Source organism: Bradyrhizobium sp. Tv2a-2, assembly GCF_000472425.1.
Lineage (GTDB): Bacteria > Pseudomonadota > Alphaproteobacteria > Rhizobiales > Xanthobacteraceae > Bradyrhizobium.
This window is the reverse complement of record NZ_AXAI01000001.1, coordinates 505,751-561,495: the sequence shown is the minus strand read 5'-3', so window position 1 is coordinate 561,495 and position 55,745 is coordinate 505,751. Positions and strand designations below refer to the sequence as shown.

General features: G+C 63.7%; 52 protein-coding genes and 1 riboswitch (1 of these 53 cut by a window edge). Of the genes, 20 read left to right on the top strand and 32 right to left on the bottom strand.

Going from position 1 to position 55,745, the window contains the following annotated elements:
* The 7 genes from arfB to A3AI_RS0102705 all read right to left on the bottom strand — a co-directional run.
* Window positions 1–88 carry the beginning of an alternative ribosome rescue aminoacyl-tRNA hydrolase ArfB gene (gene arfB / locus A3AI_RS0102735; RefSeq protein ID WP_024514100.1) on the bottom strand. It extends 332 nt beyond the left edge of the window, so only the first 88 of its 420 coding nucleotides appear in the window; the start codon lies at window positions 86–88; its stop codon lies off the left edge, out of view.
* A gap of 218 nt (window positions 89–306) precedes the next feature.
* Window positions 307–1,758 carry a M16 family metallopeptidase gene (locus A3AI_RS0102730; RefSeq protein WP_084800804.1) on the bottom strand — a complete coding sequence of 484 codons (1,452 nt, stop codon included), beginning with the start codon at window positions 1,756–1,758 and terminating at the stop codon, window positions 307–309.
* Window positions 1,668–3,053 carry a M16 family metallopeptidase gene (locus tag A3AI_RS0102725; RefSeq protein ID WP_024514098.1) on the bottom strand — a complete coding sequence of 462 codons (1,386 nt, stop codon included), beginning with the start codon at window positions 3,051–3,053 and terminating at the stop codon, window positions 1,668–1,670. Before A3AI_RS0102725 ends, A3AI_RS0102730 begins: the two co-directional genes overlap by 91 nt.
* Before the next feature lie 228 nt (window positions 3,054–3,281).
* The gene (locus A3AI_RS0102720; protein WP_024514097.1) at window positions 3,282–4,034 is read right to left on the bottom strand and encodes a hypothetical protein; all 753 of its coding nucleotides are present in this window, start codon (window positions 4,032–4,034) and stop codon (window positions 3,282–3,284) included.
* A gap of 85 nt (window positions 4,035–4,119) precedes the next feature.
* The gene (gene lspA / locus A3AI_RS0102715; protein ID WP_024514096.1) at window positions 4,120–4,617 is read right to left on the bottom strand and encodes a signal peptidase II; all 498 of its coding nucleotides are present in this window, start codon (window positions 4,615–4,617) and stop codon (window positions 4,120–4,122) included.
* Window positions 4,614–7,613, bottom strand: a complete 3,000-nt coding sequence (ileS, locus tag A3AI_RS0102710; RefSeq protein WP_024514095.1) for an isoleucine--tRNA ligase — start codon at window positions 7,611–7,613, stop codon at window positions 4,614–4,616. Before ileS ends, lspA begins: the two co-directional genes overlap by 4 nt.
* A 297-nt stretch (window positions 7,614–7,910) precedes the next feature.
* Window positions 7,911–8,882: a bifunctional riboflavin kinase/FAD synthetase gene (locus A3AI_RS0102705; RefSeq protein WP_024514094.1), complete on the bottom strand. Its 972-nt coding sequence runs from the start codon at window positions 8,880–8,882 to the stop codon at window positions 7,911–7,913.
* 245 nt (window positions 8,883–9,127) lie between these two features.
* Between A3AI_RS0102705 and A3AI_RS0102700 the strand changes: the two genes are divergently transcribed.
* Window positions 9,128–9,523, top strand: a complete 396-nt coding sequence (locus A3AI_RS0102700) for a response regulator (protein ID WP_024507612.1) — start codon at window positions 9,128–9,130, stop codon at window positions 9,521–9,523.
* Between the two features lie 205 nt (window positions 9,524–9,728).
* Here A3AI_RS0102700 and A3AI_RS0102695 read toward each other — a convergent pair whose 3' ends face one another.
* The 8 genes from A3AI_RS0102695 to uvrC form a co-directional block, all read right to left on the bottom strand.
* Window positions 9,729–10,586: a TIGR01459 family HAD-type hydrolase gene (locus A3AI_RS0102695; protein ID WP_024514093.1), complete on the bottom strand. Its 858-nt coding sequence runs from the start codon at window positions 10,584–10,586 to the stop codon at window positions 9,729–9,731.
* A 9-nt stretch (window positions 10,587–10,595) separates the two neighbouring features.
* The gene (locus A3AI_RS0102690; protein ID WP_024514092.1) at window positions 10,596–12,071 is read right to left on the bottom strand and encodes an EAL domain-containing protein; all 1,476 of its coding nucleotides are present in this window, start codon (window positions 12,069–12,071) and stop codon (window positions 10,596–10,598) included.
* A 139-nt stretch (window positions 12,072–12,210) separates the two neighbouring features.
* Complete coding sequence (gene aptA / locus A3AI_RS0102685) at window positions 12,211–13,560, bottom strand: omega-aminotransferase AptA (protein WP_024514091.1); 1,350 nt, start codon at window positions 13,558–13,560, stop codon at window positions 12,211–12,213.
* A gap of 105 nt (window positions 13,561–13,665) precedes the next feature.
* Window positions 13,666–14,637 carry a 50S ribosomal protein L3 N(5)-glutamine methyltransferase gene (gene prmB, locus A3AI_RS0102680; RefSeq protein ID WP_024514090.1) on the bottom strand — a complete coding sequence of 324 codons (972 nt, stop codon included), beginning with the start codon at window positions 14,635–14,637 and terminating at the stop codon, window positions 13,666–13,668.
* Window positions 14,637–15,098, bottom strand: a complete 462-nt coding sequence (locus A3AI_RS0102675; RefSeq protein ID WP_024514089.1) for a molybdenum cofactor biosynthesis protein MoaE — start codon at window positions 15,096–15,098, stop codon at window positions 14,637–14,639. The genes prmB and A3AI_RS0102675 overlap by 1 nt, the downstream gene beginning before the upstream one ends.
* Before the next feature lie 218 nt (window positions 15,099–15,316).
* On the bottom strand, window positions 15,317–15,568 hold the full coding sequence (moaD, locus tag A3AI_RS0102670) for a molybdopterin converting factor subunit 1 (protein ID WP_024514088.1): 252 nt from the start codon (window positions 15,566–15,568) through the stop codon (window positions 15,317–15,319).
* Window positions 15,565–16,182 carry a CDP-diacylglycerol--glycerol-3-phosphate 3-phosphatidyltransferase gene (gene pgsA / locus A3AI_RS0102665; RefSeq protein WP_024514087.1) on the bottom strand — a complete coding sequence of 206 codons (618 nt, stop codon included), beginning with the start codon at window positions 16,180–16,182 and terminating at the stop codon, window positions 15,565–15,567. Before pgsA ends, moaD begins: the two co-directional genes overlap by 4 nt.
* 90 nt (window positions 16,183–16,272) lie before the next feature.
* Window positions 16,273–18,384: an excinuclease ABC subunit UvrC gene (uvrC, locus tag A3AI_RS0102660; protein ID WP_024514086.1), complete on the bottom strand. Its 2,112-nt coding sequence runs from the start codon at window positions 18,382–18,384 to the stop codon at window positions 16,273–16,275.
* Window positions 18,385–18,665: 281 nt separating this feature from the next.
* Here uvrC and A3AI_RS0102655 point away from each other — a divergent pair, with 281 nt between their 5' ends.
* Window positions 18,666–19,274, top strand: coding sequence for an outer membrane protein (locus A3AI_RS0102655; RefSeq protein WP_024514085.1), 609 nt, complete (start codon window positions 18,666–18,668; stop codon window positions 19,272–19,274).
* 248 nt (window positions 19,275–19,522) lie between these two features.
* Here A3AI_RS0102655 and A3AI_RS0102650 read toward each other — a convergent pair whose 3' ends face one another.
* From A3AI_RS0102650 to A3AI_RS0102635, 4 genes are all read right to left on the bottom strand, one after another.
* A complete protein-coding gene (locus A3AI_RS0102650; protein WP_024514084.1) occupies window positions 19,523–19,738 on the bottom strand; it encodes a cold-shock protein in 216 nt (71 codons plus the stop codon).
* Window positions 19,739–19,992: 254 nt separating this feature from the next.
* Window positions 19,993–20,853 (bottom strand): 23S rRNA (adenine(2030)-N(6))-methyltransferase RlmJ, encoded by an 861-nt coding sequence (locus A3AI_RS0102645; RefSeq protein WP_024514083.1) that lies wholly within the window; start codon window positions 20,851–20,853, stop codon window positions 19,993–19,995.
* Between the two features lie 148 nt (window positions 20,854–21,001).
* The gene (locus A3AI_RS0102640; RefSeq protein WP_024514082.1) at window positions 21,002–21,682 is read right to left on the bottom strand and encodes a ribonuclease T2; all 681 of its coding nucleotides are present in this window, start codon (window positions 21,680–21,682) and stop codon (window positions 21,002–21,004) included.
* Window positions 21,683–21,804: 122 nt separating this feature from the next.
* Window positions 21,805–22,305 carry a hypothetical protein gene (locus A3AI_RS0102635; RefSeq protein WP_024514081.1) on the bottom strand — a complete coding sequence of 167 codons (501 nt, stop codon included), beginning with the start codon at window positions 22,303–22,305 and terminating at the stop codon, window positions 21,805–21,807.
* 171 nt (window positions 22,306–22,476) lie between these two features.
* Between A3AI_RS0102635 and A3AI_RS0102630 the strand changes: the two genes are divergently transcribed.
* Both A3AI_RS0102630 and A3AI_RS0102625 read left to right on the top strand, forming a co-directional pair.
* Window positions 22,477–22,785, top strand: coding sequence for a hypothetical protein (locus A3AI_RS0102630; protein WP_024514080.1), 309 nt, complete (start codon window positions 22,477–22,479; stop codon window positions 22,783–22,785).
* Between the two features lie 37 nt (window positions 22,786–22,822).
* Window positions 22,823–23,380 carry a DUF3617 domain-containing protein gene (locus A3AI_RS0102625; protein WP_024514079.1) on the top strand — a complete coding sequence of 186 codons (558 nt, stop codon included), beginning with the start codon at window positions 22,823–22,825 and terminating at the stop codon, window positions 23,378–23,380.
* A 203-nt stretch (window positions 23,381–23,583) separates the two neighbouring features.
* On the opposite strand, the gene A3AI_RS0102620 is transcribed toward A3AI_RS0102625, so the two are convergent.
* The 3 genes from A3AI_RS0102620 to A3AI_RS0102610 are packed head-to-tail and all read right to left on the bottom strand — an operon-like array spanning window position 23,584 to window position 26,284.
* Complete coding sequence (locus A3AI_RS0102620; protein WP_024514078.1) at window positions 23,584–24,972, bottom strand: ATP-binding protein; 1,389 nt, start codon at window positions 24,970–24,972, stop codon at window positions 23,584–23,586.
* A 26-nt stretch (window positions 24,973–24,998) separates the two neighbouring features.
* Entirely contained in the window at window positions 24,999–25,727 is a 729-nt protein-coding gene (locus A3AI_RS0102615) for a response regulator (RefSeq protein ID WP_024514077.1), read from the bottom strand.
* Window positions 25,724–26,284: a MarR family winged helix-turn-helix transcriptional regulator gene (locus tag A3AI_RS0102610; protein ID WP_024514076.1), complete on the bottom strand. Its 561-nt coding sequence runs from the start codon at window positions 26,282–26,284 to the stop codon at window positions 25,724–25,726. Before A3AI_RS0102610 ends, A3AI_RS0102615 begins: the two co-directional genes overlap by 4 nt.
* A gap of 308 nt (window positions 26,285–26,592) precedes the next feature.
* Here A3AI_RS0102610 and A3AI_RS0102605 point away from each other — a divergent pair, with 308 nt between their 5' ends.
* The 4 genes from A3AI_RS0102605 (at window position 26,593) to A3AI_RS0102590 (ending at window position 30,031) form a co-directional block, all read left to right on the top strand.
* Window positions 26,593–27,483: a branched-chain amino acid aminotransferase gene (locus A3AI_RS0102605; protein ID WP_024514075.1), complete on the top strand. Its 891-nt coding sequence runs from the start codon at window positions 26,593–26,595 to the stop codon at window positions 27,481–27,483.
* 150 nt (window positions 27,484–27,633) lie between these two features.
* Window positions 27,634–29,181: a histidine--tRNA ligase gene (gene hisS / locus A3AI_RS0102600; RefSeq protein WP_024514074.1), complete on the top strand. Its 1,548-nt coding sequence runs from the start codon at window positions 27,634–27,636 to the stop codon at window positions 29,179–29,181.
* A gap of 128 nt (window positions 29,182–29,309) precedes the next feature.
* Window positions 29,310–29,513 carry a tautomerase family protein gene (locus tag A3AI_RS0102595; RefSeq protein WP_024514073.1) on the top strand — a complete coding sequence of 68 codons (204 nt, stop codon included), beginning with the start codon at window positions 29,310–29,312 and terminating at the stop codon, window positions 29,511–29,513.
* A 122-nt stretch (window positions 29,514–29,635) separates the two neighbouring features.
* Window positions 29,636–30,031, top strand: coding sequence for a thioesterase family protein (locus A3AI_RS0102590; RefSeq protein ID WP_024514072.1), 396 nt, complete (start codon window positions 29,636–29,638; stop codon window positions 30,029–30,031).
* Window positions 30,032–30,175: 144 nt separating this feature from the next.
* Here the strand turns inward: A3AI_RS0102590 and proC are convergent, their stop codons facing one another.
* Together proC and A3AI_RS0102580 are read right to left on the bottom strand one after the other, a co-directional pair.
* Window positions 30,176–30,934, bottom strand: a complete 759-nt coding sequence (gene proC / locus A3AI_RS0102585; protein ID WP_502685725.1) for a pyrroline-5-carboxylate reductase — start codon at window positions 30,932–30,934, stop codon at window positions 30,176–30,178.
* A 225-nt stretch (window positions 30,935–31,159) separates the two neighbouring features.
* On the bottom strand, window positions 31,160–31,660 hold the full coding sequence (locus A3AI_RS0102580; RefSeq protein WP_024514070.1) for a type III secretion system chaperone family protein: 501 nt from the start codon (window positions 31,658–31,660) through the stop codon (window positions 31,160–31,162).
* Window positions 31,661–32,104: 444 nt separating this feature from the next.
* A riboswitch (FMN riboswitch) is annotated at window positions 32,105–32,254 on the top strand.
* A 72-nt stretch (window positions 32,255–32,326) separates the two neighbouring features.
* On the opposite strand from A3AI_RS0102580, the gene A3AI_RS0102575 reads away from it, so the two are divergent.
* The 8 genes from A3AI_RS0102575 to A3AI_RS0102540 all read left to right on the top strand — a co-directional run bounded on the left by A3AI_RS0102575 (window position 32,327) and on the right by A3AI_RS0102540 (window position 41,399).
* On the top strand, window positions 32,327–32,950 hold the full coding sequence (locus tag A3AI_RS0102575; protein ID WP_024514069.1) for a 6,7-dimethyl-8-ribityllumazine synthase: 624 nt from the start codon (window positions 32,327–32,329) through the stop codon (window positions 32,948–32,950).
* Between the two features lie 104 nt (window positions 32,951–33,054).
* On the top strand, window positions 33,055–34,299 hold the full coding sequence (locus tag A3AI_RS0102570) for an MHYT domain-containing protein (protein WP_024514068.1): 1,245 nt from the start codon (window positions 33,055–33,057) through the stop codon (window positions 34,297–34,299).
* A 283-nt stretch (window positions 34,300–34,582) separates the two neighbouring features.
* A complete protein-coding gene (locus A3AI_RS0102565; protein WP_024514067.1) occupies window positions 34,583–35,446 on the top strand; it encodes an FAD binding domain-containing protein in 864 nt (287 codons plus the stop codon).
* A gap of 14 nt (window positions 35,447–35,460) precedes the next feature.
* Window positions 35,461–35,961 carry a (2Fe-2S)-binding protein gene (locus A3AI_RS0102560; protein WP_024514066.1) on the top strand — a complete coding sequence of 167 codons (501 nt, stop codon included), beginning with the start codon at window positions 35,461–35,463 and terminating at the stop codon, window positions 35,959–35,961.
* Window positions 35,958–38,378 (top strand): aerobic carbon-monoxide dehydrogenase large subunit, encoded by a 2,421-nt coding sequence (locus A3AI_RS0102555; RefSeq protein ID WP_024514065.1) that lies wholly within the window; start codon window positions 35,958–35,960, stop codon window positions 38,376–38,378. The genes A3AI_RS0102560 and A3AI_RS0102555 overlap by 4 nt, the downstream gene beginning before the upstream one ends.
* A 129-nt stretch (window positions 38,379–38,507) precedes the next feature.
* A complete protein-coding gene (locus tag A3AI_RS0102550) occupies window positions 38,508–39,380 on the top strand; it encodes an AAA family ATPase (RefSeq protein WP_024514064.1) in 873 nt (290 codons plus the stop codon).
* Window positions 39,377–40,582, top strand: coding sequence for a vWA domain-containing protein (locus tag A3AI_RS0102545; RefSeq protein WP_024514063.1), 1,206 nt, complete (start codon window positions 39,377–39,379; stop codon window positions 40,580–40,582). The genes A3AI_RS0102550 and A3AI_RS0102545 overlap by 4 nt, the downstream gene beginning before the upstream one ends.
* Window position 40,583: 1 nt before the next feature.
* On the top strand, window positions 40,584–41,399 hold the full coding sequence (locus A3AI_RS0102540; RefSeq protein WP_024514062.1) for an XdhC family protein: 816 nt from the start codon (window positions 40,584–40,586) through the stop codon (window positions 41,397–41,399).
* A gap of 97 nt (window positions 41,400–41,496) precedes the next feature.
* Here A3AI_RS0102540 and A3AI_RS0102535 read toward each other — a convergent pair whose 3' ends face one another.
* The gene (locus tag A3AI_RS0102535; protein ID WP_036047290.1) at window positions 41,497–42,720 is read right to left on the bottom strand and encodes an SGNH/GDSL hydrolase family protein; all 1,224 of its coding nucleotides are present in this window, start codon (window positions 42,718–42,720) and stop codon (window positions 41,497–41,499) included.
* A gap of 457 nt (window positions 42,721–43,177) precedes the next feature.
* Between A3AI_RS0102535 and A3AI_RS0102530 the strand changes: the two genes are divergently transcribed.
* Both A3AI_RS0102530 and A3AI_RS0102525 read left to right on the top strand, forming a co-directional pair.
* Window positions 43,178–45,019, top strand: coding sequence for a glycoside hydrolase family 17 protein (locus A3AI_RS0102530; protein ID WP_024514060.1), 1,842 nt, complete (start codon window positions 43,178–43,180; stop codon window positions 45,017–45,019).
* Window positions 45,020–45,064: 45 nt separating this feature from the next.
* Window positions 45,065–46,543, top strand: coding sequence for a GH1 family beta-glucosidase (locus tag A3AI_RS0102525; RefSeq protein WP_024514059.1), 1,479 nt, complete (start codon window positions 45,065–45,067; stop codon window positions 46,541–46,543).
* A gap of 59 nt (window positions 46,544–46,602) precedes the next feature.
* Here A3AI_RS0102525 and A3AI_RS0102520 read toward each other — a convergent pair whose 3' ends face one another.
* Window positions 46,603–47,781, bottom strand: coding sequence for a serine hydrolase domain-containing protein (locus tag A3AI_RS0102520; RefSeq protein WP_024514058.1), 1,179 nt, complete (start codon window positions 47,779–47,781; stop codon window positions 46,603–46,605).
* Between the two features lie 126 nt (window positions 47,782–47,907).
* Window positions 47,908–49,674, bottom strand: coding sequence for a CYTH and CHAD domain-containing protein (locus A3AI_RS0102515; protein WP_024514057.1), 1,767 nt, complete (start codon window positions 49,672–49,674; stop codon window positions 47,908–47,910).
* Between the two features lie 51 nt (window positions 49,675–49,725).
* On the opposite strand from A3AI_RS0102515, the gene A3AI_RS47180 reads away from it, so the two are divergent.
* Together A3AI_RS47180 and A3AI_RS42035 are read left to right on the top strand one after the other, a co-directional pair.
* Entirely contained in the window at window positions 49,726–49,974 is a 249-nt protein-coding gene (locus tag A3AI_RS47180) for a hypothetical protein (RefSeq protein WP_156927602.1), read from the top strand.
* Window positions 49,975–50,138: 164 nt separating this feature from the next.
* Window positions 50,139–50,588, top strand: coding sequence for a hypothetical protein (locus A3AI_RS42035; protein ID WP_036047288.1), 450 nt, complete (start codon window positions 50,139–50,141; stop codon window positions 50,586–50,588).
* A gap of 181 nt (window positions 50,589–50,769) precedes the next feature.
* Here the strand turns inward: A3AI_RS42035 and A3AI_RS0102505 are convergent, their stop codons facing one another.
* The 5 genes from A3AI_RS0102505 to A3AI_RS0102485 all read right to left on the bottom strand — a co-directional run bounded on the left by A3AI_RS0102505 (window position 50,770) and on the right by A3AI_RS0102485 (window position 55,734).
* The gene (locus tag A3AI_RS0102505) at window positions 50,770–51,594 is read right to left on the bottom strand and encodes a carbohydrate ABC transporter permease (protein ID WP_024514055.1); all 825 of its coding nucleotides are present in this window, start codon (window positions 51,592–51,594) and stop codon (window positions 50,770–50,772) included.
* Window positions 51,591–52,520, bottom strand: a complete 930-nt coding sequence (locus A3AI_RS0102500; RefSeq protein WP_502685724.1) for a carbohydrate ABC transporter permease — start codon at window positions 52,518–52,520, stop codon at window positions 51,591–51,593. The genes A3AI_RS0102505 and A3AI_RS0102500 overlap by 4 nt, the downstream gene beginning before the upstream one ends.
* A gap of 5 nt (window positions 52,521–52,525) precedes the next feature.
* Window positions 52,526–53,854, bottom strand: coding sequence for an ABC transporter substrate-binding protein (locus A3AI_RS0102495; protein WP_024514053.1), 1,329 nt, complete (start codon window positions 53,852–53,854; stop codon window positions 52,526–52,528).
* Window positions 53,855–53,982: 128 nt separating this feature from the next.
* Complete coding sequence (locus tag A3AI_RS0102490; protein ID WP_024514052.1) at window positions 53,983–54,936, bottom strand: ribose-phosphate pyrophosphokinase; 954 nt, start codon at window positions 54,934–54,936, stop codon at window positions 53,983–53,985.
* 165 nt (window positions 54,937–55,101) lie between these two features.
* Entirely contained in the window at window positions 55,102–55,734 is a 633-nt protein-coding gene (locus A3AI_RS0102485; RefSeq protein ID WP_024514051.1) for a hypothetical protein, read from the bottom strand.
* Window positions 55,735–55,745: the final 11 nt, after the last annotated feature.

Here is a 55,745-nt window from a genome sequence, read left to right as displayed (position 1 = left end):
CGTTCTGCCCGCCCGGGCCGGAGGCGCGGACAAAGACGATCTCGAGATCGTTCTCGTCGATGGAGAGATTGCGGGAGATCCGCAGCATGGCGATACCGGAAGTGCTACCCAAGAATCGGTGCGCACAATAGCGGTTTTGCGGCGGATGTGCTCCCAACGATCACCGTCGCCCCGAGGAGGCCGCGAAGCAGCCGTCTTCTCCAAGGGCGACGGCCCGGCTGCCACACCGGGGCCGTTCATTCTTTGAGGTTTGCTACTCTCGCGGCTCAGGATGACGGGGTCGAAGAGCGACCCCGCGCCAAGCTCTCAATTTGCCTGAGTCGCCGGTGCGGCGACTGGCTCCGCAGCAGCCTGCGGGGCGCGGCCGACGACAACGGTGATGAGGCCGTTGCCCCAGAGCCGCTTGGCGGCCTTTTTGGCGTCGTCCAACGTCACCGCATCGACCAGCGCATTGCGCTTTTCCAGATAGTCGATCGGCAGCCGGTCGAGCTGATATTGCAGAAGCCCGCCGGCGAGCTTTGCCGAGGTGTCGAGCGCCAGCATCTGCGAGCCCTTGAGGTAGGACTTCGCCTCATCGAGCTCCTGCTGGGTCGGGCCCTCCTCTGCCATGCGGCGCACTTCCTTCTCGATGGCGTCGATGGTCTCGCCGGCGCGGTCCGCGCGCGTGCCAGTGTTACCGATGAACAGCGAGGAATGCTCCATCCAGGTCAGCGCGCCATAGACCGAATATGCGAGCCCGCGCTTCTCGCGCACCTCGCGATAGAGCCGCGACGACAATCCGCCACCACCGAGGATGTGGTTGACCACGTAAGCCGCCATGAAATCCGGGTCGTGGCGCATCACGCCGGGGCTGCCGAAGGTGATCGTCGTCTGCGGCACGTCGAGCGGGACAAAGGCACGCTGTGGCGGCCTGGCCATCTCCACATCGGCAACCGGTGTCAGGCTCGCATTGGCCGGGAGATCACCGAAGGTCTGGTCGAGCAGCTTGCCAAGCGTTGCCGGATCGACGTCGCCGACCACGGCGATCTTGAGCGTATTCTTCGCAAGCACGCGCCGGGTGTAATCCTTGAGATCGGCGATTGTGATCTGGGGCACGCTCTCCAGCGTGCCGGAGCTTGGCCGGCCATAGGGATGGTCGCCGAAGGCCACCTCGAGGAATTTGTGGCCCGCGAGCGCGTTGGGGCTGACGGTGTCACGCTTCAACCCGGCAATGATCTGGGAGCGGATGCGTTCGACATCGACACTGGCAAAATGCGGCGATGTCAGCGCGCCATGCAGCAGCCCGAAGGCTTCCTCCTTGTTGTCCTTGAGCATGCGCAAGGAGCCGCGGAAATAATCCCGCGCCACGGAGAAGCTGAGGTCGATGGCGCGGCGCTCGAGGCGTTCATGGAAGGCACTGGAATCGAGATCGCCTTCGCCTTCGTCCAGCGTGTCGGCGACGAGGTTGCCGACGCCGGGCTTGTCGGCGGGGTCCTGCGCCGCGCCGCCGGCGAAGGCATATTCCATCGCGATCAGCGGCACGGTGGAATCCTGCACAAACCAGGCCTCGATGCCGCCCGGCGAAATCAGATGCTGGATTTTGGTCGCGGCCTGCGCGGGCGCCGCAAAGGGCAGCGTCGCGGCGACGGCGAGAATGAAAGCCGAGCGGCAAGTGAGCTTGAGATTGATCACGAACGCTTCTCCTCGCGCTTGGCGGCCGCCGTGTCCTTGGTGTCCTTGATCAGATAGCCGGTGACCGAGCGCTTCTTGTCCAGCCATTCCCTGGCCGCCTGCCGTACCTGTTCGGCGGTGACGGCGCGAATCCGGTCCGGCCAGCTCCTGATGTCCTCGATGCTCAGGCCGGTGGTCAGCGCGCCGCCATACCAGCGCGCCATGGTGGCCTGGTTGTCCTGGGCATAGATCGCTTCCGCGATCAGCTGGGTCTTGACCCGCTCGAGATCTTCCGACGAGGCAGGGTTCTCGGCAACCTTGGCGATCACCGCGTCGATCGCCTGTTCGATCTGGGCAAACTCGACGCCGGGCCTTGGTGAAGCCGCGATCGAGAACTGCGTTTCATCGAGCGAGGTGCCCTGATAGGCGGCGCTCGCGCCGACCGCGAGCGGATGGTCGACAACGAGCGCACGGTACAGGTAGGAATTGCTGCCGCCGCCCATCAGCTGTGCCAGCACATCGAGCGCGGCGCTCTCGCCGGGCGCGGCGGTGGTGGCAGAGGGCACGAGATAGTAACGCTTGAGGATCGGCTGCTCGACCTGCGGGTCCGACAAGGTCACGGTGCGGGCGGCGGTCGGTTCGGGCTCCTGCGGACGAAGGCGGCGCGCGGGGATCGAAGGCTGGCGCGCGACCTTGCCATAGGTCTGTTCGACCATGGGGCGGATCTCGGCGGGTTCGACGTCGCCTGCAATCACCAGGATCGCGTTGTTGGGCGCATAGAAGCGCCGGTAGAAGGCGAGTGCGTCCTCGCGGGTCAGCTTCTCGATCTCATGGTGCCAGCCGATCACGGGCCGCCCGTAGGGGTGATTGAGATAGAGCGCCGCCATGATCTGCTCGGTCAGCCGCGCATCCGGATTGTTGGCGACCCGCATGTTGTATTCCTCGAGCACCACGTCGCGCTCGGGTAGCACGTTCTCGTCCTTGAGGATCAGGCCGGTCATGCGATCGGCCTCGAACTCCATCATCCGGGGCAACTGGTCGCGCGGCACGCGCTGGAAGAAGCCGGTGTAGTCGTAGGAGGTGAAGGCGTTCTCATTGCCGCCGACGCGCAGCACCGTCTGGGAGAACTCGCCAGCCGGGTGCTTCGCGGTGCCCTTGAACATCAGATGTTCGAGGAAGTGCGCCAGCCCCGATCTGCCCGACGTCTCGTCGGCGGAGCCGACCTTGTACCAGATCATCTGGGTGACGACGGGAGTGCGGTGATCCTGGATCACGACGACCTGCAGGCCGTTGTCGAGAGCAAAGGTCGTCGGTGGATCCGAGCTCGGGCCAACCTGCGCCCAAGCGCCCGATGTGAACAGAAAGAATGCAAGGAGGGTGGCTTTGAGCCGATGTATGGACATCCTGACCTATGCGAAAAGCCCAAACGTCGCCGTTCGGGTCAAAAGCACCTTCGTTAGAGGTGCGACCAACGCTTTTGCGTCACGAAGTTTGACACGTGATCCGGAATTCGGGTCCGGTAGTCCCGCGCGGCCAACGCAAGCCGCCTGCACGCGAACCTGCTCACGGAAAGATTCCGGGCGTGATGACGTCGGCAAAGAGGCCATCACGCTCTGGGACGGCAGGGGCAGCTATTGGGTGTCGCCATACTTGCCCGCAGCCGGATTGTATTCCTTGTTCAGGGATTCCATCTTCTTGCCAGTGCCATAGGCGAAGTTCGGCGACGGCGTCTGGTAACCGGGCGGCGGCTGGGTCAGCGTATCCCGCGTCGGCTCGCCCTTGAACTCCGCCTGTTCGGTCTTGCTGCCCCCGAACAGGCTGGAGAAGCGGCCCGAGAAGCCGAGCTGATCCGGGCTCAGCGGATTGCTGTTTGTCGTGCCCGGGGCCTCTGAATCGGAGTCGTGATTGCCGGCGCCGTCGGTTGGCACTGTCCGGGCGACATTGAGTTCGCTCGGGGACAGCGGACGGGTTTGATCGCGCTGGACTGCGACGGCGTCCCTGGTGTCCTTCTTGTCCTTCTTGCGTTTCTCGGCCAGCGCCTTGCGGCGCTTCTCGTCGGGATCCTTCGGCCAGTTCGGCACGTTGGCTTCCTGCTTGGCCGCTACCGGCGGCGGCAGGTCCAGCTTCGGCGGCACGACCAGCGGCGACCGCTCGCGGTAGTCGATGCCGCTGTTTTCCATGTTGGTGGCGCCGATGCCATGCATGACGCCTTCGATGATCTTTTCCTCGAAGGTCTTGTCGTCATCCTCGTCGTCCTGCGCACGCGCGGCGCCGGAAGCGATGAGGAGCCCGATCCCAAGGGCGACCGCGGAGATCCGTGCGCAGCGCATCAGCGCCCTCGACGAGGTCTGTCCCATCCGGCCCAAGGCTTCGGTCTTACGCATCGGCTGTGTCCCTACTCAAAATTAAAACTTTGGGGAGTGTCCAGCACCTGACAAATCCACCGCCTTCCGGCCGTATCGGCCGGGATCAGGGCGCTTTTGCGGCGGGTACCCCCAGGAGGGAATCATACAATAGGGCTATGACTCCGGCAACGATGGCCACGTCCGCGAGGTTAAAGACATACCAGTTGAAGGTTTTTTCGCCGATTTCGAGGTGTAAAAGCGCAAAATCGACCACTGCGCCATAGACGATGCGGTCGATGGCATTGCCGATCGCGCCGCCAATGATCATGCCGAGCGCAATGGTCGCCAACAGCGTGCGCGACCGCGCCATCCAGATCCCGAGTGCGATCACGGCAACCACCTTGACCGCCATGAGGGCGAACTGGGCCAGCGCACCGTCGTTCTGGAACCAGCCGAAGCTGATGCCGATATTCCAGGCCAGCACCAGGTCGAAAAACGGCGTCACCCGGACGGTGCCGCGATGAGCCAGGTCGAACACGTCGAGGAGCCACAGTTTCGAGGCCTGGTCGGCAACCAATGTGACAACGGCTGCGGTCAGGCCGGCGCGGAGGGATGAACTCAAGGCACAACCCCCAGCGCCTTCCACTCGCGCAGCGCCTCGGCGTCGCGTGGGGAGACATCGGGATAGTCGGGGTCCTCGCCGACCGTGGGCAGGATCTTCCAGGAGCGCGCGCATTTGGTGCCGACCGCCTTCTCGACCACCACGGCAACGCCGGGCACGTCGTTGAGGCGGAACGCGCCCGCCGGCGCCTCGTCCTCCTGCACCTCCGCATTCGAGGTGATGCAGATTTCGGCGAGATCGATGTCGAACAGGGTGCCGAGCAGCTTGCGGTCGGCGACATAGATCACGGGCGAGGCTTCCAGCGACGAGCCGATTTTTTTCGCGGCGCGCTCGAGCTCGAGTGCGCCGGTGACCACGCGCCTGACGTCGCGGACAGTGGTCCATTTCGCCGCGAGCTCATCGTTGCGGAAATCCTCCAGACCATCAGGGAAGGTCGTCAGATGCACGGACGGCGCGCCCTCGGGCCGGTACTGGGGCCAGGCTTCGTCGCAGGTGAAGCTCAGGATCGGCGCGAGCCATTTCAGCACCGCATCGCAGATCATGTCGATGGTGGTGAGCGCGGATTTACGCGCCACCGATGACGGCGGGTCGCAGTACAGCGTATCCTTGCGGATGTCGAAATAGAACGCCGACAATTCGCTGTTCATGAAGGCCGACAGCGTCGCGACCACCGTCTTGTAGTCGAACTCCTCATAGGCCTTGCGGATCGCTGCCGCGCGCAACGACAACTCGTGCAGCATGTAGCGCTCGAGCTCGGGCATGTCGGCGACCGCAACCGTCTCTCCGCTCTTGAAATGATGCAGCGAGCCGAGCATCCAGCGGATGGTGTTGCGCAGCTTGCGATAGGTCTCGACCGTGTTCTTCAGGATCTCGGGGCCGATGCGCTGGTCGTCGGTGTAGTCGCAGGCCGCGACCCAGAGCCTCAGGATATCCGCGCCCGACTGCTTGATCACCGCCTGCGGCTCGATGGTGTTGCCGAGCGACTTCGACATCTTGCGGCCGTGCTCATCCTGGGTGAAGCCGTGAGTCAGCACGATGTCGTAAGGCGCGCGGCCGCGGGTGCCGCAGCTCTCCAGCAGCGAGGAGTGGAACCAGCCGCGGTGCTGGTCGCTTCCTTCCAGATACATCACGGTGTCGTCGCCGCCATCGGCCTTGCGTTTGATGCCGGCGAGGCCCGGGAAATGCTTGGGGTCCTCCAGCACAAATGCGTGGGTCGAGCCGGAATCGAACCAGACATCGAGGATGTCGTCGACCTTCTGCCAATCCTCATTGCTGCGGCTTGCGAGGAAACGCTCACGCGCGCCTTCGGCATACCAGGCGTCCGCACCTTCCTGCTCGAAGGCATCCGCAATGCGCTTGTTGACGGCCTCGTCCTGGAGGATCTCGGCCGAGCCGTCGCCCTTCTCGCGCACGAACACCGCGATCGGCACGCCCCAGGCGCGCTGACGCGAGATCACCCAGTCAGGGCGGGCCTCGATCATGCCGGTGATGCGGTTCTGGCCCGACGGCGGTACCCACTGCGTGACGGAGATCGCGTGCAGCGCACGGGCGCGCAGGGTGTCGCCAGATTTCGCCTTGCCATTGCCGGCGATGTCCTTGTCCATCGCAATGAACCACTGCGGCGTGTTGCGGAAGATCACCGGCTTCTTGGAGCGCCAGGAATGCGGATACTGATGCTTCAGGCGGCCGCGTGCGAGCAACTTGCCAGCGTCGATCAAGGCCTTGATCACGGCCTCGTTGGCGTCGCCCTTCTCGCCCTTGTCGTTGATGACGCGCTTGCCGACAAAGCCCGGCGCCTGCTCAGTGAAGGCACCATTCTCATCGACGGTGTAGGGGATCGCGGTGTTGATGCCGCGGCTAGCGAGCTCCCGCCCGTTCGCCGTCCAGACGTCGAAGTCCTCGCGGCCGTGGCTCGGCGCGGTGTGCACGAAGCCGGTGCCGGTGTCGTCGGTGACGTGATCGCCTGACAGCAGCGGCACGGTGAAGTCATAGCCGCCGGCCAGGCCTTTCAGCGGATGCGCGCATTCGACCGCATCCAGCGTGTCGCCGGGGATATCGCGCACCTTCTCGTACGACGTGACGCGCGCCTGCTTGAAGACGTCCTCGGCAAGCGCATCGGCCAGGATCAGAAGATCGCCGGTCCTGGCCCAATTGTCGGCAGGCGCTTCCGTCACCTTGTAGAGCCCGTAGGCGATCTTGGGCGAGAAGGAAATGGCGCGGTTGCCCGGCAGGGTCCAGGGCGTGGTGGTCCAGATCACCACGCTTGCTTGCGCCAGCGCGCCATGCGCGGGCGATGTGACCGGAAATTTCACCCACACCATATCCGAGGTGTAGTCCTCGTATTCGACCTCCGCTTCGGCGAGCGCCGTCTTCTCCACCACGCTCCACATCACGGGCTTCGAGCCACGGTAGAGCGTGCCGTTGGCGGCGAACTTCATCAATTCGCGCGCGATCTGGGCTTCGGCCGGATAGCTCATGGTGGCGTAGGGGTGATCCCAGTCGCCGATGACGCCGAGCCGTTTGAACTCTTCGCGCTGGACGTTGAGCCAGTGCGTGGCATAGGCGCGGCATTCCCGGCGGAACGCCACCATGGCGGCGGAGTCGCGGAAGTCCGGCTTCTGCTTGCCCTTGGAGCGGTAATTCTCCTCCTCGACCTTCCATTCGATCGGCAGGCCGTGGCAATCCCAGCCCGGAACGTAGTTGGAATCGAGGCCAAGCATCTGCTGGCTCTTGGTGACGAGATCCTTCAGGATCTTGTTCAGCGCCGTGCCGATATGGATATGGCCGTTGGCATAGGGCGGGCCGTCATGCAGGACGAATTTGGTCTTGCCCTTGGCCTGCTGGCGGAGCCGGCCATAGAGGCCGATCTCGTTCCAGCGCGCCAGGAGCTCCGGCTCGCGCTGGGGCAGGCCTGCGCGCATCGGAAATTCGGTCTGCGGCAGATAGAGGGTCTTGGAATAGTCTTTGGCGTCGGACTTTTGGGGCTTTTCGGACATGGGGTCTTGTTTGGCTCGGAAGGGGCGCGAAAACGCTATGGACGTAGCGGGGCGGACAGGAAGAACCCGGTCTTGCGCCGAGCCGTTAGCTCAGGCGGAAGCCGGGCCGCTAATGCCGATTATGATGCGCCGCGCAAACATGAGCTCTCCATAGCAGCCGCCCGAGGAAATCGCAAAGGTCCGGGGGACTAAAGCATGATCCGGAAAAGTGAGTAGCGATTTTCCGAAAAGATCATGCTCAATCAAAGACGTAAAGCGCGACGACGATTCAACCAAATCTCATCGCGCTTTAGCGGGCTAACCGATCTCCCCGAGCTTCGGGAATGCCTCCGGTGCTGCGGCGAGCTGCGCCCGGGCGGTCGCGGAATCCTCGTCCATCCGGCGCACCAGGGCCTCGGCGCTGGAAAATTTCAATTCCTCGCGAATGAAGCCGATGAAGGCGACATCGAGCTGCTCGCCATAGAGGTCGCCCCTGAAGTCGAACAGGAAAACCTCGAGCAGCGGCGCGCCGTCGTCGAAGGTCGGGCGGCGGCCGAAGCTCGCCACCCCGTCGATCCGGGATTTGCCGCGGCCGATCCGCACCGCATAGATGCCGTGCTTGAGTCCGCAACTCTGGTCCAGCCGGATGTTGGCGGTGGGATAGCCGAGGTCGCGGCCGCGCTTTTCGCCATGGATCACCTCGCCATTGATGAACCAGGGGGCGCCGAGCATGGCGGTGGCGTCCGCAATCTGGCCTTCGGCGAGCGCCATGCGGATGGCCGAGGAGGAAACCGGCCGTTCCTCGATGTCGATATGGGGCTGCACGTCGACCTCGATGCCGAGCCGCGGCGCCTCGGAGACCAGCAGGCTCGGGGAGCCGACCCGGCCCTTGCCGAAATGAAAGTCGTAGCCGACCGCGATCCCGGAGACGCCCAGCCGCTCGATCAGATCGTGGTGAATGAAGTCCTGCGCCGAGGTCTGCGCCCTCGTCTTGTCAAAGGTCATCACGACGGCGCCGGCCAGCCCCGTGCCTGCCAGAAGCCTGAGCTTGGCGGTTTCGTCGGTCAGCCGGAACTGCGGGGTATTGGGGCTGAAATAGCGCCTTGGATGCGGTTCGAAGGTCAGCGCCAAAGCGGGGCGGCCGTGGGAGCGGCCCATTTCCAAGGCCGCGGCAATTACGGCCCGGTGGCCGAGATGGACCCCGTCGAAATTGCCCATGGCAACCACCGCGCCCGCAGGCAAGGCGGACGCGGGCGTGTCGTCGCGGATAACGGTAAAGGCAGCGGTCATTTCAGGATTAATTTAGGGATGATTTGGGGCTTTCTGAAGCGGCCGGACCGTGGCTTGGCTCCGCGAGGAAAGTCAAGCCGGGCCCATTTAGCTTACTCCAGGTTGCTGAGCCGGCATGTTCGACCTTGGGTGAGTTAACGCGCTGTTTAAGGCCTGATGCTAGTCGTTGGGACGCTGCAGCGGTCGCAGAAGCGCCGGGCAGCCTAATTTTTGATCTGTCGACCTGGTCGCGTGAGGGAGTCAAGATGGCGGTTGATTTGTCGATGCCGGTGCTGGTTGTGGACGATTACAGCACCATGATCCGTATCATCCGGAATCTTCTCAAACAGCTTGGATTCGAGAATATCGACGACGCCAGCGACGGCTCGGCGGCGCTGAACAAGATGCGTGGCAAGAAGTACGGCCTTGTGATCTCGGACTGGAACATGGAGCCGATGACCGGCTACGATCTGCTCCGCGAGGTTCGCGCCGATCCCAATCTCGCCACCACGCCCTTCATCATGATCACGGCCGAATCCAAGACCGAGAACGTGATCGCGGCCAAGAAGGCCGGCGTGAACAATTACATCGTGAAGCCCTTCAATGCGGCCACGCTGAAGACCAAGATCGAGGCGGTCTTCCCGGATATGGCGTCGACCTAAAGGCGCCAATACGTAATCTCGCTGACTACTGAGGCGTCATGCCCGGGCTTCTCCCGGGCATTCACGTCTCTGTTGCTTCGCTATCAGGTTCCTCCCGTCATTTCGGGGCGATGCGAAACATCAAACCCGGAATCTCGAGATTCCGGGTTTGCCTCTTCGAGGCCCGGCATCACGGCGTCGGTCGAAGCCGATAGCCGCCTCTACCTCACCACCGCAATTCCCGGATCAGCGCCTTCGGCGGATGGCCGAACAGCTCCTTCACCGAGGCGGGGTCGAGCTGGTCGATGCCCTCGAATTCCTCGGAATGGATGCCTCGGGTGACGAACAGCAGGTCAATCCCGAAGCCGTTCGCACCGGCAAGATCGGTACGCACGGAATCGCCGATGGCAAGCACCCGGCCGCGCGAGACCTCTCGCCCCTGCCGCCGCTCAGTGGCCAATTCCATGGCACGTTCATAGATCGGCCGGTGCGGCTTGCCGTAGAAAATGACCTCGCCGCCGAGCTCGCCATAGAGTTCGGCGATGGCGCCGGCGCAGTAGATCAGCCGGTCGCCGCGCTCGACCACGATGTCGGGATTGGCGCAGATGAAGGGCAAATTGCGCTCGCGCGCCTCGAGCATCATCGGCCGGTAGTCCTCGGCGGTCTCGGTTTCGTCGTCGAGCAGGCCGGTGCAGACGAGGTAATCGGCCCGTTCGAGCGGCGACAGCACGGCATCCAACCCGCGATAGATCGAGTTGTCGCGCTCGGGGCCGAGCCAAAACACTCTGCGGCCCGGATGGGCGGCGACATAGTGGCGGGTCAAATCACCTGAAGAGACGATGGCGTCATAGGTCTCGTCGGCAACCCCGAGCTTGCGCAATTGCCGCTGCACCGAATCGGCCGGGCGCGGCGCGTTGGTGATCAGGATGACAGTGCCGCCGCGGCTGCGATGGTTGCGCAGCGCCTCGCAGGCTTCGGAGAAGGCTTCCAGCCCGTTATGGACCACGCCCCAGATATCGGACAACAGGACGTCGACGCCATCGGTGACGTCCCGCAGCCGCTCGACAAAGCGCAAGCCGGTCATGATGCGCGATTATACCGGACCGGCGGCGCGGCGCACCAGCGCGGCATTGCCGGTCAAGCGCTGCGTCAGCTCGGCGCCAACCGCCTCAATGCCGCCCGGCTTGGTTGACCCGCCGGGCTCGGTCCTGATTTCGCCCTCCGCGCTGCTACCGGCAGCACCTTCGGGGCGTACGGGGCGCGGCGGGGCGAACAGGAAGCCCTGGCCGAAACGGACATCATAGTCGAGCAAATCGACCACCGACCGCTCGCCCTCGATGCGCTCGGCGATCAGGTCGATGCCGAACCGTCCGAGCAGATCGGAAAGATCGGTGGGATGAATGTCCGACGCCGCGCTCTGCTTCGGGTCCAGCAGCAGCGCCGCCGGCACCTTGATGTAGCGCACGCCGCGGTCGGCCAGTTCCCGCGGCTCGATTCTCAGATCGGTGACGTGGTCCATCGAGAAACGATAACCGCGCTGCGCGAGCGCCGCCAGATGTTCGGTCTCGGTGGCGCCCAGATTGCGGAACATCGATTGCTTGAATTCCAGGATGAACGAGGGCGCCAGAGCCCGGTTGGCCTCCAGGAAGTCCAGGCATTGCGCGAACGCCTCGGCATTGCCGAGCGTCGCGGCGGCGATGTTGCAGAATACGCCGACCTCCTTGTTGCGGACCATCAGGCGGCGCAGCACCTGAACGCAGCGCAGCATCACCATGTGATCGACGCGGCCGATCAGGCCGGCGGCCTCGGCGATGCCGATGAAATCCTCGGCGGGGAGAACCTGATCACGCTCGTCGCGCAGCCGGGTCACCGCCTCGTAGAAGCGCACCTTGCGCTGGGGTAGCGTCACCATCGGCTGCAGATAGACATCGAGCCGGTTCTCGTCGACGGCGCTGCGTAGCGCGCTCAAGATCTGTGAGTGGCTGCGGCTGCCCGAGGCCTCCTTACCCACCGGCGCGGCGGTCGCCGTCACCTTCTCGGCAACCGGCTGCGACTTCTCGGCCATAACTTCCGGCCTTGGCGGCGGCGGCTCGGCAGCCACGATCATGACGGGCTGCGGCGCCGCAGTCGGCGACGCGGTGGGCCCGACCAGCCCGAGCGGACGTTCGGTCAGCAGCTCCTCATGGCTTGCGACGGACGCGGCGAGCTGCTTCACGAGATTGCCGAGCTCGGTGATCTCCCCGATCACCGACTGCATGCGGTCGGTGCTGGCCGCATTGGTGGAGGCGATCTTGGTCTCGGTCGCGGAGAGCCGTCGGCCGAACTCGGCGACCTGGCGGGCGAGGTCGGCGGTGCCACGCGACAGATCGGCGATCTGGGTGCCGACGTCGGTGCGGTCGCGCAGCCGCATCGAAACCGCGTTGTACAGAATCAGGAACGTCAGCGCGGTCAGCGCCACGATCGCCGACTCCGATCCACTGATGCCGGCCACCGAATAGAGGCCAAGGCCAAGCGATGCCGAGACCAGCACCATGCAGATGGCGATGAAGATCGTAGAAATACGGATCATGTTGCGCGCGACGCTCCCCGAAGCAGCGCGACCTTAGCACCAAGTTTGATTCGAGATGCTAGGGATTCTGCAACGCCTGGGAACCGGCTTAGCTCGCTCGCCCCGCTCGCAGACCGCAAGCGGGGCGAGATAAGATTAGCTACGCCACGGCGCGAATCACCTTGCCGACCTTGTCCATGATCTCGCCGATCTGGTCCTCGCTGATGATCAATGGCGGGGTCAGCGCCAGCGTGTCGCCGGCGATGCGCAGCATCAGGTCGTTGTCGTGGAACGCGCTCACCATGGCGTCATAGCCGCGCTTTCCGACCAGGTCGGCCGCGCGTGGGGCGAGGTCGATGCCGGCGGTCAGACCCACGGTGCGGATGTCGAGCACGTTGGGCAGGCCCTTCAGCGTCATCACGGCGTCGGCGAATTTCGGCTCGAGGCCGCGGGCCCGCTCGAACAGCTTTTCGTCGCGATAGATATCGAGCGTGGCAAGGCCCGCGGCGCAGGCGAGCGGATGCGCGGAATACGTGTAGCCGTGCGTCAGCTCCACCATATGCTCGGGCCCGTTCATGAAGGCGTCATGAATGGTGTCGCGCACCAGTACGCCGCCCATCGGGGCTGCGCCATTGGTGATGCCTTTGGCGAAGGTCAGCATGTCAGGCAGCACGCCATAGCGCTCGGCAGCGAAGGCATGGCCGAGCCGGCCGTAGCCGGTGATGACTTCGTCGAAGATCAGGAGGATGCCGTGCTTCTGGGTGATCTCGCGCAGCCGCTTGAGATAGCCCTTCGGCGCCGGAATGACGCCGGTCGATCCCGCCATCGGCTCGACGATGACCGCGGCGATGGTGTTGGCGCCGTGCAGGTTGACGAGGTTTTCCAGCTCATCGGCGAAATGCGCGCCGTAGTCCGGCTCGCCCTTGGTGAAGCCCTGCTTCTCGCGATCGTAAGTCGCGGGCAGATGATCGACGCCTGCGAGTAGCGAGCCAAAGATCTTGCGGTTGTTGACGATGCCGCCGACAGCGGTGCCGCCGAAGCCGACGCCGTGATAGCCGCGTACGCGGCCGATCAGGCGGGTGCGGGACCCCTGGCCGTTGATCTGGTGATAGGCGAGCGCAATCTTCAGCGCGGTGTCGGCGGCTTCCGAGCCGGAATTGCAGAAGAAGACGTGGTCGAGCCCATCGGGCGCGAGCTCGGCGATGCGGCTTGCGAGCTCGAAGGCCTGGGGAATGCCGAACTGGAATGGCGGCGCGTAATCCAGCGTCTCGGCCATCTTGGCGATGGCGGACGAGATTTGGGTGCGGCCGTGGCCGGCATTGGTGCACCACATGCCCGAAGCGGCATCGATGATGTTGCGGCCATCGACGGTGATGTAGTGCATGTCCTTGGCGCCGGCGAGCAGGCGCGGCTGCTTCTTGAAGGCCCGATTGGCCGTGAACGGCATCCAATGCGCGGCAAGGTCGTTGGGCACGTTAACGGGGTTGGCGCGGGGGCTCTTGTCGAGCATGGGGGCCTCTTTTGGATTTTGGATTGAACCGGTTGGTTAGCTGGCAGGCTACCAGCTTCCGGTGCTGACGAAAACCGCGCGAGGGGTGCGATTTCCGCGCAGCTCTCAGGCGAGGTCTGCAGCCGCTATCCAGAACACCTCGCCGTCCGACTCCTCGCTATCGAGCCACAACAGCGGCAGTTGTGGAAAGGCTGCCTCGAGATTGTCCCGGCCGCGGCCGATTTCGCACAATAGCCCGCCCTGCGGCGTCAGGTACGCCGCCGCGTCCTCCACGATGCGGCGCACAAGATCGAGCCCGTCGGGGCCGCCATCAAAGGCAAGCTTCGGCTCGGCCCGGCACTCAGGCGGCAGCGATGCCATGCCCTCGGCATCGACATAGGGCGGATTGGAAATGATGAGGTCGTAACGCCGGTCGCCCAACGGCGCAAACAGGTCGCCGCGATAGAGGCTCACGCGGTCCCCGAGCCCGTGCTCGGCCACGTTGCGCGCCGCGACCGCAAGCGCATCCTTGGAGACATCCACGGCATCGACCTGCGCATTGGGAAAATGCCGCGCCGCCAGGACGGCAAGGCAGCCGGAGCCGGTGCAGAGGTCGAGCACGTGCTCGACTTCGTTTGGATCGCCGAGCAGTGCGGGTGAATCGTCTTCCCCCCCGCCGAAATGTGTATCCAGGATTTCGCCGATGAAGGAGCGCGGCACGATCACCCGCTCGTCGACATAGAACGGCAGGCCGCGCATGTAGATCTTGTTGACGAGATAGGCGGCAGGCTTGCGCGTGCGCACGCGAAGCTCGATCAGCTCCACGATCTTTTTCGCCTCGAAAGCGGCGACGCGGGCGGTGGCGAAGCTCTCGAACTGGTCGGGATGCAGATGCAGCGCCTCCGAGATCACGAACGCGGCTTCGGCGAGGGGATCGGTGGTGCCGTGAGCGAAGACGAGTTTCGCCTCATTGAAGCGACTGACTGCGAAGCGGACGAAGTCGAGCAGTGTCAGCAATTCGCCGCTCACGATCTTTGGGAAGGCCGGCTTGGGGTCGGCGCGTTTCTTCGTCGCGGCCGGCTTGGCGCGCTTTGCCATCAGGATCTGGTCCAGCGCGCGGCCGCGGCATCATCATGCGCACGCGTCTCGACCCAGTTCGTGCCTTCAGATGTTTCCTCGCGCTTCCAGAACGGCGCGCTGGTCTTCAGATAATCCATCAAGAACTCCGCGGCATGAAACGCCGCTTCGCGATGCGCGGACGCCGTCAGCACCAGCACGATATTTTGGCCGGGTTCAATGCGGCCGACGCGATGAATCACGGTGACGCCGAACAGCGGCCAACGAGCCGCCGCTTCCTCCACGTGCCGGCCGATCTCGGCCTCTGCCATGCCGGAATAATGTTCGAGGTTGAGCGCACTGATGCCCTCGCCGTCGCTGCCGCGGCAGATCCCGGAGAAGCTGACCACCGCGCCGATGTCGGTACGCCCCTGCGTCAACAGCGCAGTCTCGCGCGCGATGTCGAAATCGGCTTCCTGGATGCGGATGGTCACGCTGGTCATGGCAAGAAATGCAATGGCGGTGGTTGATTAAAGCCGTCTGTCCGCGCGCACTCTTCACCTCTCCCCAGCGGGGAGAGGTCGGCGCGTAGCGCCGGGTGAGGGGCCGCAGTTTCATCGAGGGACCGTAACCCCTCACCCGCGCCGTTGGCGCGACCTCTCCCTATGGGAGAGGTAGACCTTCGCTGCCACGAGCATTTCATCTGTTAGGCTACCGATGCTTAGCCGCCGGTCATCGGCGGAAAGAAGGCGATCTCGCGAGCACCCGATATCACCGCGTCCTGCTTGACATGGGCCTGGTCGATTGCGGCGCGGATCACCTTTGGCTTCTCGAAGGCATAGGCGTAGCCCTCGCCCTGGCTGGTCAGCCAGCCGATCAGGTCATCGACGGTGCGCACGCTGTCAGGCGGCTCGATCGTCTCTTCCGCTTTGCCGATGCGCTCGCGCACCCAGGCGAAATATTTCACCTTCATCCCTCATCCTCCTTGATGAGGTGGTGGATGCCGGCGCGGAAATAGTCGTAGCCGGTGTAGATGGTGATGAGCGCGGAGGTCCACAGCAGCAAGAGGCCGATCTGCGTCACCACGGGCACCACCATGTCGCCGGCCTCGCCCGCGAGCAGGAAGCCGATCGCCACCAGTTGCATGGTGGTCTTCCATTTCGCCAATTTCGTCACGGGCACGCTGACGCGCAAGGCGGCCAGATATTCGCGCAGGCCCGACACCAGGATCTCGCGGCAGAGAATGATGATCGCGGCCCACAACGCCCAGCCATGGATGATACCGTCGGCGGCCAGCATCAGCAGGCAGGAGGCGACCAGGAGCTTGTCGGCGATCGGGTCGAGCATGCGGCCGAACGCCGATGACTGGTTCCAGATGCGCGCATAATAGCCGTCGAGATAGTCGGTCACCCCTGCGGCGATGAAGACGGCGACCGACACCCAGCGCAACCACAGGGGACCGTCCAGGATTGACTGCGCATAGATGCAGCCGACCACCACCGGTATTGCGGCGATGCGGCCATAGGTCAGGATATTCGGGAGGGACAATGAGTTTTTGGTTGCCCCTCGTGTCGTTGCGATGTTCATCGGTTCTACCAATACCCCTCAGGCCCCAAGGTCAACCGGCCATTCAGATGACCGCAGATGACAGACGACGCCTGTGTAAATCCACCTGTTTTAGCCCGGCTGGGCGTGAAAAAACTCGAAAATCTTCCTTGCACTTTCGGCGCTGACGCCCGGAACCTTGCCCAAATCCGCGATCGAGGCCCGCTCGATTTCCTTCAATGTCCCGAAATGCAGCAGCAAGGCACGTTTGCGTGACGGCCCGATACCGGGAATCTCCTGCAGGCCCGCCTCGCGGATGTCCTTTTTGCGCAGCTTGCGGTGCGAGCCGATCACGAAGCGGTGTGCTTCGTCGCGCAGCCGCTGGATGAAATAGAGCACGGGATCACGCGGCTCCAGCTTGATCGCCTCGCGGCCGGGCATGAAGAGGGTCTCGCGGCCGGCATCGCGGTCCGGGCCCTTGGCGACCCCGAGCAGGGAGACCTGGCTGACGCCGAGACCATCAAGGATCTCCTTGGCGGCATTGAGCTGGCCGCGGCCGCCGTCGATGATAACGAGGTCCGGCCATTGCGGGAAGGCGTCGTCGTCCCTGGCCGCTTCGTTCGAGGTCTCCTGTGCCTTCGTGGCCTCGTCCTCGCCCGCCGCCACCAGCCGCTTGAAGCGCCGTTGCAGCACCTCGCGCATCATCGCATAGTCGTCGCCGGGCGTGAGCCCTTCCGACTTGATGTTGAACTTGCGGTACTGGTTTTTCACGAAGCCGTCGTGACCGGCCACGATCATGGCGCCGACCGCGTTGGTGCCCTGGATGTGGCTGTTGTCGTAGACCTCGATCCGCCGCGGCGCGTGCGGCAGCGTCAACGTGGTGGCGAGGCCCTGCAACAGCCGCGCCTGCGTCGAGGTGTCGGCGAGCTTGCGGCCCAGCGCCTCGCGCGCATTCGTCAGCGCATGCGCGACGAGCTCCTTCTTCTCGCCGCGCTTGGGCACGGAGACTTCGATTTTGTGACCGGCCTTGACCGCGAGCGCATCCGCAAGCAGCGCGGATTCCTCGATCTCATGTGAGAGCAGGACGAGTTTTGGCGGCGGCTTGTCGTCGTAGAATTGCGCGAGGAAGGAGGACAGCACCTCCTCAGGCGTGAACGACTTCTCCGCACGCGGAAAATAGGCGCGGTTGCCCCAGTTTTGACCGGTGCGGAAGAAGAAGACTTCCACGCAGGAATAGCCGCCCTCCTGGTGGATGGCGAACACGTCGGCTTCTTCCACCGTGCGCGGATTGATGCCCTGCTGCGACTGAATCGCCGATAGCGCCGCGAGACGGTCGCGGTAGAGCGCCGCAGTCTCGAATTCCAGCTCGCTGGAGGCGTGCTCCATCTGCTGAGCCAGCTCCTGCTTCACCAGATGGCTGCGGCCGGAGAGGAAGTCGGTCGCCTCGCCCACAAGCGTGCTGTAGCCGGGAAAGTCGATCTCGCCGGTGCAGGGACCCGCGCAGCGCTTGATCTGGTAGAGCAGGCAGGGGCGGGTGCGGCTTTCGAAAAAGGAATCGGTGCAGGAGCGGATCAAGAACGCGCGCTGCAGCGCCGTGATGGTGCGGTTGACGGCGCCGGCCGAGGCGAACGGCCCGAAATAGCGGCCGGGCCGGCTTTGTGCGCCGCGGTGCTTGAGGATCTGCGGTGCCCAGTGATCGCCGGTGATCAGGATATAGGGGAACGACTTGTCGTCGCGCAGTTGCACGTTGAAGCGCGGGCGCAGCTGCTTGATCAGATTGGCCTCGAGCAGCAGTGCCTCGGTCTCGGTGGTGGTCGAGACGATTTCGACCGACACGGTCGCCGCGATCATGCGCAGGATGCGCGCCGGCAGCGGCGCGTTCACGCGCGCATAGGAGGAGAGGCGCTTGCGGACGTTTTTCGCCTTGCCGACATAGAGCACGTCATTGGCGGCGTTGAGCATGCGGTAGACGCCGGGCGAGGTCGGCGCGAGCCGCACCGCCTTTTCGATCGCAGCATGTCCGGCCGACAGCGTTCCCTCGGCGACCGCCTCAAGGCTGTCCTCGGACAGTTCCGGCAGCCGTGCCTCGTCGTCCTCCTCGGCGGGGGAGGTTTCGGGGTCGATGTCAGGAGGAGACAGCGCCTCCGCCGCCAGACCGGGGGCCGAACCGTGCCGCGCCCTGTCCAGGCCCCCAGCCGTGTCCAGGCCGGGCGTGTTGGCTTGATCGCTTTTGTGGGTGGTCATGGCTCGAATTTAAGCGCTGACGCCACCGATTTGAAGTTACCGAGACGCTTTCCAGTGGAAAGCGTGGCCGTCGGGCGTGTCGCAGCCGGCCGGATCCGCGGCGGTAATATTTTTTTAAGAATGCCGATCGGCCGGTAACGGCGCTTAACAAGCCTTTAACTTCAAAGTCTCGATAAATCTTCGCGAAAAGGACTGGAGTTTCGTAACCATGCGGTTCGTGGGCGCGCCCTTGTTGGGCACTCTCGAACCTTCTGGTCGCGGGTGTTGCGTTGGAGAGTGCGATGAAAAGGTTCGCTGCGGGCGCCGCCGCGCTGACGCTGGCGGGCATGGCTCAATCGGTTGGCGCCGCCAATCTGCCCCTTACGGTGAACCAGCCCCTCAACGCCTTCAGCTGGGCCGGTCCCTATCTCGGCGGCAATCTCGGCTATGACTGGGGTACGGTCTCCAACAATGTGACCAAGCCGTCCGGTATCTCCGGCGGTATCGGGGGCGGCTACAATTTCCAGAACGGCGGCCCCTGGGTGTTCGGCGTCGAAGGCGATCTCGAACTGACCGGCGCGAATGACACGTTTGCGCCCTGGAAATTCTCCAACCCCTGGTTCGGCACGGTGCGCGGCCGGGTCGGCTACGCCTTCAACAACATCCTGTTCTACGGCACCGGTGGTCTCGCCTTCGGCGAATTGCGCGCCGAGACCTTTGGCCTTTCGCAATCGCACACCAGCGCCGGCTGGACCTTGGGTGCCGGCGCCGAATTCGGTCTCGCGCAGAGCTGGACCGCCAAGATCGAATATCTCTATGTCGATCTGTCGGAAAGCCAGTTCGCGATCACCGGCATCTCCAACGGCTATAGCTTCGGCGTCATCCGCGCCGGGGTGAATTATCACTTCTAAAGCAAGATCCAGCCTCGGAGGGCCGCGTTCGCGCAAAATGGCCTTTTTGTCCTTCGAGGTAGTCACGCCTGCAAAACAGGATCAAAGAAGAAAAACGAGCAGCAGCAAACTCCCGGCCGTGACTCCACGGCCGGGAATTTTTTGCGAAATTCCCGCGGCGTTTTTTGAACGAAAGCCTGCTTCGAACCTGGTCCCGGAAAGGGCTGCGGTTCGTTACTGAAAAAAACGCGTCGTCTAGATCAAAGTCACTATGATTGAATAACCAGGTTGACCGCCTTCGGGCCCTTGCCCTTCTTGTCCGGTTCAACTTCGAAAGTGACGCGTTGTCCTTCGGTCAAATCCTTCAACCCCGCACGTTCGACCGCGGTGATATGAACGAACACATCGCGCCCGCCGTCGTCCGGCTTGATGAAGCCATAGCCCCGTTCTCCATTGAAGAACTTGACCGTACCAGTCATGGCCATCGGGTAACTCCTCCCCCGTACTGCTTTCGACCGCTACGCGTCACGCGTATCGGCCCGACCGGACATTTTCGTTCCCCGGAAAGCTGGCCACCTTAACGACCCGGTCGATTTCAGCCGGAGCGCCTGGATCTTCTTTTTGGCCTTCATCACTCCGCCGCAACCATTCGCGGGAGCGGGACGCAAAGCCAGTCTCGTAAGTCGTTAGTCTAGTACGGAACACAGTAAATTGACTACGGGTTTTCCACACGGTCCGGTCAGGCTTTGGGCGCCTCGAGCCTGAAGCGGGCGACGCCGCCCTGTCCGAGCGGCTTGTCGAGTTCGGCGAGGATGGTCTTCAGCTCACCATGCAGCGGGAAGGGCGGGTTGACGATCAAGAGCCCGGTCGATGCCAGCGCGCTATCCGCAGCCTGAGGGGCGACGCTGAACTCGAGGCGCATGCACTTGCCGGCGGGTTTCGCCGCGGCCGCGATCTCCGCAACATGCTGGGCGAGCTCGTCGGTGGCGCGGCGGCTCTTGGCGGGATACCAGAGCACATAGATACCGGTCGGCCATTTGGCAAAGGCGGCGGCGAAACGGTCGGCGAGGCGATCGAACTCGTCTTTGGCCTCGAAGGGCGGGTCGATCAGGATCACGCCGCGCCGCTCGTTGGGCGGCACGAAGGCCGGCAACGCGACCCAGCCGTCGACGTCGACCACCTTGGCCTGGGGATCCCGGCGCAGCGCGTCGATCAGGTCCTTGCGGGGGCCGTCAGCGACCTCGCAGGCAGTGAGGCGGTCCTGCGGGCGGAGCAGCGCGCGGGCGATCAGCGGCGAGCCGGGATAGGCCCTGAGCTCGCCCGGCGGATTGAAGGACCTGACGATGTCGAGATAGGGCTTGAGCAGCGGCAGCGCGTTTTCGGAGAAGCGGGCCTGGATGATGCGGGTAATGCCGGTGAGCCACTCGCCGCCGCGCCGGGCTTCCTCCGAGGTGAGGTCGTAGAGCCCTGCGCCGGCATGGGTGTCGATGACACGAAAGGCGGATGGCTTTTCGTGCAAATAAACGAGGATGCGCGTTAGCACGATGTGCTTGATGACATCGGCAAAATTGCCGGCGTGAAAGGCGTGGCGGTAGTTCATAAGCCAGCGTTACGATATCGCGCGGCGAAAGTAACGCGGTCTCGTTCGGGCCTCCATTTCGAGGCGCGCGCGAGGCGAAATGTCGATGTGGTGGCACGAGACTCCGAATGCGGGCCTGAGCGCGCGCCCGGAATGACGGTGCTTCCGGTTAGCCGCCGCGCACCGGCGGCATGGTGACCTGGTCGCGGCGGCAGGCGCCTTTGTCGATTTCCTCGCAATCGCGGAACTGCAGGTCCTTGCTAAGGCAGATCCGTACTTCCGACAACCGCGTGCGATTGCAGGTCACTGCGATGGCGCCGGTCGAAAGACCGGGATTGGCCTTCACGAAGGCGTCCTCGATGTCGGAGGGCGCGACGGTCTTTTCTTCCGACAATTGCAGGAATTCGGGCGGGATCTTCACCGCGGCGCGCGCCTTGCGGATGGTCTCGAAATAAGCGCGCTCGCCCAAGCCCGAACAGGTGCCGTGCTTGTCCCACTCGTTGTAGATCAACCCGGGCGCCGGCATCAGGTCGAGCATCGAGACCATGATGTTGCGCTGAAGCCGCGGCGAGGGCCGCTGGCAATATTCGGGATAGCCGTGCTCATATTGCGGCCATAGCCCGTGCACCACGAAGGAGAAGGGACGGCCGCCGCATTGGGCCTGCTGTGAGCGACCGCTGCTTCCTCGCTCCTCCGCCTGCTCGCAGAAAGAGGGCGACCACGACAGCGACAGCACGTAATAATCGAACTCGCCCGGCGTATTCTGTCGCCCATCCTGCGCCACGGCGGGCCCCCCGGTCAGGGCCATCCAGCCGAGCAGAACAAGGCCGATCCGAACAAAGAACGACATTACAACACCCTCCCTACCAACGGTGGGAGCGTAGCATGCGATTGGAACATTTCAAGAACAAATTGCCGGCGCGGAAGCCGGCAACCTGTGATCCTGATTCGCGGGTGCGCGTGATTCGGCGGCTACGGGCCGGCGGAGCGGCAGGCCGGATTGTAGGCCCAGTTGCGGTCGAGGCCGGTCACACACCATTCGACACCCTGATCGTAGCCAGCAAACCCGCCGTCCTCGATGATCGAGAAATTGACGGTGCGAATCTTACCGTCGCTGGTCATTGCCTTGCCGGTGCAATAGCGGCGCGGAATGTTGTCGGACTGCCAGGGGCGGAAGGCGATCTCGTGGATGTTGTTATAGCCCGTGATCTGGAGCTTCGAATTCCAGTAGGTGCTCTCGTTGTCCCAGAACTGGTTTGTGATCGTGCCGAGCGCTCTCTCGCAAGGAGCGACCCGGCCGTCATATTTCGGGCCGGACAGCCAGAAATTCAACTCGAGCCCGTTGGCGGCCTGCGCCGATTGGGCCGACGCGAGCACGCCCAGGAAGGCGGCGAGCGCCGTCGCGGCGGCCAGACTCTTGGATCCCAAGCGTTTGGATCCCAAGCGTTGAAATGAGGTGGTGAAGTCGCGCATGGCCTGTCCCGGCGAAGCTGATGGTGGAACAAAGACCGTGCCGCGAAGGCGGGACCGGGTCAAGTGCAACGGGGCAACACTCCGCAGCAACTCGATTGCGGGCCCGGCAACCCGGCTTTTCAGCCCTTGACCGGGGCCTTATTATGCGTGCTTCGAAAAGGGAGTCACGTGATGCGAAGGATTGTGGCCGCGAGCCTGGTTGCGATTTGCGGAGGTTTCGCCGGCCTGCCCGCGAAAGCCGATTGGGTGCCTCCGGTGAAAGGCAACGACACCGGTGGCATCATCGCCTATTCGGTCGCGACCCAGGCCGACGCGCGGCAGATCGCCGTCGACCATTGCGCCCAGTATGGCAAGATCGTGAAATTTCTCGCGGTCGATGCGGAATATGGCGGCTACATCTCCTTTTCCTGCCGCTGGGTGCCCTACGGCACCCGCGAGATGGTGGTGAAGGCGCGGCCGGTGGTGAGAGCGCTCTACTGATCCTTCGCTCGGAATCAAAGCGTTGGGAGGCGGCCTCATGACGCGGCCTGTTATTGTTTGCCTTGCTGCCGGCCTCGGTGTCTCTCTTGCCGTTTCCCTTGGCGCACTGGCGCCAGTCGAGGGCGCGCGTGCGGAGGATTTGCCGGTTCGCAAGCCTGGCCTCTGGGAGATGAAGATCGTGAAGGATGGTTCGGGGCTGCCGAACCTGACGATGCAGCATTGCACCGACGCATCGACCGACAAGGACATGAACAACACGGTCTCGCCGATGGCCAAGCAGATCTGCTCCAAGCAGGACGTTCAGAAGACGGCGACCGGGTACTCGGTTGATGCCGCCTGCAGCATGGCAGGCGGTACGATGACGTCGCATTCCGACGTCACCGGCGATTTCAATTCCGCCTATACGGTCACCACCGTGTCGCACACCAATGTCGGGCCGACCAATCTGCGCGACCTCACCACCAAGATCGAGGCGAAGTGGCTTGGCGAGTGCAAGCCGGGTCAGAAGCCCGGCGACATCGTGATGCCCGGCGGTTTCAAGCTCAACGTCAAGGATGCGGAAAAGCTGAAGGGGCTGCTGCCGAAGTCGAATTGAGGTCGTCCGGCGGCTCTTCTCCGACCTCACTGCGCCCTCTCCCTCTCCCCGCGAAGGGCAATGGAGGAAGGCCAATGGAGAACGAGCGCCCCGCCTAAAGCGCGATGGGATTTGGTCGGATCGTCATCGCGCTTTAGGTCTTTGATTTGAGCATTATCTTTTCGGAAAACCGCTACACACTTTTCCGGATCATGCTTTGGCTTTTACACCGGCACCCTGACCGTCGCGCGCAAGCCGCCCATCGGGCTGTCGCCGAGCATGATGTCTCCGCCGTGCGAGCGGGCGATGTCGCGGGCGATCGCGAGCCCGAGGCCGGTGCCGCCTTCGTCCTGGTTGCGCGCGCCGTCGAGCCGCAGGAACGGTTTGAACACTTCCTCGCGCATGTTGGCGGGAATGCCGGGACCGTCATCGTCGATCGTGACGCTGAGATAGCGGTGGTCGCGATGGCCGGTGATCGAGATGGTGTTGGCATGCCGTGCCGCGTTGGAGACGAGGTTGGCGAGACAGCGCTTGAATGAGGCTGGCTTCACTGTGACCACGGGCAGGCCGTGGAAGGCAACTGTTGCGGAATGGCCGTTACGCTCGGCGTCGCTGCGCAAGTCCTCCAGCGCCATCGCCATGTCGGTCGGCTGCGCGTTCTCGCCGGTATCGCCACGCGCGAACGCGAGGTAATCCTCCAGCATCATCGACATCTCGTCGACGTCCTTACGCATGGCGTCGATTTCGGGGCTGTCGCCGAGCAGCGCGAGCTCGAGCTTGAAGCGGGTGAGGATGGTGCGCAAGTCATGCGAGACGCCGGCGAGCATCGCGGTGCGCTGCTCCATGGTGCGCTCGATGCGCGCCTTCATCTCCAAAAATGCATGCGCCGCGCGCCGTACCTCGCGCGCGCCGCGCGGCCGAAAGTTCGGCGCCTCGCGGCCCTTGCCGAAGCTTTCGGCGGCGTCCGCCAGCCGCAGGATCGGCCTGATCTGGTTGCGCAGGAACAGCACCGCGACGATCAGGAGGATCGAGGAGGTCCCGACCATCCAGAACAGGAAGATTTCCGAGTTCGAGGCATAGGCTGCGCTGCGCAGCGCGAACACCCGCATCACGGCATCATTAAGCTGGATGCGGATCTCGACCAGGTTGGAATTGCCGACCGTGTCGATCCAGAAGGGACGGCCGATCTGGCGGCCGATCTGTGCCGAGAGCGATTGATCGAGCAGCGAGAAGAACGGCTTTGGCCCGGGCGCCGGCATATCGCCGACGGGCAGGAAATCAACCACGAGCCCGAGCCTTTGCTGGGCGATGCGGCGCAGCTGCGCGCGGTCCTTGTCCTGCGGATAGCCCTTGTAGACGTCGATCAGCGCCGCGATGTCCTGCACCACGGCGGCCGACAAATGCCGCGTCACCGTGTTCCAGTGCCGCTCCATGAACACGAAGGCGACCACCGACTGCAGCACCACCATCGGCACGATCATGATCAGGAGCGCGCGGGCATAGAGCCCGGTCGGCATCCAGCCTCGAAACGTCGCGCTGAGCCGTTCATTGGCGGCGGAGACACGCCCCGCCGCGCTGCGGATCAAGGTCAGGCCGGTGTCGAGGGTGCTCATCGGGCGTGGATCACGGCCTTCAAACCTTAAGGCGAAGCGACCAGGCGATAGCCGATGCCGCGCACTGCCTGCAGATAGAGCGGGCTTGCCGGATCGTGCTCGATCTTGCGGCGCAGGCGGTTGATCTGCACGTCGACGGCACGCTCATTGACCGTGCCGTTGCCGGTCAATGCGCCGCGCGGCACGGTCTCGCCGGGGCTTTCCGCAAGGATCCGCAGCATCTCGCGCTCGCGGTCGGTGAGGTGAACGATCTCTTCGCCCTGGCGCAACTCGCCACGGGCGAGATGATAGACGTAAGGCCCGAACGCGACCTGCTCCAGTGCCTCCGTGGGCGGACGCGCGGTGCGCTTCAGGATATTGCCGATGCGCAGCGCGAGTTCGCGGGGCTCGAAGGGCTTTGCGACATAATCGTCGGCGCCGATCTGCAGGCCCTCGATCCGCGCTTCCGCCTCATGGCGCGCGGTCAGCATCACGATCGGTACGGTGGAGGATGCGCGGATGGAGCGGGCGAGTTCGAAGCCGGTCTCGCCGGGCATCATGACGTCGAGGATCAGCAGGTCGAAATGCAGTCCGTTGAGCTTGGCGCGCGCGTCGCTTGCGCTCATGGCGGTGGTGACGCGATAGCCTTCGTTTGCGAGGAAGCGCGACAATAGATCGCGGATGCGGCGGTCGTCGTCGACGAGCAGGATATGCGGTGCGTCGTCGGCCGGCCGCTGAATTGGTCGCGCGGCGATTGAGGCGAGGGGCACGTTCATTCCTTCACGCTGGCGTTCTTGAAGATCGTCTCCAAAACCTTGTCCGGGTCGTCGCGATCGATCATCGCGCGCAGGAAGCGCCGCACCGTCTCCGCGCTGGCCGCGTCGATCTCGGCTAGCGCGCGCTCGATCCGCTTGGTCTGCATCGTCGCGAGCTTGGTGACCAGCGCCTCACCCTTCGGCGTGGCGAAAAGAAGGCGCTGCCGCCTGTCGTTGTTGCCGGTCTTCTGCACGATATAGCCTTCGTCCAAGAGCTGCTTGAGCACTCGCCCCAGCGACTGCTTGGTGATGCGAAGCACATCCAGGAGGTCGGCGACCTTCAGGCCGGGATAGCGGTAGACGAAATGCATCACCCGGTGATGGGCCCGGCCGAAGCCGAAAGCCTCCAATTCCTGGTCGGCATCGCCGACGAAGTCCCGGTACGCGAAGAACAGAAGTTCAATGATATCCCAGCGCAATTCGTCCTCCCGCGAGGCAGCCCCCCGCGTTTCGGCCGGGCGCTGTTCAGCGTCCGGCAAGGCGCTCGATTTTGCACTCGAGAAATTTATGTCAGCCATATTGACGTTTCTTAGTTTCAATGTTACAAAACAATCCGCCGTAGCGAAATATTAGATCGTTTCACTCCGCGGCGATGTTCCCAAACCGGCCCGGCCAGGGCCCAGTAGGCGGCCCAGGGCCGCAACCAGATCTACCGTGCGATTGTCGAGCGGCACATCGGCAAACCATACTGGACTTCCGCATTTCACAAAAGCATGTCCCTCAGCCGGCAAGCTTGCCGGGAACGGCTGCCTTTTGGCGGGGTCCAGACCCTCGAAACCTGCGCCGGGCCGCGAGCGCCCTGGGGCAACCTACCGGGAGAAGGTACATGGGCGTTTCATTCGATAAAGTTGATGGTTTCATCTGGTTCGACGGCAGGCTGGTGCCCTGGAAGGATGCCAACGTCCATGTGCTGACCCATGGCTTGCATTATGCGAGCTGCGTGTTCGAGGGCGAGCGCGCCTATGGCGGCAAGATATTCAAGAGCAAGGAACATTCGGAGCGGCTGAAGGCCTCGGCCAATATGCTCGATTTCGAGATCCCGTTCTCGGTCGCCGAGATCGTCGCCGCCAAGCAGCTCGTGATCGACACGAACAATCTGCCCGACGGCTATGTCCGCCCGGTGGCTTGGCGCGGCTCGGAGATGATGGGCGTCGCGGCGCAGGCCAACACCATTCACCTCGCCATCGCGGCCTGGGCGTGGCCGAGCTATTTCGACCCTGCCGAGAGGCTGAAGGGCATCCGCATTGATCTCGCCCAATTTCGCCGGCCCGATCCGAAGACTATCCCGGCGCTGGCGAAAGCCAGCGGCCTCTACATGATCTGCACCATCGAGAAGCACAAAGCCGAGCGCAAGGGCTATGCCGACGCGATGATGCTGGACTGGGAGGGCCGGGTTGCCGAATGCACGGGTGCCAACATCTTTTTCATCAGGGACGGCAAGATCCACACGCCGATCGCCGACTGTTTCCTCGCAGGCATCACCCGCGCAACCGTGATCGAGCTCGCAAGACGCCGGCGCATCGAGGTGGTCGAGCGCCGGATCTGGCCTGAGGAAATCGATGGCTTCACCGAGTGCTTCATCACGGGCAGCGCGGCCGAGGTGACCCCGGTCTCCGAGATCGCGCAGTGGAGGTTCACGCCGGGCACGATCTCGGAACAGCTGATGCTGGATTACACCGCGGAGGTGCAGTCCAAGGGCAGGGCAGTGGCGGCGTAAAGCCGCGCTCGCTCCGTCATTCCGGGATGGTCAGAAGGACCAGACCCGGAATCTCGAGATTCCGGGTTCGGTGCTGCGCACCGCCCCGGAATGACGGAGTAAAATAACGCCCCGGTTGCCGCTTCGCCTGCCGACTGGTAAACGCCCGCGATGGCCGACAAACCCAAGAAACCGCAGAAACTCAAAGCCCGCCTGCCGCGCGGTCTGGAAGACCGTGGCCCTGCCGCGATCAATGCGACGCGGCAGATGGTGGAGAAGATCCGCACCGTCTACGAGCTCTACGGCTTCGAGCCAGTGGAGACGCCGGCGATCGAATACACCGACGCCCTCGGCAAATTCCTGCCCGACCAGGACCGCCCGAACGAGGGCGTGTTCTCCTTCCAGGACGATGACGAGCAGTGGTTGTCGTTGCGCTATGATCTCACCGCCCCGCTCGCGCGCTATGTCGCGGAACGATACGGCACCGAGCATTTGGTGCTGCCCTATCGCAGCTATCGCTTCGGCTGGGTGTTTCGGAATGAGAAGCCCGGTCCGGGTCGCTTTCGCCAATTCATGCAATTCGACGCCGACACGGTTGGCACAGGTTCGCCTGCGGCCGACGCGGAGATCTGCATGATGGCTGCGGACACGATGGAGGCGCTGGGCGTGCCGCGTGGCTCCTACGTGGTGAAGGTGAACAACCGCAAGGTGCTCGATGGGGTGCTTGAATGGATAGGGCTCGGGGGAGCGGAGAACGCTGGTCGTAGGCTCACAGTTCTTCGTGCAATCGACAAGCTCGACAAATTCGATGCCAAAGACGTGCGTCTTCTGCTCGGTGAGGGGCGCTTGGATGAAAGCGGAGATTTCACTAAAGGAGCAAAGCTCGACGACGAGCAGATCGAGGTAGTTTTTCAATCTTTGAAACTCAAAATTGAGTTCGAAGAACGGAACGATGGAATCGAGAGCCAATCGCTAAGTGGCCAAATTTCGGGTCGCTTCTTTGCGAAAACGGAGGGTCGAGAGCTTCTGAACGAAGGTCGATCTGAGCTTGTCGAGATAGGCAAGCTTGTGAAGGCAGCGGGCTATGGCGAAGAGCGGATCAGGATAGATACGTCCGTGGTCCGCGGCCTCGAGTATTACACCGGCCCTGTCTTCGAGGTCGAACTGTTGCTCGACACCAAGGATGAAAAAGGCCGCCCGGTGCGCTTCGGCTCGGTCGGCGGCGGCGGCCGTTACGACGGCCTCGTCTCGCGCTTCCGCGGCGAGCCGGTGCCGGCGACGGGTTTTTCCATCGGGGTGTCGCGGCTGCAGGCGGCGCTGACGCTCCTCGGCAAGCTCGATACGCGCGCCGAATTCGGCCCCGTCGTGGTGACTGTGTTCGATCGCGACCGCGTCGCTGACTACCAGAAGATGGTGGCGGCGCTTCGGGCCGGGAAAATCCGCGCCGAGCTCTATCTGGGCAATCCCAAGAACATGGGCAACCAGCTCAAATATGCCGACCGCCGCAACGCGCCTTGCGTGATCATCCAGGGCTCGGACGAAAAGGCGCGCGGCGAGGTGCAGATCAAGGACCTGATCGAGGGCGCCAAAGCCGCCGCCGCGATCGCCTCCAACCAGGAATGGCGCGAGACCCGTCCTGCGCAATTTTCGTGCAGGGAGGACGAGATCGTCGCGAAGGTGCGCGAGGTGCTCGCGCGCCATGACGTGACGTGGGGATAGCTATTCGCGCACGACGTCGTGTCCGGCCTTGTGCCTGGCATCAACGTCTTGTTTGATTGGAGAAGCGTGGATGTCCACGACCCGGCTACGCTGGGCTTCGCCGGGCGAGCGGAAAAAGGGAGTGAACGATGCCTGAGATTACCGTGAGCATGGCGGCCGGCCGTACCGAGGAACAAAAGGTCGGCATGATGCGCGACATCACCCAGGCGCTGGTGAAAAATCTCGGCGTCGATCCGGAAGCCGTCGTCATCCAGATCAACGAGGCGCCGCTGATCCACAAAATGAAGGGCGGCAAGACCTTCGTGGAACGCGCAGCGGCGCTGAAGAAGTAAGGTCATCGTCATTCCGGGGCAGCCCGGAGGGCTGAACCCGGAGTCTCGCGCCACAACATCGAGATTCCGGATCAGTCCGCGTGCCGCGGCCCGTCCGGAATGACGAGATCGTAGAAGCAACCATGGATGCACGCGACTTCATCACGGTCGGCATGAGTGCCGAGCGCACGCTGGTGGTGCCGCCGGAGCGCACGGTCGGGCATTTCCTCAAATCCATGCCGCTGGTCTATGCGACGCCGATGATGATCCTGGAAATGGAGATGGCGTCGGGCGATGCCATCGCGAGCTGCCTGCAGAGCGGCTGGATCACTGTCGGCACTGAGGTCGACATCCGCCATCTCGCGGCGACACCGGTTGGGGCGCAGGTACGCACCACGGCACGCGTGATTGAGGTGGAACGTCGTGTCATCCGCTTCGAGGTTGAGGCGTTCGACGAGGTCCGCCGCATCGGCGAAGGTCGCCACGGGCGCGGGCTCGTCAACCTTGCCGCGTTCAAGGGACGGTTTGGCGTGCCGTAGGGCACAGTGACCTCCGTCGTCATTGCGAGAAGCCAACGGGTCCGGCCTTTCGGCCGGCCCGATGACAGGCTCCGCGACGAAGCAATCCAGAGTCCTACGTAAGGTTCTGGATTGCTTCGCTTCGCTCGCAATGACGAGCGGCGATTACTTCGCCAATTCCTTCGACCGCGCCGTCGCCGCGGCAATCGCGCGGATCATCAATTGCTGCAAGCCATCGTTCGCCATCAACACCGACAGCGCCGCCGCAGTGGTGCCGCCGGGCGAGGTCACGTTCTGACGCAAGGTTGCGGCGGACAGATCCGAGCGATGCAACAGTTCGCCGGATCCGGCGACTGTTTCGCGCGCGAGCTTTGTCGCGAGCTCCTCGGGCAGGCCGGCCGCGACACCGGCGCGCGCAAGCTCTTCCGCCAGCAGGAAGATATAGGCCGGGCCAGAGCCCGAGACCGCGGTCACCGCATCGATCAGGCTTTCGTCCTCGACCCATTCGACCGAGCCGGTGGCGCGCAACAGCGCATCCGCGGTGGCGCGCTGCGCGGCGCTGACATTCTTCGCTGCTACCGCCACCGTTATGCCGCGGCCGATCGCCGCCGGCGTATTGGGCATCGCGCGCACGACTGCGCCGCCGCAGACCTCGCTCAGTGAGGCGATGGTCGTACCCGCCATGATCGAGACCACGAGCGTGTTGGGGCTGACGAGCGGCATCAACAGCGCGCCCGCCTCGCGAAAGCTTTGCGGCTTGACCGCGACCACCAGCGTCTCGACGGCCGCCGCATCCTTTGGATTGAGCCGGATGCCATGCGCGGCAAGCGCCGTGATCTCGGCCGACGGCGTCGGCTCGATCACCACGACCTGCCTGGGGTCGAGGCCGCCGGCCAGCCAGCCGGCCAGCATCGCGCCGCCCATCTTGCCCGCGCCGGCCAGCGCGATGGTGCCGGTGATGTTCTTCAATGCGGAGGTGTTGCTCACAGCGAATGTTCCCGTCGTCCTGGCGCAAGCCGGGACCTATAACCACCGGTGGTTCTATTTGATCGGGCTGTTCGCAACAAGCATCGTGCGCCGCAATTGCGGCCTGGGATTACGGGTCCCGGCCCGGTGCGCAATCGCGCACCAGGTCGGGACGACCACGAGCTACGCCTCGCCCTCGGTGTCGAACATCGCCGCTGCCAGTGCCTCTGTCGTCGACTTGCCCGCCCAGACCACGAACTGGAACGCCGGGAAGTAGCGCTCGCAGGCGTGGATCGCGCCGGCCAGCATGGCCTGGCATTGCGCGCTGGAGGCGATCAATCCGCCAGGCAGCACCAGTGCCTGCCGATGCATGATCATGCCGGTATGAGTCCAGAGATCGAAATGGCCGATCCATAATTGCTCGTTGATTCCGGCGATCAGCCGCTGCACCTCGGCCTTCCGCGCATCGGGAATCTTCATGTCGAAGGCGCAGGCCAGATGCAGCGCCTCGATCTCGCTCATCCAGGTGAAGGAGAGCTGGTAGTCGGTCCAGTCGCCCCTGGAGACGATCGTGACCTCGTCCTCGCCGGAGCGTTCGAACGCCCAGTTGTTATCGGACGCAATATCCTCCACCACGGCGAGCGGGTGCTTATGTGAATCGACGATGCCTTCGAGCAGGGACATGCCGTCTCGACCTTCCGCTTTTTAAAGTCTTGTTGATACGCAGGCGCCGAGTTGAATCGCGCGCTTCTTACCGGCTGCACTCCCGAACGGGCTCGGGCCTGCGGGGATCAAGTGATGTGATTTGCGGAATCGGCGCAACCGCGCCTCTGAGCGATTCCACAGAATGTGAGTCAGCCGTCCACAGCGCATTCGCTAACAAGAGAACAAACCGGAATCGGATTCGCTCTGATAGGAAGTTGTTAACTTTTGGCGCAGGGGAACTTTTTGATTCGCCGTGTCTCACGCGCCCCGCCCTTCCAGGGAAGAGGGCGGGGTGAGAACCGAGCGATGTCATAGCTCGTCTTCCCGGCATGGGGACCATGAGGAATTTCCATGCCAAAGCCGCTTGCTCGCGCCCCGGCCTTTCGCCATATTTATCGGCAGATCGGCTCATCCCGGGCCGGTCGATGTTCTCAGGGCGGGGTGGAAGTCCCCACCGGCGGTAAGGGCGGTCAGCCCGAGCCCGCGAGCGCCTTCCCTGCCAAAGGGGAAGGGTCAGCAGATTCGGTGCGAATCCGAAGCCGACGGTTAAAGTCCGGATGAAAGAGAACGGTTGCGGTGACCCGTGCTGATGCGCGGGGCTCGTCGTTCCGTATGCCCTGATTCTGGTCCTGAAAGAGGAAAGCCATGAATCAGATGTTGCAAGATTCCCACGCTCAAGACTCCCAAGTCCAAGACTCCCAAATCCAAGACTCCCAAGTCCAAGATTCCCAGGCCGCCGAAAGCGCCCTGCCGCCCGCTCCCCCGGTCCGGCCGGAGCATCCGCATTTCGCCAAGCCGCAGCGGGTTGCCTTCGTGCAATCCTCCTGGCACCGCGACGTGGTCATGGAGGCGCGCACCGCCTTTCTCGACGAGATCGAGGCGCGCCACATTCCGCGCGAGCGGGTGGATGTTTTCGAGGTGCCGGGCTCGTTCGAGATCCCGCTGCATGCGCAGCTCCTCGCCAAGACCAGACGCTACACCGCGATCGTCGCGGCCGGCCTTGTGGTCGATGGCGGCATCTATCGTCACGAGTTCGTCGCCGACACCGTGATCAAGGCGCTGATGGATGTGCAACTGCGCACCGAGGTGCCGGTGTTCTCGGCGGTGCTGACGCCGCAGCAATTCCATGAGAGCCAGGCGCATTTCGATTTCTTCCGCAGGCATTTTGCCACCAAGGGCATCGAGGTGGCGGAAGCCTGCGCCAACACGCTGCTCAGCCTGGAGCGGCTGCGCGGCCAGGTCGCGGCCGGCATCATGCCGGGCTCGTGAACCGTGGTATCCACAATCCATTGATTGTCTTTCCCGTCGCCGCGTTGATAAACTCGGCGTCGGGAGGAGGCTTGCCCGTGGCGACGGGTGAGCCTGAAAAGATCATGTTCGAAGGACACGATCCCTATCTCGTGGCGCTCTCGGTGGCGATCGCGATCCTGGGTGGCTACACCGGCTTTGCGCTGGCCGCGCGCGTCCGCTCTGCCGCGGGCGCCAGCCGCCGTGCGTTGCTCGCAGGTGCAGCAGCCTTTCTCGCGGTCGGCATCTGGACCATGCATTTTGTCGGCGTGCTGGCTGCACCGATCCCCGCTGATACCGTCTATCTCGTCCTGCCCACCATGATCTCGTTTTTGATCTGTGCGCTGGTGGTCGGCATTTCGCTGTTTTTTGTTTCGATCGGCGAGCCGTCGCTGCTGCGGGTGGCGTCGTCTGCCGTGCTGCTCGGGCTTGGCGTCGCCAGCATGCATTATGTCGGGATCCATGCGCTGTCGGGCAATTTCGCCATTGTGCATGATGACCGCATGGTAGCGCTGTCGATCCTGGTTGCGATCGTCACGGCTTACGGCGGCTTGCGCGCCTTTCTGGCGCCGGCCGATGGCGTGCGGCTGATTGCGAGCGCGGTTGCCTTTGGCGTCGCGGTCTCGGGCATGCATTACACGGCAATGTACGGCATGCATTTCGCGCCGGTTTCCGCAGCGCAGCATCACATGGTGGGCGGGCTTGCCGCCTCGCCGCAGATCTTATCGATTGTGGTGGCCGTGTTGTGCTTTGTGATCGCCGCGGGCTTCCTGCTGTCACTGGTGCCGGACCCGCGACGCCAGATCGCTTCGACGCAAGTTGAGCAGGCGGTTGCGCTGCAGGCGAGTGCGGTAACGGCGCCGGTCGAGACTGCGCCGGCCGCCACGGCTTTGCCACGGCTGATGCCGGCGCCGCTCGGCGGGCTCGGCCAGCCGCCGCGGCCGGCGCCGGTGCCGCGGTTGCCGGTGGAGGGCGCCAACGGCACCCATTTCATCGACACCGCCGATATCCGCAGCGTCCGGGCGGATGCGCATTACACCCGTGTTCATGACGGCACGCGGGAGCGGATGTGTCCGTGGTCGATCTCGGAGGCCGAGGCGCAACTTGACCCCGGTCTGTTCGTCCGTGTCCACCGCAGCCACATCGTGGCGATTCCGCATGTCACCCTGGTCCGCAAGGAGGGGGACGGCGCCGTTATCGAGCTCGACGGCCCCACGCCGCACCGCGTGCCCGTCAGCCGCGCCAAGATCGCCGAGGTGAAGGCAAGGCTCGGGCTCGCCAAGCAACGTAACGGGCATGCGGTGCGGTCTAGCCTCTCGCCGTCGTCCTAATCAGAGACAGCCTGCCACCATCGCCATGAGGTGCTCGCGTAAGCGAGCCCCTCGGAGGGCGACGGCCCGGGTCTCGCAGCGGGGCAGTTCGTCGGTGGAGACTAAGCTCAGCGGCGTAATGGCGTCGCTCGATTAGGTCTCATCTCCTGACGCAACTCGTGCGCGCTCGCCTGCAACTCGTGCGAATTTTGACCTTCCGTGCCCGCATCATTGCGGCCGGCTCCGTCCGGAGAGAGCGTCCCGCTCAACACGTCCGCGCCCAAAAGGACGAAGGGAGGAGACCATGATTCCTGGCCCATTCGGCTATCACCGGCCCGCAAGCGTTGGCGATGCAATAAAGCTTCTGGCCTCGCTGGGTGAGGAGGCGCGTCCGCTCGCGGGCGGACACAGCCTCATCCCCATGATGAAGCTGCGGCTCGCCACCCCCGGCCATCTCGTTGACCTGCATGGGATCGCCGGCCTCAAGGGCATCCATCGCGATGGCAACAGGATTGCGATCGGGGCCATGACCACCCAGCACGAGCTGCTGGCGTCGGACGAGATCAGGTCATCACTGCCGATCCTGCAGGAGGCGGCCGCCCTGATCGCCGATCCCCAGGTGCGCTACCGCGGCACGATCGGCGGCAACGTCGCCAATGGTGATCCCGGCAACGACATGCCGGCACTGATGCTGACCTTGGGCGCCGCCTATCGCCTGGAGGGACCCAGCGGCGCCCGCGAGGTCATGGCCTCCGACTTCTATCAGGGCGCTTATTTCACAGCGCTCGAGCCCGGCGAGATCCTGACCTCGGTCACGATTCCCCTGCCGGCGGCAGGTCACGGCTACGCTTACGAGAAATTGAAGCGCAAGGTCGGCGATTATGCGACCGCCGCCGCGGCCGTGGTGCTGACCATGGCTGGCGGCAAGGTCGCAAGTTGCGCGATCGGGCTCACCAATCTGCACGAAACACCGCTGCTCGCTGTCGACGCCGCCAACGCGGTGATCGGCACCAGCCTCGATGCCGCGAGCCTGAAGAAGGCCGCCGCAGCCGCCGAAGCGATCATGTCGCCGGCGGCGGATGCGCGCGGGCCGGTCGAATACAGAAAACATGTCGGCGGCATCATGGTGACGCGGGCGCTGCAGCGCGCAGCCCACCGCGCGAAATAATACGGGAGGAATCAATGGCAAAAATCCACGTGACCATGAAGGTCAACGGCGCCGAGGTCGAAGGCCTGGTCGAGCCACGCACGTTGCTGGTGCATTTCATCCGCGAGAACCTGCAGCTCACCGGTACGCATATCGGCTGTGAGACCACCCATTGCGGCGCCTGCACCGTCGATATCGACGGCATGTCGGTGAAGTCCTGCACTATGTTCGCGATACAGGCCAACGGCAGCGACATCACCACGATCGAAGGCATGGCGAATGCAGACGGCACGCTGTCGCATCTGCAGGAAGGTTTTCGCCAGATGCACGGCCTGCAATGCGGCTATTGCACGCCGGGCATGATCGTGCGCGCGCATCGGCTCTTGCAGGAAAATCCGGCGCCGACGGAGGACGAAATCCGCGCCGGCATTGCCGGCAATATCTGCCGCTGCACCGGCTACCAGAACATCGTGAAGGCAATCCAATACGCCGCGGCCAAGGCCAAGGGCGTCGAATTCAAGGAGGCCGCGGAATGAACGACTTGACTCCCACGCGGGAACAACGCACCGCCGCCCTCGAAGGCATGGGCTGCAAGCGAAAGCGCGTCGAAGACATCCGCTTCACGCAAGGAAAGGGCAATTACGTCGACGACGTCAAGCTGCCTGGCATGCTGCATGGCGATTTCGTCCGCTCGCCGCATGCGCATGCGCGTGTCAAGTCGATCAATACGGATGAGGCGCTGAAGGTGCCTGGCGTGCTCGCGGTGATCACCGCGGAGACTCTGAAGACTGTCAACCTCGCCTGGATGCCGACGCTCGCCGGTGACGTGCAGATGGTGCTCGCCGACGGCAAGGTGCTGTTCCAGAACCAGGAGGTGGCGTTCGTGGTCGCGACCGATCGCTATGCCGCCGATGACGGCGTGTCCAAGGTCGTGGTCGACTACGAGGCGCTACCGGTTCTCGTCGATCCCTTCAAATCGATGGCGCCGGATGCGCCGGTGCTGCGCGAAGACCTCGCCGGCAAAACGACCGGTGCCCATGGGCCGCGCAAGCACCACAACCACATCTTCGAATGGAGCGTCGGCGACAAGGAGCTCACGGATGCTGCTTTCAATAAGGCTGAAGTCACCATCAAGGAGATGATCTCATATCACCGCACCCATCCGTCTCCCTTGGAGACCTGCCAGTGCGTCTGCTCCTTTGACAAGATCAAGGGTGAGCTGACGATCTGGGGTACCTTCCAGGCGCCGCATGTGATCCGGACGGTGGTCGCCCTGATCGCAAAGTTGCCGGAGCAGAAGATCCATGTGATCTCGCCCGATATCGGCGGTGGCTTCGGCAACAAGGTCGGCGCCTATCCCGGTTATATCTGCGCAGCGGTTGCCTCGATCGTTACCGGCAAGCCGGTGAAATGGGTCGAGGACCGCATCGAGAACCTCACCGCGACCTCGTTCGCGCGCGACTATCACATGACGACCGAGATCGCCGCGACCAAGGACGGCAAGGTCACAGGTTTGCGCGTCCATGTGCTCGCCGATCACGGCGCGTTCGACGCTTGCGCCGACCCGTCGAAATGGCCGGCCGGCTTCTTCAACATCGTCACCGGGTCCTATGATTTCCCGGTGGCTCATCTCACGGTCGACGGCGTCTATTCCAACAAGGCGCCGGGCGGTGTGGCCTACCGTTGCTCGTTCCGCGTCACGGAGGCCGCCTATTGCATCGAGCGCGCCATGGACATCCTGGCGCAAAAGCTCGGTATGGACCCGGCGGAATTGCGCCTGAAGAATTTCATCCGGCGCGAGCAGTTCCCCTATCACTCTGCGCTCGGCTGGGAATACGATTCCGGCGATTACCACACCGCCATGCGCAAGATGATGGAGTCGACGGACTATGCCGCGCTTCGCAAGGAGCAGGCGGAGAAACGCGAAGCCTTCAAGCGCGGCGAGACGCGCGAGGTCATGGGGCTTGGCGTCTCCTTCTTCACCGAGATCGTCGGCGCCGGCCCGTCGAAGAACTGCGACATCCTGGGCATTGCGATGTTCGATTCCTGCGAGATTCGCATGCATCCGACCGGGGCGGGCATTGCGCGCATGGGCACCAAGAGCCAGGGCCAGGGCCATGAGACCACCTGGGCCCAGATCATCGCATCCGAGATCGGCATTCCCGCCGACAACATCATGGTGGAGGAAGGCAACACCGACACCGCGCCTTACGGGCTAGGTACCTACGGCTCGCGCTCCACGCCGGTCGCAGGCGCCGCGATCGCCATGGCCGCACGCAAGATAAAGGCAAAGGCGCAGATGATCGCGGCCTACAAGCTCGAGGTGCACGAGGACGATCTGGAGTGGGACATCGATGGCTTCCGCGTCAAAGGCCTGCCGGAGAAGTTCATGTCAATGAAGGATATCTGCTGGGCGGCCTACAATTCCGTGCCGCCCGGGATGGAGCCGGGGCTGGAGGCGGTGAGCTACTACGATCCACCGAACATGACCTATCCGTTCGGCGCCTATCTTTGCGTGATGGATATCGATGTCGATACCGGGGTCTACAAGGTCAGGCGCTTCTATGCGCTCGATGATTGCGGCACCCGCATCAACCCGATGATCATCGAGGGCCAGGTGCATGGGGGGCTCACCGAAGCTTTCGCCATCGCGATGGGCCAGGAGATCCGGTACGACGACGGCGGCAATGTCGTCACCGGCTCGTTCATGGATTTCTTCATGCCGACCGCGGTGGAGACCCCGCGTTGGGAGACGGACTTCACGGTGACGCCGTCGCCGCATCACCCGATCGGCGCCAAGGGCGTCGGCGAAAGCCCGAATGTCGGCGGCGTCCCGGCGTTTTCCAACGCCGTGAACGACGCCTTCTCGTTCCTGGGATCGACGCATATCCAGATGCCGCATGACTACTGGCGCAACTGGAAGGCGGCGAAGAGCCTGGGCGTGTTAGGTTGACGTCATTGCGAGCGAAGCGAAACTGTCTCGATGTCATTCCGGGGCGATGCGAAGCATCGAACCCGGAATCTCGAGATTCCGGGTTCGCCTCTTCGAGGCGCCCCGGAATGACGGAGCATTTGGCAGCCGATGAAAACCCGTGACGAGATCGCGCAGGCACTTGCGGTGTGCGGTTATATCGCCGACGCCGAGCTGGCGACCGCGATCTCGCTGATGCAGCTCCTGAAGCGTCCGTTGCTGTTGGAGGGGGAGGCGGGCGTCGGCAAGACCGAGGTCGCAAAGGCGCTCGCCTGCGTTCATGCGACCGAGCTGATCCGCCTGCAATGCTATGAGGGGCTGGATCAGTCCGCCGCGCTCTACGAATGGAACTACCAGCGCCAATTGCTGGCGATCCAGGCTCACCGCGGCGCCGACGCCGATGCAGTCGAGGACCAGATCTTTTCCGAAAAATATCTCCTTGAGCGGCCGCTGCTCGCTTCCATCCGCCGTGAGAGGTCTCCGGTGCTGTTGATCGACGAGATCGATCGCGCCGACGATGAGTTCGAGGCCTTCCTGCTTGAATTGCTCTCCGATTTCCAGGTCTCGATCCCTGAACTTGGCACCATCACCGCCAGTGCAGTCCCTCGCGTGGTGCTGACCTCGAACGGCACGCGCGAGCTGTCGGACGCGCTGCGCCGACGCTGCCTCTATCACTATGTCGATTATCCCGATGTCGATCGCGAGGCGCGCATCATCATGGCGCGCACCGATGGTGCTTCGGCCTCGCTGTCGCTGCAGATCGCGCGGATGGTCGAGGGTGTACGGAAGGAGGAGCTGCGCAAGGTGCCCGGCGTTGCCGAGACACTGGACTGGGCGGCGGCGCTGGTCGGGCTCGACGTGCGCGACCTGCATGACCTTCCCGAGACTGTGCATGAGACCCTGATGTGCCTGCTCAAGACCCGCGAGGACCGCGCGCGGGTCACGCGCGAAGTCACCGAGCGTCTGCTGGGGAAGGTCGCATGAGCTGCTGCGGCGACCATCCGTCCTTTGAAGAGATCGACGAGGTCTCGCGCCTGGTAGCCGCGAAGCTTTCTGCATTCCTGAAGACGTTGCGCGACAACGGCTTTGCGGTCGGGCTTGCGGAAGGACGCGATGCGGCTTCGCTGATGGCTTCGGGCTATGCGGTTAGGCCGGGACTGCTGCGGTCGGCGCTGAAGCACCTGTTCTCCGCGCGCAAATCCGATTGGGAGAAATTCGACGGTCTGTTCGACGCCTTCTGGCTTGGAAAGCGGGTGCGCTCGCGGTCGATGACATCAGGCGCGGCGACGGCCGCCAACAGCCCGTCATTGAAGGCCTTGCAGGACAACGGCGAGATCAGCGGCAGCCAGTCGGCGACCGACCAGGCGCCGTCGGCAGACGATGCGCCGGAAGGGCGAGGCGGTGAGGGCCGCATGGAGGGCGCCTCGCGGGCCGAAAATCTCGCCGAGGTCGATTTCAGGAAGCTCGCCGATCCCGAGCAGATCGCGCAAGCTCATGAAGCCGCCGCGCGGCTGGCAAAGGCAATGCGAACGCGGCTGACGCGGCGCGATCTCGCGCGGCGGCGCGGCTACCGGCTTGATCTGAGGCGCACCATTCATCGCAACATCAGTCATGGTGGCGTGCCGATCTCGCTGGTCAAGCGGCAGCGCAAGGACAAGCCGCTGCGGCTGGTCGTGCTGCTCGATGCCTCGGGCTCGATGAGCATGTACACCGGTGTCTTCCTGCGCTTCGTCCATGGCGTGCTGGATCAATTTCGCGAAGCCGAGGCGTTCCTGTTTCACACGCGCCTCGCGCATGTGTCCGGCGCCATGAAGGAGAGAGACGCAGCTCGCGCGCTGGACCGGCTCTCGATCCTGGCCCAAGGCACAGGCGGCGGCACCAGGATCGGCGAGAGCCTCGCGACCTTCAACCGCTACCATGCGGCGCGGGTGATCCATTCGCGGACCTGCGTCATGATCGTCTCCGACGGCTACGAGACCGGTGATGCCAACCTGCTCGGCCGCGAAATGGCGGCTTTGGCAAAGCGCTGCCGCCGCATCGTCTGGCTCAACCCGATGATGGCCTGGCAGGGCTACACGCCGGTCGCAGCCGGCATCAGGGCGGCGCTGCCGCATGTCGATCTTTACGCGCCGGCGAATACGCTGCAGAGCCTCGCTGCGCTCGAGCCCTATCTTGCGAGGCTGTAACATGGGTGCCCATGTCGAAGTGATGGACCTGGTCGCGCAGATGAAGGCCGCCGAACGGGCTTTCGTGCTGGCGACGGTGGTGCGCACGGTGTCGGTGACTGCAGCCAAGGCCGGTGCGAAAGCGATCATCGCGCCTGACGGGACGATTGTCGCGGGCTGGATCGGCGGCGGTTGCGCGCGCGGCGCGGTGCTGAAGGCGGCGCGCGAAGCGCTTGCCGATGGCGAAGCGCGCATGGTCTCGGTGCAGCCGGAGGATCTTCTGGCGGAACTCGGTGTCAAGGCTGGCGAGAGCCGGCAGGGCGTGCGCTTTGCGGCCAATTTCTGCCCGAGCCAGGGCACGATGGATATTTTTATCGAGCCGGTGCTGCCGCATCCCTCGCTGGTGATCTTTGGCGCGAGCCCGGTCGCGCTGTCGCTGGCCACGCAGGCGCGACAGCTCGGCTATCACGTCACGCTCGCCGCGCCCGCCGCCGAGCGCCCCGCCGCGGTCGACGCCGATGTGCTCGTCGATGGCTTTGCACTGGGAGAGCTGCACCAGGCCAGGCGCTTTGTCGTGGTTTCGACCCAAGGCAAGGGCGACGAGGCTGCGCTTCGCGAAGCCGCCGCGACGGAGGCCGCCTACCACGCCTTCGTCGGCAGCCGCCGCAAATGGACGGCGCTGCGCGAGAAGCTCCTCGCGCAAGGCGTTGCGGCGTCCGCGCTCGACAACATCAAGGCGCCTGCCGGCCTCGATCTCGGCGCCATCACGCCCGAGGAGATCGCGATGTCGATCCTGGCCGAGATCACGCGGGAGCGGCGCAGGGGTCAGCGTGGTTAGAACATGATCCGGAAAAGTGTGCAGCGGTTTTCCGAAAAGATCATGCTCACCCAAAGCGCTAAAGCGCGATGACGATTCTGCCCAATTTCGTCGCGCTTTAGCTCGCGCTGCGCGATGCGGGATCGAGAATGGCGGCCCGTGCGTAGCCTGCGATCAGCTCGTAGCCGGCCTGGTTCGGATGTAGCGAGTCGAACATCGCGGACGCCTTCCAGCGGCCGCCGAACAGCGCCCAGACGTCGATGAAGGGCACGTTGGCGGCATAGGCGAGCGATTTCATGTTGGCGACATAGGCTTCCTGCGTCTCGTAGGACGCATAGACGCCGGCTTCCGACGGCGGGCCGCTCATCAGGATCACATCGCACTTCACGGCCTTCAGCGCATTGATCACGTTCGTCATGTTCGCCGTGACGGTTGAAAGCGGGATGCGGTTGTCCCAGTCGTTGACGATGCCCGCCTGGAAGATCACGAGGTTCGGCGCGATCGCGGCGACGGCCGGCAGCGTACTCCAGGGATAGGTCTTGACCACGAAGTCGGCCGAACCCCAGCGGCAGCCGCCAAGATTGTAGACCGACACTTCCTTGACGGCCGAGTTATAGGCGCGCATGCCCGTCAGGTAGACGTCGCTCTCGGTGTTGGGCATCCGCTGCAGATTGATGGTGTGACGTCCGAGTGTGCAGTTTGCGGTCGCCTTGAGGAAAGCATTGGGACCCGCGCAGCTCACGGTCGCGAGCGGCGGTCCGCCGTCGACACCGATGGAGAAATATCCATTATCGGGCGCTTGCGCATACCAGACTTCGATGGTGTCGATCGGGTTGGTGGGGGTGAAGAAGTTCGCCAGGGCCGTCTGCTGGTCGTGGAAGAAGCCGCCGCACAGTGTGCCCGATGCCTTAATGTAGTCGACGGTCCAGCCCGAGCGATCGAGCCGCGCGTCAAATCCATGCGGGTCACCGGCGTTGGCGCTGACATTGTTGTCGCCCCAGACGCTCGACCAGCTGCCGCCGGGAACGAGCTTCGCCAGTTGCGTCGGCCATGACAGGCTCTTGGCATTGGAGGCCAGCTCGTTGCTGGCGGCGCCTTGCCCGGCCACCGTCGAGTCGCCCAGGCACCCCAGGACCGCGTTCGCTGTCCCGCGCTGCTGGGCCGCGAGCGCTGCCTGCCATTTGGCAAGGTTGGTGCCAGTGAAATTGTGAAAGCCGACGGGAAGCCGATCCGCGCCCGAGAGCGTTATGCTATGCCCCGGGGTCAACGCACGGGCCATATCAGGCAATTGCGCGCAGGCCGCGAGTGCCGCCGCGCCTGTGATGAACTCCCGGCGGCGCATTACCAGGTGTCCGTTCCGGAAGCCGACGCTGCGTCCGACCCGGACCAATTCGCGACCAAAACACTACGTAACCGGTGCATCGCAATTCCCGAGGCTGTTGAAAAAGCAGGATACAGGTATATTCTAACCGTCGAACAGGCGGAGCTCGTTGGGGCTTGGTCGGGGGGCTTGTTTGCGGTTTATATCCTAAAACCGAAGCTTCTGTCAGGTTAAAGGACGTAAAGGTATGGCCTCGGTCGTTGCTCGGCGACGAGGCCTTTTCCTTGATGTGGCGCCCTCGCGACCTCCGGTTGACAACGTCCACAGCCCCGGGCAGGCGGGTAAGCAGGCGACCAAGCAATGCAATTTCGCTTAATTACGACGAACGGCACGAGCCATGTTCAGACAGCCATCGGCCGTGTGATGACCGCGCCGGGCGGCGCCCTTTGGTCTTGATCCGGATCGAGGGTGCTGCGTGATGCAATTCTACCATCCTGCCAATTCCGGGCCCGATCTGAAGGACCCGATGGCGAACGGCGAGAACAAGGGCTTCTCGGCGTTTCGAACGCCGATCGTGCTTCTCCTGTTGTCTCTGAGCCTCATTGCCGGCGCGTGGTGCTGGCTGGGAACCCCGGTGACGCTGGAGGTTGCCCCGATTGATGTGACGCGGAAGGTGGATTGCGTGTCCTATGCGCCGTTCCGCGAAGGGCAGACCCCGTGGAATTCGCAAATCGTCATCAGCGAGGCGCAGATCGCCGAAGATCTCGCCCAGCTCGCCGGCATATCGAAATGCGTCCGCATCTATTCGCTCGAGAATGGGCTGGACAAGGTGCCGGAGCTCGCGGCCAAGGTCGGCCTGAAGGTCATTCTCGGCGTCTGGATCGGCCGCAATCCTTTGAAGAATGCGGCGCTGATCGACGACGCTGTATTGCTGGTGAAGCAACATCCCGGCGTGATCACTTCGGTCATCATCGGCAGCGAGGTGCTGCTGCGCGGCGAGATGACATTGGCGGCACTGCGCGAGACCATCCGGGCCGCCAAGCCGAGATTCGATGTTCCCATCAGCTATGCCGAGGTGCAGGACATCTGGCTGCGTGACCGTGAGATCGCCAACGACATCGATTTCGTTACGGTCCATGTCCTGCCCTATTGGGAAGACGAGCCCGTCCGCGCCGAGGATGCGGCGGCCCATGTCGACGACATTCGCAAGGAAATGGCCCGCGCATTCCCCGGCAAGGAGATCCTGATCGGCGAGGCGGGTTGGCCGAGCCGGGGCCGAATGCGCGACCACGCGCTGCCCTCCCGCATCAATCAGGCGCGTTTCTTTTCCGAGCTCTTGACCATGGCGCGGCAGGAGGGCTTTCGGGTCAATCTGTTCGAAGCCTATGACGAGCCGTGGAAGCGCCAGTGGGAAGGCACCGTGGGCGCTCATTGGGGCCTGCTCGACGGTGTTGGCCGCCAGCTGAAATATGCGACAGGCGCCGCGGTCAGCAACTTTCCGTTCTGGAAGCTGCAGATGGGCGCCGGACTTGTCCTCAGCCTCGCGCTCTTCGCCGCCGCGCTGTTGACCCGCAGGGGAGGGCGATCGGCTGCAGGGTTCGTATCGTGGCTCGCGGTCGCGACCTGTGCGACATCGGGGGGGATCCTGGTCGGTCTGGCGGCGGAAAAAGCGCTGGACGAAAGCTATGGTTTTGACGGCTGGCTGTTGCAGGGATTGCTGCTAGCCGCAGGCGTTGTGCTGCCGCTGTTCTGCGCCAATGCGGTGATGGCGGGACGTCCGCAGCCGGCATTTGCGGAATTGTTCGGCCCGCGCGATGGGCGCACACGATCGCGGCTCAGCCTGATCTTCGGATTGATGTCGACTGTAGCGATTTTGGTCGCTGCTGAAACGGCGCTAGGTCTTGTGTTCGATCCTCGGTCGCGCGATTTCCCCTTTGCCAGCCTGACCATGTTCGTGGTGCCGATCTTGATCGTGGCGCGTCTCAACCCGCGCAGGCGCGATACCAGCCGCGTTGCCGAAGGCGTATTCGCCTGCCTGTTCGTGGGAAGCGCACTCTATATTTTCTTCAACGAAGGCGTTCGCAATTGGCAGTCGTTGTGGACGTCGGCAACGTTTCTCCTGCTCGGCATCAGCCTGAGCCCGCCGCGCGCGCTTCTCGTCGTGAGCGCGATTGCTGATGCTGTTCTGCCCAGGCTCTTTGGCAGGCAAGAGGGCGAGGTTCAGCCTGTTGCGGTCGAGTCCCTTCCGCAGCCGACATCGAAGCTCGGTGCGGCCACGAGCTTCGTGGTTGCGTCGTCGCGAATGGAACGCGACAAGTGACTCTGTGGGGATGCATCGCCCTTCGTCCCGGGAACTGACGTCATGGTGTTGAACAGGCTTTCGCGGCGTCACTTTGCGCGCCTTGCGGGGTGGGCCGCGCTCGGCGCGGCGACGCCATTGGCGCAAGCCACGGGCGGCGCGGCGGGCCACAGACGCGTGCCCGCGGCACGAAGCAGCGCGCCCGGTTTTCCACGCGGCTTTGTCTGGGGCACCGCGACCTCGGCCTATCAGATCGAAGGCGCTGTCAACGAGGATGGCCGCGGCCCCTCGATCTGGGACGGTTTCACGCACACGCAAGGCACGATCGAAGATCGCAGCAATGGCGATGTCGCCGACGACCACTACCATCGCTACAAGGACGATGTTCGGCTGATCAAGGCGCTGGGCACCAAGGCCTACCGGTTCTCGATCGCCTGGCCGCGCATTTTCCCGGAAGGATCGGGGACGCCGAACGGCAAGGGCCTCGATTTCTACAATCGGCTCGTCGACGAATTGCTGGCCAACGGTGTCGAGCCGTTTGCAACGCTCTATCATTGGGACCTGCCGCAGGCGTTGCAGGATCGCTTTGGCGGCTGGCAGTCGCGCGACACCGCCAAGGCCTTCGCGGATTATGCGGGCTATGTCGCGGAGCGCTTGAGCGACCGCGTGAAGCGCTTCTTCACCATCAACGAATGCTCGCGGCTGGTGCATCTCGGTCATGGCCTTGGCATCGACGCGCCCGGGCTTAAACTGTCGCAAGGCGAGCAGAACCAGGTCCGGCATCATGTCGCGTTGGGACACGGGCTGGCGGTGCAGGCGATCCGCGCGCGTGCGCGGCACCCCGTCAAGCTCGGCCCGGCGGAGAACCTGGTCGTCTGCATCCCCGCCATCGACACGGCCGAGCATGTGCGGGCCGCGCAGACGGCGACGCGCGAGCTCAATGCCGGCTATCTGACCGTGATGCTCGAGGGACGTTACACTGACCGCTATCTGGCCGAAGCCGGCGAGGACGCCCCGAAGTTCACGGCCGAGGATTTGCGGATCATCGCATCGCCGATCGATTTTCTGGGGCTGAACATCTACAAGCCCGACCACTATGTCGTCGCGGCCGATAATGCGCGCGGCTTTGCGCTGGCGCCGTTCCCGGCATCATTTCCGCATATGGATCCGTTCTGGCTGATGGTCGGACCAGAGGCGATGTATTGGGCGCCGCGTCACGCGGCACGGCTCTGGGACGTGAAGTCGATCTACGTCACCGAGAACGGAACATCGGGGACGGACGCGCCCGATGCGGACGGCAACATCTACGACGTCGACCGCATCATGTATTTGCGCAACTACCTCTTTCATTTACAGCGCGCGGTGTCGGAAGGAGTGCCCGTCGCCGGCTATTTCCACTGGAGCCTGCTCGACAATTTCGAATGGGCCGACGGCTACAAAAAGCGCTTCGGCCTCTACCGGGTCGACTTCGACACCCAGCGCCGCACGCCGAAACTGAGCGCCGCGTTCTATCGCGAGACGATCAGGCGCAACGCAGTGGCGTAACGTGTCGAATCGCGTTTTCCGATGTCCGGAATGCTCCGCTGCCCGCGCGCATCGCCGCGCTACGCCTTCCGGACCACCTGATAAACCGCACTCTCAAACGCATCCAAGGCCTCCAGCACGGTCGTATCCGCAAACGGCAAAACTTGGGTCATGAAGACTGCAGCGACTTTCGCGGATGGATCGAGCCAGTAATAGGTGTTGTTGAGGCCGGCCCAGGCGAGGCTACCGGCGCTGCGTCCCGCCGGGGTCGCTTCGGTGTTGATGAGGAAGGTCAGGCCCCATTTCTTGACAACGCCGGGCATCAGGTCAACGGGGTTCGACAGGGCCGGGTTGAAGGTCGGCAGCGGCTCGACATTGAGCGCGCCCATGTGGTTCCCGCCCATCAGCGCAACCGTCTCGGATTTGAGAATACGCGCGCCGTCAAGCTCGCCGCCGCTCAACAGTGCACGCAGGAAGCGCAAGTAGTCGGGCGCGGTGGAGTAAAGGCCGCCGCCGCCGGGGAAGAATTCGCGGGTCGTCTCATCGACCGGCGGGCTTGCGATCGGCTCGAGTTTGCCGTCGGCCTTGCGGGCATGAACGCCCGTGAGCCGGCTCTCCCAGGAGGCTCGCGCGATGTAGCTGGTGTCGCGCATGCCGAGCGGCATCAGGATGTGCTTCTGTAGATAGGTTTCGAGGTTGAGGCCGCTCGCCGCCTCCACCATGCGGCCGACCATCTCGATATTGACGCCATACTCCCAGCGCTCGCCGGGATCGCGTACCAACGGCACGTTGAGCGCAGCGAGCTTGCCCGTGCGCATGGCCGGGACGTCCTTCTCCTTCGCGTAACGGGCGATGTCCGCGTTCCAGATGTCGTAGGCAAAGCCCGCAGTGTGGGTGAGGAGATGTCGTAGCGTCACGTCTGTGCGCGGCCGCCGCATCGTGGGACCGGAGGCATCGAAGCCGGTAAGGACCTGGACCTTGCCGAGCAGGGGCAGGATTTCCTTGGCAGGCTGGTCCAATGCGAGCTTGCCCTGCTCGACAAGCTGCATCGCCGCCGCGCCCGTGATCGCCTTTGTCATCGAGGCAATGCGGAAGACGGAATCGGCCGTCATCGGCGCCGGCTGGTCCACGCTTATCCGCCCGGCCGCGCCTTCGAAGATCACGCCATCCCTGGTCGCGACTGCGGCCGCGATGCCGGGAATCTTGTCAGGACCGATCGCCGCTTCAAGCGCCCGTTGAATGGGTCCGATATCAGGCATGAGAGCTCCCCGGAGAGAATCTGTTCCGGCAGCTTGGTAGCGGATTGCGGCGGCAACGGCTACCGTTGGCGATGCGGTCGGGGAATGCGTTCTGTCAGCTTGTGCAACGAGCGTAGCCCGCGAGTGCTACGCTTTCGCGTCCTGCGCCCACGGCACCTTGGCCTTGGCGAAGTTGCGCCAGGCGTCGCGCAGGCGCCCTTCCGCGCTGACCATCCCGTGGGCCTGCCAGCCGGCGATTGCGGCGGCGGCGGTGCCGCCGTTCGGGGCCTCAACGCCAAGTCCCGACAGCAGCGATGCGGTGGTCGCCATGTCGTTATAGGAGCCCAACTCCTCCTGCAGTTCGATCAACCGGTCGCGAAAGCGCTTGACCGACTTGCCCTGTCCGCACAGGGGCAGGAGAAAATCGGTGCCATAGCGCAGCTTCTTGACCGCAAGCCTCAAGCGATGCCGCTGTTCCGGACCCATCGATTTGAGATGGCGACCGCGCTTGAGCACCTTGGCATATTGCGCAGACAGCGTGCGCTGCGCGAAGGCGATAGCGGGTTCGGCCAACTCGCTCAAATTTTCCGGCGCGATGTCGCTGCGCCAGCCGCGCGCCTCGATCCAGGCCCCCAGGCTAAGCACGAAAGTTGCGCAGCGGCGGTCGGAGAGCACGCCCCGCACCTGGCGATAGGCGGCCGAGCGGCGTTTCTCGGCGACCTCGTCCAGTGTGTCGAAGCCCGCGACGGACGGACAGCCCTTGGCAATAGCAGGCAAGGTCTGGCTTTGGAAAATATCCCACTCGCGCGCGGCAGACAGATTCGAGGCCAGCCATTTCGCTTCGGACCGCAGCAACTCAAGTTTGCTCAACGACCCTACCGACCGCATCAGATGCAGCGCTGAGCGCAATCGCCGCAGCGCGACGCGCAGCTGGTGCACGCCTTCCACGTCGCGGCCGTCCTCGGCTGCGGGAAGCGATTGCAACAGGTGGTGCAGGCAGGCGCGCAGGATCTGCGCAAACACGTCGTCGAGCGGCACCGACGGGTCGAGCCGCAGCTTGCGCGGCTTGGGCGCGGTCGGCGGCGCATCTTCCGCAAGATCGAAGCCGCGTTCGGATTTGGCCTGGATCGACGGCCGCACCGGTCCGTGCTCCGCGAGCCGTAGCGCCAACTCGTAGATGGCGCTGGCGCTCCCGGCCTTGAGCTCCAACTCGATCTCGTTCACCGGCAGTGCGCGCTCGCCTGCGTTCAACAGGCCGTGGTCGAACGCGACCTCGACCGTGCCGGACGGCAGATCGATCAGGCGCTGATGCCGGTGGATGTCGGATGTGAAGACGGGCTCCAACGCGTGACGTTCAAGATCGTCGCGCAGTTTGGCCGGGATGAAGGGCGCGGCCAGCGCGACATCCGGGGCGGTCGATGGCACGCTCGCCTCCCACTCGCCGCGCGTAAGCGGATCGTCGTCGGATTCCGTCTTCACCGTTTGCGTAAATCGCGTGCCGCTCTGGCGAACGCGCAGGGTCAAACCTTGACGCCGAAGCTTTTGCTCGGGCGTGTCGTAGTAGATGGTCTTCAGATGTTTTCGGCTGCCCTTGCTGCGCGCATTGGCCGCGATGATCGATGCCTCGTTGAAACCGGCGAGCTGCTCGGGATCGACAACCAGCTTCAGCTCGATCTCGGTATCGGATGGCGCCGCTTCATGCTGCTCGGCGACATCGGGTGCAACCGGCTTGCGCCGCGGCCGCCTTGTGCCGGGCGCCGGCGGACCGGTCTGCTCCGCTATCTCGGATTCCTTGCCCGCAGCGACGTCGCTTTCCATCCCTCTCTTATCCGACGGGACGGCGTTGGCAGGATTGAGCCCGGTCAAGGCGCGCGCATCTGCGCCGCCGAGGTTCGTCGCATCGGTTTCGGACATTGAAAGTTCTGTGATGGTCTTGTGACGCTTATATAACACGGAGCGGAGTCGGTGGAAAGCAAAGGCCGCACAAAAAACGAATGGACGCGAAAAGCTTTTGTGATGAACAGCTTGCAATCAAATCTCATCACGATCGCGCCTATCGCGCCGCGAAAGAATATGTCTAACCGCGGCATCAGGACATCATTGGCCGAAGACGTGCCGACGACGATTTCGGTATCAGTTCGTTCTGCCGTGTTGCGGGCGATGTCGATCGCGACGACTGCGATGCGAAACCGGTTAAATCGTGCCTCGCTTTGATCTAAGTCAAATCGTGGATGTCGTTACAGCACCTAACACACATATGGTCGGGTGCTGTTTGCTTGCGAGTTCGGCACGGTAACGCCGAAGAGTACCAGCGTCGTTGCAGGTAGCGACACTGAGCCAATGAGGCCCGGCATCCCGAGCCACGAGGAGGAGATGCCATGCAGCGTTATGTCTTGGTTGTTCTGGCAGTGCTTGTGCTGGTTTGCGCAAGTCTGATTCCCGATGACGCGTTCGCCCGCGGCGGTGGCCGAGGCGGTGGTGGCTTCCGCGGCGGCGGCTTCCACGGCGGAGGGATGCGAGCTGGTGGATACCATGGAGGCGCGCGCTTCGCTGGCGGTTACCGCGGCGGCGTTGGCGGTGGACGTTATGCCGCTGTTGGCGGCCGCGGTTACGGATACCGTCCCGCCGCGCGAGCGGCGGTGCGTGGAGGAGCCTATCGTTATGCGGGCGCTGGCTACCGCTATGGCGCTTGGCGGGGCGCGGCGGTCGGAGCCGCAGCCGTCGGAGCCGCGGCGGCCGGTGCCTATGGCGCGTACGGCTACTACAACAACCAGTGCTATCGCGACACCTACGGCAATTTGGTTTGCCCGGGTCAATATCCGTATTGAGGCGCGTCGAGGGTTTGAGAGTGGTCGCGTCTTTCAGGTGGCGCATCATCGCTCGATCCTGATTGCGATCGGATCAACGGAAGCCCCGGACAAGCCGCGGCTTCCGTTGACATGCGCTTGCGCCGAATAGATACGCATGGCGACCGGAACACCCACCCCATCCGACCGGGGTGGGTATCGTTTATCCACCCTTGACGGCGCCGGCGGTCAGTCCCGCAACAATCTGCCGCTGCGCGAACACCGTCAGCAGCAACACCGGGAAGGTGACGATCAGCGCGGCGGCGGCAAGAGGGCCCCAGCTCAGTTGATCGAAGGAAATCATGTTGTAGACGGCAACCGGCAGCGTGCGCGTCTCGCGGCCGGCAAGCACGATGCCGAACACAAAATTGTTCCAGGAGAAAATGACTGCGAGGATGAACGCTACCGCAAGTCCAGGTCGTGCGACCGGCAGCGCGACATGGCGGAATACCTGCCAGCGCGTGGCACCATCGATGGTCGCAGCTTCCTCGAGTTCCAGCGGCGTGGTCTCGAAATAGCCGATCATGATCCAGATCACGATCGGCACCGTGATGACCAGGTGAATGATGATCTGCGGCACCAGCGTGCCGAGCAGGCCGAGCCATTGGAACATCAGGAACAGCGGAATGAGATAGGACAGACCCGGCGTGATGCGCGCGATCAGGATCACGATTGCCGATCTGTGCGCCGCCATCCGCGCAATGCCATAACCCGCGGGCACGCCGACCAGCATCGCGAGCGCGGTCGCGGACCCTGTGACGATCAGGCTGTTGAAGAAATAGGTGACGAAGCGGTTGGAGGAGAGCACGTCGGTGTAGTTCTTCCAGGCGAAGTGCTCGGGGATGAACACCGGCGGATAGGCAGCGTTGTCGATCTCGAATTTCACCGATAGCGAGGCCATCCAGAGAAAGAACAGGATCGCCGGCGAGACGATGACCAACACCGCGAATGCGAGCCCGATCTTGCCGAGCAGCTGACGCACGCTCATGCGCCGCCTCCGATCTCGGTCCACAGCGTGCGCTGGCGCAAATAAAGCAGCACGGCCGCGAGCACGACAATCAACGCGAAGAAGACCACCGCGATCGCCGAGCCATAGCCGAGGTCGTAATAGACGAAGGCGACGCTGTAGAGATAGAGGTTGATGGTTTCCGACGCCGAGCCAGGGCCGCCTTGCGTGATTGCGAAGATGGTATCGAAGCTCTTGACCGCATCGATGGTGCGGATCATCGCTGCGATAAACAGGAACGGCGCAATCAAGGGCAGGGTGATGTAGCGGAACATCTGCCAGTGGGTGGCGCCGTCGATCTTCGCACTCTCATATGGCTCGGTCGGTATGGCGGCGATTCCGCCGAGCACGATCAGCATCACGAGCGGCGTCCAGTGCCAGGTCTCGACCAGCACCAGCGATGGGATCACGGTCGCGGGATGGAAGACCCACAGCTGCGGCGGGATGCCGACCAGCGAGAGCAGGTAGTTCAACACGCCGAGCTGCGGGTGGAACATCATGGTCCAGACCAGCGCAACCGCTACGGGCGTTGCCATCATCGGCATGATGAAGACGGCGCGCAGGAAGCCGCGGAACGGGAATTGGGCATGGAAGACCACGGCTGCCAGCGTGCCGAAGATCACGGGAAACACGACCGAGAGCACGGTGTAGAGGAGTGTATGCCCTATCGCCTCAATGAAGCGCGGGTCGGTCGGCAGCCGCAGGTAATTGGCGAGCCCGACAAAGGCAGTGGATGAGCCGACCTTCCATTCGTTGAGGCTCATCCAGATCGTGAACACCCAGGGAAACACGATCACCGCCAGCACGACGATCAGTGCCGGCAGCACGAACGGCCAATAGGACCGCGGCCGCAACTGCTGTTCCGGCAGCGGCTCGGTCTCGGCCGCCGCCGGATTTGCTTGGCTGATGGTGGTCACGCCTTCTCGCTGCGCTCCAGGATCGGGCGATATTGCTCGTGCGCCTTTTTTAGTTCGGTCGCGGGATCGGCGCCCGATAATGTCGCGGTCAGCGCGGCGCCGACGATGTCGCGGAATTCGGCGACGGGGATCACGACGGGCAGCCCAAGCTTGCTGATCTTGGCGGAGTCAATCGCCGACTGCAGCCATTCCTTCGGCAGCTTGACGCCAGCCTGCACCTCGGGGTCGTTGAGCACCGAGTTGCGGAACGGCACGCCGCCGCCGGCCTGCAGCAGCCGCGAGCCCTGCTTCTTCGACACCACCCATTGGCAGAGCAGGTAGGCCGCTTCCTTGTTCTTGCTCGCTGCCGCAACGCCGATGCCGTCGCCGTAAGTGGCGGAGTATTGGCCCTTGGGACCTGCCGGAACGACGGTGTAGCCGACCTTGCCGACGACGCGGGAGGCGTTCGGATCTTCCAGCGGCGGCGCCCAGCCGACGCCGTCGATCCACATCGCCGAGCGTCCCTGCGTGAAGGAGGCCATCGACTCCATCCAATTGAAGCCGGCGACGCCGGGCGGCGAATATTTGGTCAGGAGCCTTTGATAGAGTTTTGTGGCCTCGATCGCCTCGGGGCCGTCGGTCAGGATGTTGCCCTTGGCGTCAAGAAACTCGCCGCCATAGTCGAGGTAGAAATTAGTCCACAACGTCATGTTGGCGTTGCGCAGGCCGCGCCCGACAAAGCCGAAGGTGCCCTTCTTGGGATCGGTGAGCTTGTCCGCGGCCTCGACCATCTCGTCGAGCGTCCTCGGCACCGCGACGCCTTTCTCGGCGAACATCGCCTTGTTGTAGTAGAGGATGAAGTAGTCAACCGACCATGGCAGCGACAGCATCCGGCCCTTGTCGTCCTTGGCGTAAGTGAGGCCAGCGGCAGAGAAATCGCTCTCGACGAGGTCTGGCGCGGTCAGCGTCGGGTCCTTCATGTAGTCGGTGAGGTCGGCGAGCCAGCCGGCTTTCTCGAACTGCCGCTTCTGCACGTGGTAGCTCAGATGGACCACGTCGAAGCTCGGCTTGCCGGAGGCGAGCTCGATCACCGCCTTCTGCCGCTGCTGCTGCTCGGGGATCTGTTCCGACTCCACCTCGATACCGGTGAGCTCGGTAAATTCCTTGATGTACTTCTGCAGATTGTCGCCGCGCGGCCCCTTGGCGAGGATCACCTCGAGCCTGGTGCCGGCATATTTCTTCCACTGCGGCTCGGCCGCGCGCGCCGGAAATCCGGTCACCCCGAGCGCGCCGGTCGCTGCCGCGCCGGCCAATACGGCACGGCGGGAAATGCGGTTGTCCGCCATCGTCTCCTCCCTCGATTTGTTTTTATGAGGAGGACTGTAGCGTGGTGGAGGTCGCGACGACTAGGGCTTTTGCGGAGGAGATCAGTGTACTTTGGTCGCCGTCGCGGCCATCGTCCAGGACGACGACATCAGTCGAACAGGCTCGACACCGACTCTTCCGCCGCGGTGCGGCCGATCGCTTCGGCGATCAGGTCGGCGATCGAGAGCGTGCGAATGTTGGGCGCGCTGCGCACCGCTTCCGTCGGCTGGATGGAGTCGGTGATGACCAATTCCTTGAGTCGCGAGGAGGTGACACGCGTCACCGCGCCGCCCGATAGCACGCCGTGGGTGATGTAGGCGTAGACGTCCTTGGCGCCGTGCGTGAGCAGGGCGTCGGCTGCGTTCACCAGCGTGCCGCCGGAATCGACGATGTCGTCGACCAGGATGCAGGTGTAGCCGGCGACGTCGCCGATCACATTCATCACCTCGGACTCGCCGGGCCGCTCGCGGCGCTTGTCGATGATGGCAAGCGGGGTGTTGATGCGCTTGGCAAGCCCGCGGGCACGCACCACGCCGCCGACGTCGGGCGAGACCACCATGACATTGGCGAGATCGAAGCGACCCTTGATATCGCGCACCATCACGGGCGAAGCGAAGAGATTGTCGGTCGGGATGTCAAAGAAGCCCTGAATCTGGCCGGCATGCAGGTCGAGCGTCATGACCCGATCGACGCCGGCTTGGGTGATCAGATTGGCGACCAGCTTGGCCGAGATCGGCGTGCGCGAGCCGGAACGCCGGTCCTGCCGCGCGTAGCCGAAATAGGGGATGACGGCAGTGATGCGGCGCGCGGACGAGCGGCGCAGCGCGTCAGTGATGATCAACAACTCCATCAGATGGTCGTTGGCCGGATACGACGTCGATTGCAGGATGAATGCGTCGGAGCCGCGGACGTTTTCCTGGATCTCGACGAAGATCTCCATGTCGGCGAAGCGCCGGACGACACCCTTGGTCAAGTTAAGGCCAAGCCCGTCGGCAATCGCCTTCGCGAGCACCGGGTTGGAGTTGCCGGCGATCAGCTTGATGGAGCCGTTTTTGGCCGACATCGAGGTTTCTCCTCGCGGCTTGCTGGAGATAACGTTGAGCATATCGGGTTTCCCCGTGGAACCGGCTAATTGCGATGGGGCACGGAATATCAGGGAGTTACGGCGGCTGGCAACCCGCGAGCCCGGTTTTCCCGGGCAAAAATACCTATTCCGTCCGAGATTTGACTAATGGTCGGTATAGCCGAGCGCGGTGATACCGTCATTGCCTGGAGCTGGAGCTGGTCTCGCGTCGGCGACCGCGGGCCCGGTTTTGTCGGATCCGGGCGCTATGGGCGGGGTGGCATCCTGCGGCGTTCCGCCTACCATGCCGGTGAGGCCGGAAAAGCCGGCTTGCGCGATCTTGCGCAACACCAGATCGTCGACGGTGGCCCAGGCGTCGCGTCCGGCCTTGCCCGTCGGCTCCTCGCCGGACAGTCGCAGCGTGCGCTGCTGGTCGCGGTCATAGACGTCCCACACCCAGGCGACCACGGTACGTCCCTTGACCACCTGTGCCGCAAGGTAGCCGCGGACGCGATAGGCGGCCTGGCCTTCACGCGACACGATGGAGAGATTACGCAGCTTGCTCTCTGAGTCGAGCACACCGACCATGCGATCGAACACCTGGGGCGGCGGGCCGTCGATCGATTCAAAGGCGATGGTGGGGGTATCTGTCGCGGAAGCCATGGCATAGGCGCCGCTTGCTGCCCCGCTTCCGGCGCAACCGGCAAGCGTGCCGGCGGTAACCAGTAACAGCGCAGCGACACCGGCGCGCAAAGATCCGTGGCTGGCCCGCTTCCAGTGATTTGACGCTTCCCTCATTGAGGGCAGCG

Excerpts from the sequence above, each read along its gene's own strand:
- A3AI_RS0102730 (WP_084800804.1), bottom strand. The coding sequence starts at position 1,758 with ATGGCTGGACAAGAAGCGCTCGGTCACCGGCTATCTGATCAAGGACAC.
- A3AI_RS0102725 (WP_024514098.1), bottom strand. The coding sequence starts at position 3,053 with ATGTCCATACATCGGCTCAAAGCCACCCTCCTTGCATTCTTTCTGTTC.
- A3AI_RS0102720 (WP_024514097.1), bottom strand. The coding sequence starts at position 4,034 with ATGCGTAAGACCGAAGCCTTGGGCCGGATGGGACAGACCTCGTCGAGG.
- ileS (WP_024514095.1), bottom strand. The coding sequence starts at position 7,613 with ATGTCCGAAAAGCCCCAAAAGTCCGACGCCAAAGACTATTCCAAGACC.
- A3AI_RS0102705 (WP_024514094.1), bottom strand. The coding sequence starts at position 8,882 with ATGACCGCTGCCTTTACCGTTATCCGCGACGACACGCCCGCGTCCGCC.
- A3AI_RS0102700 (WP_024507612.1), top strand. The coding sequence starts at position 9,128 with ATGGCGGTTGATTTGTCGATGCCGGTGCTGGTTGTGGACGATTACAGC.
- A3AI_RS0102695 (WP_024514093.1), bottom strand. The coding sequence starts at position 10,586 with ATGACCGGCTTGCGCTTTGTCGAGCGGCTGCGGGACGTCACCGATGGC.
- A3AI_RS0102690 (WP_024514092.1), bottom strand. The coding sequence starts at position 12,071 with ATGATCCGTATTTCTACGATCTTCATCGCCATCTGCATGGTGCTGGTC.
- aptA (WP_024514091.1), bottom strand. The coding sequence starts at position 13,560 with ATGCTCGACAAGAGCCCCCGCGCCAACCCCGTTAACGTGCCCAACGAC.
- prmB (WP_024514090.1), bottom strand. The coding sequence starts at position 14,637 with ATGGCAAAGCGCGCCAAGCCGGCCGCGACGAAGAAACGCGCCGACCCC.
- A3AI_RS0102675 (WP_024514089.1), bottom strand. The coding sequence starts at position 15,098 with ATGACCAGCGTGACCATCCGCATCCAGGAAGCCGATTTCGACATCGCG.
- moaD (WP_024514088.1), bottom strand. The coding sequence starts at position 15,568 with ATGAAGGTGAAATATTTCGCCTGGGTGCGCGAGCGCATCGGCAAAGCG.
- pgsA (WP_024514087.1), bottom strand. The coding sequence starts at position 16,182 with ATGAACATCGCAACGACACGAGGGGCAACCAAAAACTCATTGTCCCTC.
- uvrC (WP_024514086.1), bottom strand. The coding sequence starts at position 18,384 with ATGACCACCCACAAAAGCGATCAAGCCAACACGCCCGGCCTGGACACG.
- A3AI_RS0102655 (WP_024514085.1), top strand. The coding sequence starts at position 18,666 with ATGAAAAGGTTCGCTGCGGGCGCCGCCGCGCTGACGCTGGCGGGCATG.
- A3AI_RS0102650 (WP_024514084.1), bottom strand. The coding sequence starts at position 19,738 with ATGGCCATGACTGGTACGGTCAAGTTCTTCAATGGAGAACGGGGCTAT.
- A3AI_RS0102645 (WP_024514083.1), bottom strand. The coding sequence starts at position 20,853 with ATGAACTACCGCCACGCCTTTCACGCCGGCAATTTTGCCGATGTCATC.
- A3AI_RS0102640 (WP_024514082.1), bottom strand. The coding sequence starts at position 21,682 with ATGTCGTTCTTTGTTCGGATCGGCCTTGTTCTGCTCGGCTGGATGGCC.
- A3AI_RS0102635 (WP_024514081.1), bottom strand. The coding sequence starts at position 22,305 with ATGCGCGACTTCACCACCTCATTTCAACGCTTGGGATCCAAACGCTTG.
- A3AI_RS0102630 (WP_024514080.1), top strand. The coding sequence starts at position 22,477 with ATGCGAAGGATTGTGGCCGCGAGCCTGGTTGCGATTTGCGGAGGTTTC.
- A3AI_RS0102625 (WP_024514079.1), top strand. The coding sequence starts at position 22,823 with ATGACGCGGCCTGTTATTGTTTGCCTTGCTGCCGGCCTCGGTGTCTCT.
- A3AI_RS0102620 (WP_024514078.1), bottom strand. The coding sequence starts at position 24,972 with ATGAGCACCCTCGACACCGGCCTGACCTTGATCCGCAGCGCGGCGGGG.
- A3AI_RS0102615 (WP_024514077.1), bottom strand. The coding sequence starts at position 25,727 with ATGAACGTGCCCCTCGCCTCAATCGCCGCGCGACCAATTCAGCGGCCG.
- A3AI_RS0102610 (WP_024514076.1), bottom strand. The coding sequence starts at position 26,284 with ATGGCTGACATAAATTTCTCGAGTGCAAAATCGAGCGCCTTGCCGGAC.
- A3AI_RS0102605 (WP_024514075.1), top strand. The coding sequence starts at position 26,593 with ATGGGCGTTTCATTCGATAAAGTTGATGGTTTCATCTGGTTCGACGGC.
- hisS (WP_024514074.1), top strand. The coding sequence starts at position 27,634 with ATGGCCGACAAACCCAAGAAACCGCAGAAACTCAAAGCCCGCCTGCCG.
- A3AI_RS0102595 (WP_024514073.1), top strand. The coding sequence starts at position 29,310 with ATGCCTGAGATTACCGTGAGCATGGCGGCCGGCCGTACCGAGGAACAA.
- A3AI_RS0102590 (WP_024514072.1), top strand. The coding sequence starts at position 29,636 with ATGGATGCACGCGACTTCATCACGGTCGGCATGAGTGCCGAGCGCACG.
- proC (WP_502685725.1), bottom strand. The coding sequence starts at position 30,934 with ATGGGCGGCGCGATGCTGGCCGGCTGGCTGGCCGGCGGCCTCGACCCC.
- A3AI_RS0102580 (WP_024514070.1), bottom strand. The coding sequence starts at position 31,660 with ATGTCCCTGCTCGAAGGCATCGTCGATTCACATAAGCACCCGCTCGCC.
- A3AI_RS0102575 (WP_024514069.1), top strand. The coding sequence starts at position 32,327 with ATGAATCAGATGTTGCAAGATTCCCACGCTCAAGACTCCCAAGTCCAA.
- A3AI_RS0102570 (WP_024514068.1), top strand. The coding sequence starts at position 33,055 with ATGTTCGAAGGACACGATCCCTATCTCGTGGCGCTCTCGGTGGCGATC.
- A3AI_RS0102565 (WP_024514067.1), top strand. The coding sequence starts at position 34,583 with ATGATTCCTGGCCCATTCGGCTATCACCGGCCCGCAAGCGTTGGCGAT.
- A3AI_RS0102560 (WP_024514066.1), top strand. The coding sequence starts at position 35,461 with ATGGCAAAAATCCACGTGACCATGAAGGTCAACGGCGCCGAGGTCGAA.
- A3AI_RS0102555 (WP_024514065.1), top strand. The coding sequence starts at position 35,958 with ATGAACGACTTGACTCCCACGCGGGAACAACGCACCGCCGCCCTCGAA.
- A3AI_RS0102550 (WP_024514064.1), top strand. The coding sequence starts at position 38,508 with ATGAAAACCCGTGACGAGATCGCGCAGGCACTTGCGGTGTGCGGTTAT.
- A3AI_RS0102545 (WP_024514063.1), top strand. The coding sequence starts at position 39,377 with ATGAGCTGCTGCGGCGACCATCCGTCCTTTGAAGAGATCGACGAGGTC.
- A3AI_RS0102540 (WP_024514062.1), top strand. The coding sequence starts at position 40,584 with ATGGGTGCCCATGTCGAAGTGATGGACCTGGTCGCGCAGATGAAGGCC.
- A3AI_RS0102535 (WP_036047290.1), bottom strand. The coding sequence starts at position 42,720 with ATGCGCCGCCGGGAGTTCATCACAGGCGCGGCGGCACTCGCGGCCTGC.
- A3AI_RS0102530 (WP_024514060.1), top strand. The coding sequence starts at position 43,178 with ATGCAATTCTACCATCCTGCCAATTCCGGGCCCGATCTGAAGGACCCG.
- A3AI_RS0102520 (WP_024514058.1), bottom strand. The coding sequence starts at position 47,781 with ATGCCTGATATCGGACCCATTCAACGGGCGCTTGAAGCGGCGATCGGT.
- A3AI_RS0102515 (WP_024514057.1), bottom strand. The coding sequence starts at position 49,674 with ATGTCCGAAACCGATGCGACGAACCTCGGCGGCGCAGATGCGCGCGCC.
- A3AI_RS42035 (WP_036047288.1), top strand. The coding sequence starts at position 50,139 with ATGCAGCGTTATGTCTTGGTTGTTCTGGCAGTGCTTGTGCTGGTTTGC.
- A3AI_RS0102505 (WP_024514055.1), bottom strand. The coding sequence starts at position 51,594 with ATGAGCGTGCGTCAGCTGCTCGGCAAGATCGGGCTCGCATTCGCGGTG.
- A3AI_RS0102495 (WP_024514053.1), bottom strand. The coding sequence starts at position 53,854 with ATGGCGGACAACCGCATTTCCCGCCGTGCCGTATTGGCCGGCGCGGCA.
- A3AI_RS0102490 (WP_024514052.1), bottom strand. The coding sequence starts at position 54,936 with ATGTCGGCCAAAAACGGCTCCATCAAGCTGATCGCCGGCAACTCCAAC.
- A3AI_RS0102485 (WP_024514051.1), bottom strand. The coding sequence starts at position 55,734 with ATGAGGGAAGCGTCAAATCACTGGAAGCGGGCCAGCCACGGATCTTTG.